The following is a 54,950-nucleotide window of genomic DNA, read 5'->3' on the forward strand; positions in this document are numbered from 1 at the left end:
GGTCACCGTCAACGACTACCTGGCCCGCCGTGACGCCAACTGGATGCGCCCGCTGTACGAGTTCCTCGGCCTGTCCGTGGGCATCGTCTCGGCCTTCCAGCCGCCGGAAGAAAAGCGCGCGGCCTACGCCTCCGACATCACCTACGGCACCAACAACGAATTCGGTTTCGACTACCTGCGCGACAACATGGCGTTCAGCCAGGAAGAGAAGTTCCAGCGTGAACTCAACTTCGCGGTGATCGACGAAGTCGACTCGATCCTCATCGACGAAGCCCGTACCCCGCTGATCATCTCTGGCCAGGCCGAGGACAGCTCCAAGCTGTACATCGAGATCAACCGCCTGATCCCGCGCCTGACCCAGCACATCGAAGAAGTCGAAGGCCAGGTCACCCAGGAAGGCCACTTCACCATCGACGAGAAGAGCCGCCAGGTCGAGCTCAACGAAGCCGGTCACCAGTTCATCGAAGAGATGCTCACCCAGGCTGGCCTGCTGGCCGAAGGCGAGAGCCTCTACTCGGCGCACAACCTGGGCCTGCTGACCCACGTCTACGCCGGCCTGCGCGCGCACAAACTGTTCCACCGCAACGTCGAGTACATCGTCCAGGATGGCCAAGTCCTGCTGATCGACGAGCACACCGGCCGTACCATGCCTGGCCGTCGCCTGTCCGAAGGCCTGCACCAGGCCATCGAGGCCAAAGAGAACCTGAACATTCAGGCCGAGAGCCAGACCCTGGCGTCGACCACCTTCCAGAACTACTTCCGTCTTTACACCAAGCTGTCCGGCATGACCGGTACCGCCGACACCGAAGCGTTCGAGTTCCAGTCGATCTACGGCCTGAACGTGATGGTGATCCCGCCGAACAAGCCGCTGGCGCGTAAGGACTTCAACGACCTGGTGTACCTGACCGCCGACGAGAAATACGCCGCGATCATTGCCGACATCAAAGAGAGCATGACCCAGGGCCGTCCGGTGCTGGTGGGTACCGCCACCATCGAGACCTCCGAGCACATGTCCAACCTTCTGCAGAAGGAAGGCATTGAGCACAAGGTCCTCAACGCCAAGTACCACGAGAAGGAAGCCGAGATCATCGCCCAGGCCGGTGCGCCAGGTGCGTTGACCATCGCCACCAACATGGCCGGCCGTGGTACCGACATTCTGCTGGGCGGTAACTGGGAGGCCGAAGTGGCCGTCCTGGACAACCCGACCCCTGAGCAGATCGCCCAGATCAAGGCCGACTGGCAGAAGCGTCACCAGCAGGTGATCGAGTCGGGTGGCCTGCACGTGATCGCTTCCGAGCGTCACGAATCGCGCCGTATCGACAACCAGCTGCGTGGTCGTTCCGGCCGTCAGGGTGACCCAGGCTCCAGCCGCTTCTACCTGTCGCTCGAAGACAGCCTGATGCGCATCTTCGCCTCTGACCGGGTGAAGAACTTCATGAAGGCGCTGGGCATGCAGTCTGGCGAGGCGATCGAGCATCGCATGGTCACCAACGCCATCGAAAAAGCCCAGCGCAAGGTCGAGGGCCGCAACTTCGACATCCGCAAGCAGTTGCTCGAATACGATGACGTGGCCAACGAGCAGCGCAAGGTGATCTACCACATGCGCAACAGCCTGCTGGCGGCCGAGAACATTGGCGACACCATTGCCGAGTTCCGCAAGGAAGTGCTGGACGCTACCATCAGCCAGCACATTCCGCCGCAATCGCTGCCCGAGCAGTGGGACGTGGCCGGCCTGGAAGCCTCGCTGTCGAGCGATTTCGCCATGAAGCTGCCGATCCAGCAATGGCTCGACGAGGACGACCACCTCTACGAAGAGACCCTGCGCGAGAAGCTGCTGAGCGAGATCACCAGCGCCTACACCGAGAAGGAAGACCAGGCCGGCATCGACGCCCTGCGTACCTTCGAGAAGCAGATTCTGCTGCGCGTGCTGGACGACCTGTGGAAAGACCACCTGTCGACCATGGACCACCTGCGCCACGGCATTCACCTGCGCGGTTATGCGCAGAAGAACCCGAAGCAGGAGTACAAGCGCGAGTCGTTCACCTTGTTCCAGGAGCTGCTCGAGTCGATCAAGCGCGACACCATCCGCGTGTTGTCGCACGTTCAGGTGCGCCGCGAAGACCCGATCGAAGAAGAAGCCCGCCTGCGCCGCGAAGCCGAAGAGCTGGCCAGCCGCATGCAGTTCCAGCATGCTGCCGCGCCAGGCCTTGAAAGCGAAGCGCTGAACGAGGAAGGCGCCGAAGTGGCCGTGGCCGCAGCACCGGTGCGCAACGACCAGAAGCTGGGCCGTAACGAGCCATGCTGGTGCGGTTCGGGCAAGAAGTTCAAGCATTGCCATGGGCAGATCGAGTGATCTGACCCAGTCGCAGTAACGTAACAAACGGGGCCGCTGTGCGGCCCATTCGCGGCACAAGGCCGCTCCCACAGGGACCGCACCGGCTCAGAAGTCTGTGCGGTCCCTGTGGGAGCGGCCTTGTGCCGCGAATGGGGCGCGAAGCGGCCCCGCTCTTCCATCATCATTTCACCGTTTTTCTAGGAGCGCTCTAATGGCTGTTGGTCTTGGTCCTTTGCCCACCCTGCACCCGGTTCCGGGTTTTGAACTCGGCATCGCTTCTGCCGGCATCAAGCGCCCTGGGCGCAAGGATGTGGTGGTCATGCGCTGTGCCGAAGGCTCCAGCGTCGCTGGCGTGTTCACCCTCAACGCCTTCTGCGCAGCACCGGTGATCCTCTCCAAGCAGCGTGTTCAGGGCACTGTGCGTTACCTGCTGACCAACACCGGCAACGCCAACGCCGGTACCGGTGCACCGGGCCTGGCCGCTGCTGAGCGCACCTGCGCCAAGCTCGCCGAGCTGACCGGCGTGCCGGCCGAGTCGGTACTGCCGTTCTCCACCGGCGTAATCGGCGAGCCGTTGCCGGTCGAGAAGATCGAAGGCGCCCTGCAGGCTGCCCTGGACAACCTGTCGGAAAACAACTGGGCTGAAGCCGCCAGCGGCATCATGACCACCGACACCCTGCCCAAGGGTGCCAGCCGCCAGTTCCAGCACGATGGCGTGACCGTAACCGTGACTGGCATCAGCAAAGGCGCCGGCATGATCCGCCCGAACATGGCCACCATGCTCGGCTACATCGCCACTGACGCCAAGGTCGCACCCAAGGTGCTCAAGGACCTGATGCTCGACGGCGCCAACAAGTCGTTCAACCGCATCACCATCGATGGCGACACCTCGACCAACGACTGCTGCATGTTGATCGCCACCGGCAAGGCCAACCTGCCAGAAGTCACTGAAGCCAGCGGTGCGCTGTTCGAAGCCCTGAAAAAGGCGGTGTTCGACGTGTGCATGGAGGTGGCCCAGGCCATCGTCCGTGATGGCGAAGGCGCCACCAAGTTCGTCACGGTGCAGGTCAACGGTGGTGGTAACCACCAGGAATGCCTGGACGTCGGTTACGCCGTCGCTCACTCGCCGCTGATCAAGACTGCGCTGTTCGCCTCTGACCCCAACTGGGGCCGCATCTTGGCCGCCGTCGGCCGGGCGGGCGTGCCGGAGCTGGATGTCAGCCTGATCGATGTGTACCTGGACAACGTCTGCATTGCCAGCCAAGGCGGGCGCAGCCCGAGCTACACCGAAGCGCAAGGCTCTGCGGTCATGGCCCAGGAAGAGATCACCATCCGCATCGAACTGGGCCGTGGTGCCTGCAGCGAAACCATCTGGACCACCGACCTGTCCCACGAGTACGTGAAGATAAACGCCGAATACCGCACGTGATTCAATTGGGGCCGCTTTGCGGCCCTTCGCGGCACAAGGCCGCTCCTACACCGGTCTTCGCTGTGCCTGTAGGAGCGGCTTTGCGTCGCGAAGGGCTGCGAAGCAGCCGCAAAACCCCGACAAATGGAGCCGAACCATGAGCTATCACCTGATCATCGGCGACAAGCTGTATTCTTCCTGGTCGCTACGCGGCGCCCTGGCCCTCGAACTGGCCGGCGTTCCCTACGAAGAAACCCTGATCAAACTCAACCAGCCCGACACCCGTCAGCGCCTTCTCGCCTACTCTGCCACCGGCAAGGTGCCGCTGCTCAAGACCGAGCATGGCGTGATCGCCGACTCCCTGGCCATCGCCGAATACCTCAACGAACGCCACCCCCAAGCGCAGCTCTGGCCTGCCGACGTGGCCGCCCGTGCCCAAGCCCGTTCGGCCTGCGCGCAGATGCACAGCGGCTTCTTCGCCTTGCGCGGGGCGATGCCGTTCGACCTGTCCCGTGACCAGGCCCTTGAGTCTGTGCCGCTGGAGGTGCAGATCGACATCGACCGTATCGTCGCGCTGTGGTCCGAATGCCGCCTGGTCGCCAAGGACACGGGCCCATTCCTGTTCGGCAAGCCGACCCTGGTCGATGCCTACTTCGCCCCGGTGGCGGTGCGCTTGCGCAGCTACCGCGTCGAAGTCCCGGCAGAGGCAGCGGCTTACATCGAGACTATTTACCAGTGGCCGGCATTCAAAGCCTGGCAGCAGGCTGGCCTGGCGGAGCGCGAAGGGTGAAACGCATTCATGTAGCGGCAGCGGTAATCCGCGGTGCCGATGGCCGCATTCTGATTGCGCGGCGGGCAGATACCCAGCACCAGGGCGGCCTTTGGGAGTTCCCGGGTGGCAAGGTGGAAGAGGGCGAAAGCGTCGAAGCGGCGCTGGCCCGTGAGCTGCGCGAGGAACTGGGTATCGACGTGACCCGGTCGCGGGCGCTGATCAAGGTCAGCCATGACTATCCGGACAAACAGGTGCTGCTGGACGTTCGCGTTGTCGAAGCGTTCACCGGTGAACCCCATGGCGCCGAGGGCCAGCCTTTGGAGTGGGTGGCACCGCGCGACCTCGCGCAGTACGACTTCCCTGCCGCCAACAGGCCGATTGTTGCCGCTGCACGGCTGCCGGATCAGTACCTGATCACGCCGGATGGCCTGGAAGTGCCGCAGATGCTCAAGGGCATCCAGAAGGCGGTGGCCGACGGCACCCGGCTGATCCAGCTGCGAGCGCCGGACATGTACGACCCCAAGTATCGCGACGTGGCGGTGGATGCGGTCGGCCTGTGCGGTGGCAAGGCCCAGTTGATGCTCAAAGGGCCGCTGGAGTGGCTGGGCGACTTCCCGTCGGCCGGTTGGCACCTGACGGCCGCGCAGTTGCGCAAGTATGCCGCCAAGGGGCGACCGTTCCCTGAGCACCGCTGGTTGGCGGCGTCGTGCCACAGTACCGAAGAGCTGGCATTGGCGGAGCAGATGGGGGTCGATTTTGTCACCTTGTCGCCGGTGCAGGCGACCCAGACGCATCCTGAAGCGTTGCCTTTGGGGTGGGAAGCGGCGCGACGGGCGATTGCAGGTTTCAGCCGGCCAGTGTTCTTGCTGGGTGGGGTAGGGCCGGGTGATCGTAAGCGGGCCTGGGAAGCGGGGGCGCAGGGCGTGGCCGGGATCCGGGCGTTCTGGCCTGAGGTCTGAGTCGCTTGTGATTGGGGCCGCGGTGTGGCCCATTCGCGGGCAAGCCCGCTCCCGCAGGGGGACCACAGATTCCGGGCCCTGCGGTATTGCTGTGGGAGATTCTATGGTTTTCAGCAAGCCGGTTTGCTCCCACGGTCTGTACTGCTGCGAACAGTCAGAATCGGGCATTTAGTCCCACCACCCCTTCAAGTCTAACCATACAAGCGGGCTTGCCCGCGAATGGGCTGCGTAGCAGCCCCCGCACGCTCAGCCCTGAGGCTTCTCAGCAGGCTGCCACAGCACCTCGGCAACCCCCTGCCGCCGCCCAATGATCCGCGCTGCCACAAACAACAGATCCGACAGCCGGTTGATATACGCCAACCCAGCACCCTCCAACGGCTCCAGCGCATTCAGTTGCTGACACCGCCGCTCCGCACTGCGCGCCAGGCACCGGCACACATGCGCCTGCGCCACCAACGCCGAACCACTGGGCAAGATGAAATTCTTCAACGGCCCCAGCTCTTCGTTCCACACGTCGATTGCCGCTTCCAGCCGCTCCACCTCGGCCTGGTTCAGCGCCTGGTAACTGGGCATTGCCAGCTCGCCGCCGAGGTCGAACAAGCGGTGCTGACAGGGTGCAAGCACATTGCCCACTTCGTCCAGCCCCTGCTCAGCCAGGCCGGCGAGCAGCACCCCCAACTGGCTGTTGAGGCTATCCACCTCGCCGATGGCTTCGATACGCGGGTGGTCCTTGGGCACCCGGCGGCCGTCGCCCAGGCCGGTTTCGCCTTTGTCGCCAGTGCGGGTGTAGATCTTCGACAGGCGGTAGCCCATGTCATGCCTCCGTGGTGTTTGGTGCCGTCGCTGCCGGCTGGCCGAGGGGCAGGCGCAAGGTGAAGCAGGTGCCCTGGCCGGGCGTGGACTGCACCTCCATCTGCCCCTTGTGGTTGTTGGTGATGATGAAATAAGAAACCGAAAGGCCAAGGCCTGTGCCCTGGCCGATCTCCTTGGTGGTGAAAAACGGCTCGAAGGTGCGCTTGCGCACCGCTTCAGGCATGCCCACGCCGTTGTCCTCGACTTGGATCTCGGCCCAGGGTGGGTTGAGCCGGGTGCGCAGTGTGATGCGCCCGGGCTCGCTGGGTTGCGGGCGCAGGTGGATGGCCTGGGCGGCATTTTTCAGCAGGTTGAGCAGTACTTGTTCCAGCTCGTTGGCGGTGCAGGGCACTGGCCCAAGGTTTGGGTCAAACTGGCGGACAATGGCCTGGCCCTTGAAGTCAAAGCCAATGGTGAGGTCGAAGTCGTTGCTGGCGATTTCCACGGCCTGGTCGATCAGCGCGGGCAGGTCGCAAGGCGCCAATTGGCGGTTGCTGCGGCGGCTGAAACTGAGCATGTGGGTGACGATTTTGGCCGCCCGGGCGCCGGCCTGTTGAATGCCGTCGAGCAGCTGCGGCACTTCGCGGCTTTCGAGGTAACGGTTGACGGTGGGCAGGTCGATGCCCAGCTCTTCGGCCTGCTCCTGGTTGCGCGGCAACTCCGGGGACAGGCGCCGACGGATATTCTGCACGTTATGCAGGATCGCCCCCAGCGGGTTGTTGATCTCGTGCGCCATGCCCGCAGCCAGGCCGCCCACTGAGAGCATCTTTTCCGATTGCACCATCATTTCTTCCAGTGACAGGCGCTGGGTAATGTCGTCGATGCGGATCACCACGCCGCGGCCGCCGCCGCCCATCAGCGGATAGAACGTCAGGGCGTAGTGGCGCAGGTCCTCGCCCTTGGGCCAGGTCACCCGCTCGATTTTCGCCACCCGGTGTTTCTCTACGGTTTCCTTGAGCTGCGGCAAAAACGGTTTGAGCGGCTCGAAAGCGATGAAAATCGGCTGGTTCAGCGCCTCGTCCAAGGGCGTTCCGGAGAGCACCGTGGCCTCGTGGTTCCACTGGGTGACGTAGAGCTGCTCGTCGAGGGCGATCAGTGCCGAGGGCATGGAGTCGATGATGCTGTTGAGGTAGTTCTGGAAGCCCGTGAGCTTTTTCTCGATCTTGCTGCGCACCTGGACTTCCAGCTCCAGCTTGCGGTTGGTGTGGCGGGTTTCTTCGGCCAGGCCCTGGGCCTGGTCATAGGCGGTCTGGAATTCGTCGCGGGTGCGCTTGAGCTGCTGCTCGCGGGCCTCGATGCGCGAGAGCATGGTGTTGAAGGCTTCGGCCAGGCTGCCGATTTCGTCATCGTTGCCGCGGCGGGCACGCAGGGCGTAGCTTTCTTCGCGGGTGACCTGGCGGCTGAGCTCTTCGAGCTGGTTGATCGGCTGGGTGATCAGGCGCTTGATCTGCCGCGCAACGACGATCCACAGCAGGATGCTGAACACCAGGATACCGAGGCTGGCACTGAGCGTGCCGGTGTAGAAGGCGGTCGGCAGTTCGCTGCTGGCCACCAGCAGTAGGTGGGCAGGTGGGTCGGCTTCGCGGGGGATGCGAATCAACTGCGTGCTGCGAAATTCCATCAGGCGCCAGCCGTCGATGTTGCGAAAGCGCTTGGGCAACGCCAGCGGTTCGCCGTGCTGCAGCTGCGCCAGCATGCGGCCGTCTCCGCCGTAGACGGCGGCGGCGCGCAGTGGCATGTAGCTGTCCAGCTCCTTGAGCAGGGCATTGGCGCTGTCTGCGCTGTCGCCGGCACGCGCCGACAGCTGCGGGTTGGCGATCAGCCGGCCGATGGTCTGCAGCGCCTGGGGCGCCATGCTCTCCTGGGTGATCCAGTAGGCGGCGCTGATGAAGGTCAGGTTGGCCACCAACAGAATGGTCACCAGCAGCACCAGCAGGGCCGCCAGCAGCTTTTGCCCGACCGGGAGGTTTTCCAGGCGTTGGCGCAGGGTCATGGGCAAGGCAGTGTCCGTATCCGGTTGAAAGGGCCAGCGTCAGGCGCTGGGCAAGCCGCGCGCCTGCAGGTTATCGACCAGTCGCTGGTGCAGGCGTTCCAGTTCCGGCAACGCCACGCCATGCCGCTCGGCGGCGCGGCACACATGGCCGAGCAGGTAGTGGACCTCGGTACGTCGGCCCGCGCGCACGTCCTGGTACATGGAAGAGTAGTTGGCGGCGGTGGCGAGGATCACCCGTTGCACTTCTTCGTCCAGGTCTTCGGCAGCCTGGGGTTGGCCACAGCGGCGCAGCAACTCAGCCAGCTCGTCGCACAGGGCGGTCACTTCGGCCAGGTGCTCCAGCAGGCCGCCATTGCGACACTCATGCAGCACGGTCAGCGGGTTGATCGCGCAATTGAGGGCCAGCTTGCGCCACAGCCGGGTGAGGATATCCACGGTCCATTCGGCCGGGATGCCGGCATCGTGCAGGTCATCGAACCACGCCGGGATCCCGGGTTTGAGTGGGTCACCCAGCCAGTTGAAGCCATGGCCAGCGAAGCGCACCTGCCAATCACCCTCGCGGAACGCCCCTTCGGTGCTGGAGGCGAAGATGCAACGGGCATGGGGCACCTGGTCGGCGACCTCGTCCTGGCTGCCCAGGCCGTTCTGCAGCAGCACCAGCTCTGCACCTTCGGCCAGCCGCGGTACCAGGCGCTTGATGGCCGGCGCCGCGTCGTACGCCTTGCAGGCCACCAGCAGGCGGTGAATAGGGCCATGGGCGTCGGCCGTTTCGGCGGGGATCGCGTAATGCCTGGAGGTGTCCTGCTCGAACAAGGTCAGGCCGCCCACACGTTGATAGGCCTGCAGCCGCTGCTCGTCGCGCAGGATCAAACGTACCGCCTTGCCGGCGCGCGCCAGGCGGCAAGCCCACAGGCTGCCCAGGCTACCCGCGCCGAGAATATGCCAGGTGCTGCTCATATGCGTTTCGCAACCCGTTATAATGAGCCCGCATTTTAACCATCTAACTCAGCGTGCTCCATCTTCAGGCCGAGCGCGCTTTTATTTTTGGAGAATACCCATGCCTTCGTTCGACGTGGTATCGGAACTGGACAAGCACGAAGTGCAGAACGCTGTAGACAACGCCGTCAAGGAACTTGATCGCCGTTTTGACCTCAAGGGCAAGGGCAGCTTCGAGTTCAAGGACAAGGAACAGACCGTGCTGCTGACCGCCGAGGCCGAATTCCAGCTCGAGGCGATGATCGAGATCCTGCGCGGTGCGCTGGTCAAGCGCAAGATCGATGTCAAATGCTTGGAAACCAAGGATGCCTATGCGTCCGGCAAAGAAATGAAACAGGAAGCCAAGTTCCGCGAAGGCATCGACAAAGAGCTGGCGAAGAAGATCGTCGCCCACATCAAGGATGCCAAGCTCAAGGTCCAGGCTTCCATCCAGGGTGAGCAGGTGCGTGTCACCGGCAAGAAGCGTGACGACCTGCAAGAGGCGATCGCTGCCCTGCGCGCCAAGGAATTCGACATGCCGCTGCAGTTCAACAACTTCCGCGATTGATCGAAGCGTCACCAGGAACCTCGATGGCGTAATGATGTCCATGGGGGCCGTGGCCGCGGAAATGCCCGCGGCCAGTTTTACCGTGCACATGCCGTTCGGCATCAGGAGATGAACATGGATTTGAACGCTGAAGTCGATCAGCTGGTCCGCCAATCCCAAGCCTGGGTCCCGTTGATCATGGAGTACGGCAGCCGCGTGTGCCTGGCGTTGCTGACCCTGGCCATCGGCTGGTGGGTCATCAACAAAGTCAGCGCGCGCCTGGGCAAGCTGGTTGGCCTGCGCAATGCCGACCTGGCATTGCAGGGGTTCATCAGCACCCTGGCCAATATCATCCTGAAGATCCTGCTGTTCGTCAGCGTGGCGTCGATGATCGGCATCGAGACCACCTCCTTCGTTGCGGCTATCGGTGCTGCCGGCCTGGCCATTGGCCTGGCGCTGCAGGGTAGCCTGGCGAACTTTGCCGGCGGTGTGCTGATCTTGATGTTCCGCCCGTTCCGCATCGGCGATTGGATCGAAGCGCAGGGTGTCAGCGGCACCGTGGACAGCATCCAGATTTTCCACACCGTGCTGCGCACCGGTGACAACAAGACGGTGATCATGCCTAACGGCAGCCTGTCCAACGGCATCATCACCAACACCAACCGCCAGCCGACCCGCAAAGTGGTGTTCGACGTGGGCGTGGATTACGAGGCCGACCTGCAAAAGGCGCGCAACGTGCTGCTGGAACTGGCGCAGGACCCGCGTGTGCTGGCCGACCCGGCACCGCAGGCGGTGATTTCGACGCTGGGCGACAGTTCGATCACCGTGTCGCTGCGTATCTGGACCAAGACGTCCGACTATTGGGATGTGATGTTCATGCTCAACGAGCATGCCCGTGACCGGTTGAAGGCCGAGGGCATCGATATTCCGTTTCCGCAGCGAGTGATTCGTGTGGTGCAGGAGACGGCTACCCAGTAACACTGCTGTTCAAATAAGCCGGGGCCGCTGTGCGCCCCATCGCCGGCAAGCCGGCTCCCACAGGTTCAGGTTGTCATCTAACTTTGTGGGAGCAACTGTCTTGTTCAAATTTCTGAGGGCATTCCATCCTCTGGGAAATCAGCCAGCCCTTTGGACCGCGTTGTCGAGCAGAGAACAATCAATACCAGACCTCCAGCGCCGACCACGATGTTGCTGACGGCATCAGGCGGAGTGATATCCGGCGCATCGAATTGCAGTGGGGTCGAGCTGTTGCCAGCGGCATCCACCAGACGGATATCCAGGGCTTCGCCATTCGCTTGAGCCGGGGAGAGGGTTACGCTGAATAAGCCATCAGCACCCACCACTCCGGTGCCGATTACGGTGCCCGTAGCATCCCGCACTTGAACAGTGGCGCCTGGTTCGCCGCGACCGGTGAGGGTTACACCTTCGGCCAGGGCAAGGTCAGTTGGCTGCGCAGGTGGCAGCAGGTCTTGCGAAATTACCGAGCCAGGCTGCGAAACGTTGCCAGCAGCATCGGTCAGCGTCACTTGCAGGGTGCTGCCGTCGACTACAGCCGGGTCCAGCGTCAGCAGGAAGGTGCCATCTGCACCCACGGTGCCAGTCGCCAGCACATTGCCGTCGGCATCCCGCACCTGAACCGTAGTCCCCGCTTCGCCACGGCCAGTCAGTTGGTGGCCAGCGAGGCCGATTACCAAATCAACAGGCGCGTCAGGCGGTGTGGTATCGCCGCCGTCGATATCCGGTGCGGTAACGGAGCTGGCAACCGAGGTATTGCCGGCTGCGTCAGTCGCGGTGGCCTGCAGTAGCTCACCATCGACCTGAGGCGGATCGAGGTTGATGCTGAACACGCCGGTCGGGCCGACCAGTGCGCTGCCCAGTTCGGTGCCATCCGCGGCGAGAATACGAACGGTGCTGCCTGGTTCGGCGCGGCCGGTAACGACGGTGCCGTTGGCGCTGACGGCCAACTCGGTAGGTGCGGCTGGTGCAGTGATGTCCGGCGCGGTGATCTGTGCGGGCAGAGAAGACAGGCCGGTGTCATCGATGGCGACGACATCGAGCAGTTCGCCGTTGGCTTGTGGTGGCGTGAGTTCAAGGGTGAAGGTGCCATCGGCGCCGGCAATGGCGCTGCCGATCAGCGTGCCATTGGCATCATGCACTTCTACGCGGCTACCGGCCGGCGCGGAACCGGTCAGGGTGGTGCCATCGGCATCGATGGCCAGGTCGCTTGGGCTGGCCGGGGCGGTGGTCAGTGGTACGTCGTATTCGAGGACGGCAGAAGCGTTGCCGCTTGCGTCGGTCTGCACCAGGCTCAGGTGTTCGCCAGATTGCACAGCCGGATCAAGGTCGATCAGGAACGTGCCATTGGCCAAGACAGTGCCGGTACCAATTACATTGCCGTTGGCATCGCGCACTTCCACAGTGGCCCCGGCTTCGCCGCGACCGCTGAGGACCAGGCCACCGGCGCCGACCACGATGTTGCTGACGGCATCAGGCGGAGTAATGTCCGGCGCATCGAACTGCAGTGGTGCGGAGCTGTTGCCAGCAGCGTCCACCAAACGGATGTCCAGCGCTTCGCCATTCGCTTGAGCCGGGGAGAGGGATACGCTGAATAAGCCATCAGCACCCACCACTCCGGTGCCTATCACAGTGCCCGCAGCGTCCCGCACTTGCACGGTGGCGCCTGGTTCACCGCGACCAGTAAGGGTCACGCCTTCAGCCAAGGCCAGGTCAGTCGGTTGTGCTGGTGGCAGCAGGTCTTGGGAGGTGACCGAACCTGGCTGCGAAACGTTGCCCGCCGCATCGGTCAGGGTCACCTGCAGGGTGCTGCCATCGATCACGGCAGGGTCCAGTGTCAGCAGGAACGTGCCATCTGCACCCACAGTGCCAGTCGCCAGCACATTGCCGGCGGCATCCCGCACCTGCACGGTGGTACCCGCTTCGCCACGGCCAGTCAGCTGGTGGCCAGCAAGGCCGACTACCAGGTCCACAGGTGCATCCGGCGCTGTTGTATCAGGAGGCGTTTCAACATCCGGGGCCGTAATGCCAGCAGCCGGCGATGTATTGCCGGCTGCGTCCTGTGCGGTCACTTCCAATGCCTGGCCATCGGTCTGCGGTGGCTGCAAATTGATGCTGAACTGCCCGTCAGCACCCGCCACCGCGCTGCCCAGCAATACGCCACCCGCACCTTGCACCGCCACCGTCGAGCCGGGTTCGGCGCGGCCGGTGAGGGTGGTGCCCTGTTCGTTGATGGCAAGATCGGTCGGTGCCAGCGGTGCCGTTGCATCCGGGGCGGTGACGCTGCCGGGGGCCGAGACATTGCCCGCACCATCGGTCAGGGTGACTTCAAGGTTTTCGCTGTTGATCTGCGGGGGATTCAACGCAACGTTGAAGCTGCCATCGGCACCGACCGTGCCGCTGCCGATCAGGTTGCCCGCGCCGTCGCGAATATTTACCGTGCTGCCGGCTTCGCCGCGGCCCGTCAGGCGCAGGCCATCAGGGGACACCAGCAGGTCGATCGGCGTGGCCGGCGCCGTGGTGTCGCCTGGGTCCGAGCCACCACTGCTGCCACCGCTGCTGTTGTCGGCCGCCGCCGCCGCGCCGCCAATACCCAGCAGGCTGAGCCCGGCAATGGCCCAGGTCGGCATCGCGTTGCCCGCCACACCGATACCCGCGACCAGTTCATCCAGCGAGGCCACTTCGTCGAACGTAAAGCCCGTAAAAGCCACCGCATCGTAGTTCGCATGCCACAGGGTGCCGTCCTCACCGACGAAGACGATGTCGCTGCCGACGCCGGCCTGATCCACGGCGAAGAAGTTGCCGATAGTGACCTTCTCGCCCGACTTCAGGGTGACGATCAGGTCTTGTCCGCGCTGGGTGACGGTTGCCACTTTATCGGGGGAAACCGGCATCTGCACGACGCCTGGCCCGTTGAGACTGACATTGCCCCAGGCACTCTGGGTGGCGACTGCGGATTGCTTATCGGCGACGACGATGTTGTCCATGGATGCTCCCTGCTGGTGTGCGGCTACACTGGCTCGACTTCAGCGAACCAGGGCCGGCGCAACGTCAATGCAACGTGTTGCGCTCAGCCTCGACCATGACGGCCGTGATACCGGTGGTTAGGGAGATATAGCAGCCCAGCGAGAAGCAACCAGATGGCTTTCTGGGTTAATCCTTTTGTAGGTATGCCTCAGCGAAGCCCCAGCCGACGCGCCAGCCGACTGAGGTTGGCGCGGTCCAGGCCGAGTTCGCGCGCGGCGGCGGCCCAGTTATCCGCATGCCTTTGCAGGCAGTTTTCGATCACTTGGCGTTGATAAAGGTCGACGGCTTCACGCAATCCGCCATCGGGCAGAGGCGCCTCCAGCAGGGGTGAGGGGGAGGGCAACTGGCCCGATGGGGCAGCGGCGCGCAGGTCAAGGTCGATGGCCTCAAGGGTGAGGATGCGCGGCCGTTCCGGGTGCTGGCCGAGCGCCTTGAGCGCCGAGCGGCCGATCAGGTGTTCGAGCTCGCGCACGTTGCCCGGCCAGTCATAGGCGAGCAGTGCAGCTTGGGCGTCGCTGCTCAGGCGCAGGCTGTTCAGGCCCAGGCGCGAACGGTTCTGTTCGAGGAAGTACCCTGCCAATAGCAGCACATCGCGCCCACGTTCACGCAGCGGAGGAACGTGCAACGGGTACACGCTCAGGCGATGGTAGAAGTCGGCGCGGAAGTTGCCATTGCGCACTTCTGCAGCCAGGTCGCGGTTGGTGGCTGCGATCAGGCGGACGTCGACCCGGTGTTCGCGGTCCGACCCCAGGCGTTGCAACTGGCCACTTTGCAGCACACGCAGCAGCTTGGCCTGCACGGTTAATGGCAACTCGCCGACCTCATCAAGAAACAGCGTGCCACCATTGGCCAGCTCGAACTTGCCGAGGCGTTCGCCGTGGGCGCCGGTAAAGGCGCCGCGCACGTGGCCGAACAGCTCGCTTTCCACCAGGGTATCGGGCAAGGCCGCGCAGTTGAGGCTGACCAGCGGTTTGTCGGCACGGTTGCTGGCCTGGTGCAGGGCTTGGGCCACCAGCTCTTTGCCAACGCCGGTCTCACCGGTGATCAGCACGGTCAACTCGCTGCCGCCGACCAGGCGTATCTCTTCCACCAGGCGCTTGTGTGCCGCGCTCTGGCCAATCAGTTCCTTGTCCTGGGCACTGGCCTGGCGGTAGAGCTCGGCGCGATGGTGTTCGTCCTCTGCGCGCAGGGCCAGGTGCTCGATACGCTCGGCCACGGTTACCGTGGCGGCAGCCAGGCTGGCGAAAGCCTGCAGCGCATCCAGCTCAAGGCTCTGGAACTGCCCGGGGGTCAGCGCGTCCAGGGTCAGCAGGCCCCAAGGGCGCTCATCGACCATCAACGGGCAGCCCATGCAGTCATGCACTTCAAGCGTGGCATCCGGGGCGTTGACCAGGCCGTCGTAGGGGTCGGGCAGGTCCGAGTCGCTGGCAAAGCGGGTGGGGTGTGGGCGGCTGAGGAGGATCTGGAAGCGCGGGTGCTCGCTGACCCGAAAGCGTCGTCCCAAGGTATCGGCACTCAGGCCGTCCACTGCCAGCGGCACCAGCCACTCACCGTCCAGGCGCAGCAGTGCGGCGGCGTCGCACGGCAACAGCCCGCGCATGGCCTGAAGCAAGCGGCGGTAGCGTTCCTGGTCGCTGAGGTCGCGGGACAAGTCGCTGACCAGGGGGAGGAGGGCGGTGAGCAGTGGCTTTGCAGTCATAGGGACTCCTTTTGGTCATTATGACTATACGCCCGAGCGAGTCGTTTTGACATGACGCGCGTCAACGCCCTGATTTTGCTGGGTATAAAAGTTGGCACGAATGGTGAAATACCCTAGGCAATCATTCGAAGCCATAGGCTCAGGAGTCGTTGCAATGCTCACTGCCGAACAACGTGCAATCGTCAAAGCCACTGTCCCCCTGCTGGAAAGCGGCGGCGAAGCGCTGACCACTCACTTCTACAAGATGATGCTCAACGAGTACCCGCAGGTGCGTCCGCTGTTCAACCAGGCCCACCAGGCCAGCGGCGACCAGCCACGTGCGTTGGCCAACGGCGTGCTGATGTATGCCCGCCATATCGACCAGCTCGAACAGCTCGGCGGCCTGGTCGGCCAGATCATCAACAAGCACGTTGCCTTGCAGATTCTGCCGGAGCACTACCCGATTGTGGGCAGCTGCCTGCTGCGCGCCATTGAAGAAGTGCTCGGCAAGGACATCGCCACACCAGAGGTGATCGCGGCCTGGGGCGCGGCGTATGGCCAGCTGGCCGACATCCTCATCGGCGCTGAAGAAAGCCTCTATAAAGAGAAGGAGCAAGCCGCCGGCGGATGGCGTGGTACCCGCGAGTTCCGCCTGGTACGCCGCGAGCAGGAAAGCAGCGAGATCGTCTCGTTCTACTTCGCCCCCGTGGACGGCAAGCCAGTGCTCAAGGCCGAGCCTGGGCAGTACATCGGCCTGCAGTTGTTCATCGACGGCGCCGAGCAGCGTCGCAACTACTCGCTGTCGGCCCTGTGCGACGGCACTGAATACCGCATCAGCGTCAAGCGCGAAGCCGGTGGCAAAGTGTCCAACTACCTGCACGATGAACTGGTGGTGGGCAAGACCCTGCAGCTGTTCCCACCTGCAGGCGACTTTACCCTGGCCGCCAGCGACAAGCCGCTGGTGCTGATCAGTGGCGGTGTGGGGATCACCCCGACCCTGGCGATGTTGCAGGCGGCACTGCAGACCCCGCGTGAAGTGCATTTCATCCACTGTGCGCGTAACGGCGCCGTGCATGCCTTCCGTGAGTGGGTCGACGGCCTGGCCGAGCGCCATCCACAGCTCAAGCGCTTCTACTGCTATGCCGAGCCGCAAGGCGGCGCTGCGGCCGATGCCGTGGGCCTGCTGAGCGAAGACCTGCTGGCCGAGTGGCTGCCACGTGAACGTGACGTCGATGCCTACTTCCTGGGGCCTAAAGCCTTCATGGCGGCGGTCAAGCGCCAGCTGAAGGGCCTGGGTGTGCCGGAGCAGCAGAGCCGCTACGAGTTCTTCGGGCCAGCAGCAGCGCTGGAGTAAACACCCAGCAGTCCTAGCTGTTGTAGGAGCAGCCTTGTGCTGCGCCTACCTGCTTATATAAAGGAGAGATGAAACAGCCCGCCAAGCTTTCATCTTTAATCCTCCTTTAATCACGGTATCCTTCACTCCCAGGTGTCGAGGGGCTTGCCCCTGCGCGGCACCCGGGTAGCCGCTTTTTTGCCGTGTGACGTTGAACCGACGTCACAATGGCCGGTCTCAGCCATCTCGGATAGCCCTGCGCAGTGCTATCACGTTGCCCCCTCGGCACGCTAAAGGCCCTGCCCAGCGTGTAGAATCGCGCGCAGGCAGGCGGACCACGCGGCCACTCTCCATCCAAGGAACCGGCAATGAACGAACAAACTTCGCGCCTGAATCGGGAACGGCGCTTTCTGGTGCTGCTGGGGCTGATCTGCCTGTCGCTGATCGGCGGCGCCCTTTATATGCAAGTGGTATTGGGCGAGGCGCCTTGCCCGCTGTGCATCCTGCAGCGCTATGCCTTGCTGTTTATCGCCGTGTTTGCCTTCATCGCCGCCGCGATGCCCGGGCGGCGCAGCCTGACGGTCTTCGAAGGCTTGGTGGTACTCAGCGCCATCGGGGGAATCGTTGCGGCCGGCAACCATGTGTATATACTCGCCAACCCCATGGTCAGTTGCGGCATCGATACCCTGCAGCCGATCGTCGACGACCTGCCCCTGGCCAAGCTGTGGCCGCTGGCATTCCAGGTCGATGGCTTCTGCAGCACGCCGTACCCACCGATCCTCGGTCTGTCGCTGGCGCAGTGGGCGCTGGTCGCATTTGTCCTGACGGCCATTCTGGTTCCGCTGGGCATCTACCGCAACCGACGTCAGGCTTAGACAAAAGTCCCGAATTGCATGAGGTCTTTTGCACGTCGTGAGATGCGCAGAAAGTTGCTCCCCGCTTGATCCAGATCAATCACAAAGCCTTGTAGAATGCGGCTTTGAGGGCTACCCGGCGGGGTGCGACAAACTGTCGCGAAGTTGATTCTTCGGGTCGCATTGTTACGTATTCTGTAAAAGACTGTTGCTCAATAAGTCATAGTCAAGGGTTGGCGACCTATCTACAATCGCCCCCAATTTCCGTTCGGCACTGCTTGCGAGTCGCAGGATTGAAGGAAGCCCCAGCGCTCCCTTTTGCTGACTTCGTCAAGTTTCGCCCAGCGGCGATACCGAGCGGACACCCCTCCGCGTTTTCCCGCACCAAATGGACTTGGTCTGAAGTACAGGCCTGTTGCCTACGAAACCATAAGCACCGCTAACACGCTTGAGCCAAGGTCCTGCAGTCGGACCCCAGGCAGGAGCGAGTACGGGCGCGAAATGCCGCACTTGGCAGGACGAAGTGTTGGCTACCAAAACACAAATTGCATTGAAGCAAGCTGATCTAGAGGTCGTGAGATGAGTAAAAAGCGTTACCCCAGACTGTTTGGCATATTGCCCTTTTTAGGCATGCTTTTACTCAGTGGGTGCAACTGGACCCTGCTCGACCCGAAAGGTCAGGTCGGCATTGAGCAAAAGAACCTCATCCTCATCGCTACCGGCCTGATGCTGCTGGTGGTGATCCCGGTCATCATCATGACCGTGGCGTTCGCCTGGAAGTACCGTGCTTCCAACAAGGCGGCCACCTACACCCCCGACTGGTCGCACTCGACCAAGATCGAGGCCGCGGTGTGGATCATCCCGATCATCATCATCATCGCCCTGGGTTATGTCACCTACAAGTCCACCCACAAGCTGGACCCGTATCGTCCGCTGGATTCCGACGTCAAGCCGATCCAGATCGACGTGGTTGCACTGGACTGGAAGTGGCTGTTCATCTACCCGGAGCAGGGCATCGCGACGGTCAACAAGATCAACTTCCCGGCTAACACCCCGGTCAACTTCCGCGTCACCTCCGACGCCGTGATGAACTCGTTCTTCATCCCGGGCCTGGGCGGCCAGATCTACGCCATGGCCGGCATGACCACCAAGCTGCACCTGATCGCCAACGAAAACGGCGAATTCGACGGTATCAGCGCCAACTACAGCGGCGCTGGCTTCACCGGCATGAAATTCAAGGCTACTGCAACTTCCCAGGAAGACTTCGACAAGTGGGTCGCCGAAGTGAAGCAGTCGCCGCTGAAACTGGGCAAAGCCGAGTACGAAGCTCTGGCCAAACCTAGCGAATACAACCCAGTCGCGCTGTACAGCGAGGCCCCGGCAGAGCTGTTCCAGTCCATCGTCGACAAGTACGAAGGCATGAACCGCGGCAAGCCGGTCCACGAAGAAGCAGGCAGCAAAGATCTGGCCACTACCAAGGGTGTGGAATCGAGTATGCAACCAGCTGCCGGTGCAGAGGAGTAAGAGATGTTCGGTAAATTAAGCCTGGAGGCGATACCCTATCACGAGCCGATAGTCATGGTGACGCTTGCCATGATCGCGCTCGGCGGTATCGCTGTCGTCGGTCTTATCACCTATTTCCGCAAGTGGACCTACTTGTGGAGCGAGTGGTTGACGACTGTCGACCACAAGAAAATCGGGGTGATGTACATCATCGTCGCGATGATCATGCTGCTGCGCGGCTTTGCCGACGCCATCATGATGCGTACCCAGCTGGCTGCGGCCACTGGCGGATCCGAAGGCTACCTGCCGCCTGAACACTATGACCAGATCTTCACCGCTCACGGTGTGATCATGATCATCTTCATGGCGATGCCGTTCTTCACCGGCCTGATGAACCTGGCCCTGCCTCTGCAGATCGGTGCACGTGACGTTGCCTTCCCGTTCCTGAACTCCCTGAGCTTCTACCTGCTGCTGGCAGGCGTGCTGCTGGTCAACATCTCCCTGGGCGTCGGCGAATTCGCCAAGACCGGTTGGGTTGCCTATCCGCCGCTCGCGGGTATTCAGTACAGCCCTGGCGTGGGTGTCGACTACTACATCTGGGCGCTACAGCTATCGGGCCTAGGTACGACGCTTACCGGTGTGAACTTCCTCGTCACCGTGATGAAGATGCGCGCACCTGGCATGAAACTGATGGACATGCCGATCTTCACCTGGACCTGCACCTGGGCCAACGTGCTGATCGTCGCTTCGTTCCCGATCCTGACCGCTGCACTCGCACTGCTGACTGTTGACCGTTATCTGGACTTCCACATTTTCACCAACGAGCTTGGTGGGAACCCGATGATGTACGTCAACCTGTTCTGGGCGTGGGGTCACCCTGAGGTTTACATCCTGATCCTGCCGGCCTTCGGCGTGTTCTCGGAAGTGACTTCGACGTTCTCTGGCAAGCGTCTGTTTGGCCACCACTCGATGATCTACGCATCGGGCGCAATCGCCATTCTGGGCTTTGCCGTATGGCTGCACCACTTCTTCACCATGGGTGCCGGCGCGAGCGTCAACACCTTCTTCGGCCTGGCGACGATGCTGATCTCCATTCCGACCGGTGTGAAACTGTTCAACTGGCTGTTCACCATGTACCAGGGCCGTGTGCGTTTCACTGCACCGATGCTGTGGACCCTGGGCTTCATGATCACCTTCTCCATCGGTGGCATGACTGGCGTACTGCTGGCCGTTCCAGGTGCTGACTTCGTTCTGCACAACAGCCTGTTCGTAATTGCTCACTTCCACAACGTGATCATCGGTGGCGCGGTATTCGGCTACATCGCCGGTTTCGCCTTCTGGTTCCCGAAAGCCTTTGGTTTCACCCTGAACGAGAAGTGGGGCAAAGCTGCCTTCTGGTTCTGGATCTCGGGCTTCTACGTTGCGTTCATGCCGCTGTACGCCCTGGGCTTCATGGGCATGACCCGTCGTCTGAACCACTCCGACAACCCACTGTGGGAACCCTACCTGTACGTTGCCGTGGTCGGCGCCGTGCTGATCCTGTTCGGTATCGCTTGCCAGCTGATCCAGCTCTACGTTTCGGTCCGCGACCGCAACCAGAACCTGGACGTGACCGGCGACCCATGGGGCGGTCGTACTCTGGAATGGTCGACTTCGTCGCCACCTCCGTTCTACAACTTCGCCCACATGCCTGAGCAGGTTGGCCTGGACGCATGGCACGAAACCAAGGAAATCGGCGCTGCTTACAAGCCGGCAACCAAGTTCGACGCCATCCACATGCCGAGCAACACCGCTACCGGTTTGTTCATGGGCCTGTTCCTGACCGTCTTCGGCTTTGCCTTCATCTGGCACATCTGGTGGCTGGTAGGCGCGAGCCTGGTTGCAACCATCGCTGTCTTCGTTCGCCACGCTGCGCGTGACGACCAGGGCTACATGGTTCCGGCCGAAGAAGTGGCGCGCATCGAAGGCGAGCGTATGAAAGCGCTGGCCAAAGCAGGTGCTCTGCCTGCCGGCGCACGTGTCGAATCGTTTGAGCGGGTGTAATCAATGTCCAGTCAAGTAATCCACGGCGCTGCTCATGGTCACGACCATGGGCACGACGATCACCACCACGACTCGGGCCAGATGACCGTACTCGGTTTCTGGCTGTACCTGATGACCGACTGCATCCTGTTTGCGTCGCTCTTCGCTACCTACGCGGTGCTGTCCGGCAGTTTTGCCGGCGGCCCGTCGGGTCATGACATTTTCCAGCTCGACTTCGTAGCTGTTGAAACTGCCTTCCTGCTGCTGTCCTCGATCACCTTCGGCTTCGCCATGCTGAAGCTGTTCGATGGCAAGAAAGCAGGTGTACTGGGCTGGTTGGCCGTGACCTTCCTGTTCGGTGCCGGCTTCATCGCGATGGAAATCTACGAGTTCCATCACCTGATCGCTGAGGGCTTCGGCCCGCAGCGCAGTGGCTTCCTGTCGGCGTTCTTCGCGCTGGTCGGTACCCACGGTCTGCACGTGACTGCAGGTCTGATCTGGATGGCAATCCTGATGTATCAGATCAGCACCAAGGGCATTACCCCGACTGCCAAGACCCGCATGAGCTGCCTGAGCCTGTTCTGGCACTTCCTGGACGTGGTCTGGATCTGCGTATTCACCGTCGTCTACCTGCTGGGGGTTCTGTAATGGCTAACGCACACGACACTCATCACGAAGGTAATCACGGCAGCGTGAAGTCCTACATGATCGGCTTTGTACTGTCGATCATCCTGACCGCTATCCCGTTCGGCCTGGTGATGTACCCAAGCCTGCCGAAGAACCTGACCGTTCTGATCGTGGTCGCCATGGCTGTCATTCAGGTTGTAGTGCACCTCGTGTACTTCCTGCACATGGACCGCTCGAAAGAGCAGCGTTCCAACGTGTCGACGTTCCTGTTTACCACCATGGTAATTGCACTGCTGGTCGGCCTGTCGCTGTGGATCATGTTCAACATCCACATCGAAATGATGGCCAAGTGAGGTAAGACTGCATGTCCGTTAAGCACTTTATCCAAATCACCAAACCGGGGATCATTTTCGGTAACGTGCTTTCCGTGGCAGGCGGATTCTTCCTTGCCGCGAAGGGCCATGTAGACTTCGCCCTGTTCCTGGCGGTGGTGGTAGGTACTTCCCTGGTGGTGGCGTCCGGTTGCGTGTTCAACAACTGCATCGACCGCGACATCGACATCAAGATGGAACGTACCAAGAACCGCGTCATGGTCCAGGGCGGCATGTCGCTGCCCCTCGCGCTGATTTACGCCACCCTGCTTGGGGTGGCGGGTTTCAGCCTGCTGTATGTCCAGGCCAACCCACTGTCGGCGTTCTGTGCGCTGATCGGCTTCGTCGTCTACGTCGGTTTCTACAGCCTCTGGCTGAAGCGTAAATCGGTGCACGGCACCTTGGTCGGCAGCCTTTCGGGTGCCATGCCTCCGGTGATCGGCTACTGCGCCGTCAGCAACAGCTTCGACCTGGCTGCAGTGACCCTGCTGGTGATGTTCAGCCTGTGGCAGATGCCGCACAGCTTCGCGATCGCCATCTTCCGCTTCAAGGACTACAGCGCTGCCAACATTCCGGTTCTGCCGGTGGCACGCGGTATTCTTGCTGCCAAGAAGCAGATCGTGCTGTACGTGCTGGCCTTCGTGCTCGCCACCCTGATGCTCACCCTCGGCGGTTACGCCGGCCTCAGCTACCTGGCCGTGGCAGCTGCCATGGGCCTGTACTGGCTGTACATGGCCTGGGGTGGCTACAAGGCCGAGGACGACAGCAAGTGGGCCCGCAAGGTGTTTGGCTTCTCTATCCTCACTGTCACTGCCCTGAGCGTGATGATGTCGGTGGACAGCCAGACTGCTGCGGACGTGCTGATGACCTACGCACGCTGATACCGCTGCCTGTTACACGAAAACCCCGGCCATGTGCCGGGGTTTTTTTATGGGTGTTCTGGGCAAGTCCCAATGCCTGTGTATATTCCTGTGGGAGCGGGCTCTCCCCGCGAAGAGGCCGGCCCTGAAAACACAAAATTCTAATTTTCAAAAAATACATCTGAAAAATTCTAATAAAACAGGAAATTGCCCTTTACAGATATCCTGTTTCGGCACTATCTTCTGATCCAGGCCGCCACATCGGCCAACGTCGCTCGGACGGTTCCGGGCGCTTACGTACTCAGAGGAAGCCATGGCCAACCCAGGTTCGCCGCGCCGCTTTGCGCGCATCGATCGTCTCCCCCCTTACGTCTTCAACATCACCGCCGAGCTCAAGATGGCCGCCCGCCGTCGTGGCGAAGACATTATCGACCTGAGCATGGGCAACCCCGATGGCGCGACCCCGCCGCACATCGTCGAGAAGCTGGTGCAGGTCGCCCAGCGTGAAGATACGCACGGCTACTCCACCTCCCGCGGCATCCCACGCCTGCGCCGGGCCATTTCCAACTGGTACAAGGAGCGCTACGAGGTCGACATCGACCCGGAAAGCGAAGCCATTGTCACCATCGGTTCCAAGGAAGGCCTGGCTCACCTGATGCTCGCCACCCTCGACCAGGGCGACACGGTGCTGGTGCCCAACCCCAGCTACCCGATCCACATCTACGGTGCGGTGATTGCCGGCGCCCAGGTGCGTTCGGTGCCGCTGGTGCCGGGTGTGGACTTCTTCAATGAGCTCGAGCGGGCGATACGCGAATCGATACCCAAGCCGAAGATGATGATTCTCGGCTTCCCGTCCAACCCGACCGCGCAGTGCGTGGAGCTGGACTTCTTCGAGCGCGTGGTGGCCTTGGCCAAGCAGTATGACGTGCTGGTGGTGCATGACCTGGCGTACGCCGACATCGTCTACGACGGCTGGAAAGCCCCGTCGATCATGCAGGTGCCGGGGGCCAAGGACATCGCGGTGGAGTTCTTCACGCTGTCCAAGAGCTACAACATGGCCGGCTGGCGTATCGGCTTCATGGTCGGCAACCCCGAGCTGGTCAACGCTCTGGCGCGCATCAAGAGCTACCACGACTACGGCACCTTCACGCCTTTGCAGGTGGCAGCCATTGCCGCGCTGGAAGGCGACCAACAGTGCGTGCGCGATATCGCCGAGCAGTACCGCCAGCGCCGCAACCTGTTGGTGAAGGGGTTGCACGAGTTGGGCTGGATGGTCGAGAACCCCAAGGCTTCGATGTACGTGTGGGCTAAGATTCCGCCGGAGTATGCGCACCTCGGGTCCCTGGAGTTTTCCAAGAAGCTGTTGGCTGAGGCCAAGGTGTGTGTGTCGCCGGGCATCGGCTTTGGTGACTACGGTGATGATCACGTGCGCTTTGCCCTGATCGAGAACCAGGACCGTATTCGCCAGGCGATTCGCGGCATCCGCCAGATGTTCAGGGCGGATGGTTTGACCCGCAAGTAAACAGCGAGGGGCCGCGTGGCGGCCCCTCGTTATATCAGCTGGGCTGGCCTTCCGACTGCCTGGCGATTATTCGCGCCACTACCTTCAGCACTCATTTTCCTGTTCAGGTATCCAAATGAGTGTATTCACAGCGTATTTCTGCGGCACCGGTTCCCACCGCTTCGATGCTGCCAACCCCAATTTCTGGAACGGCGAGCTGGTCTCGACATTGGCCAGCAACGATCAGGGGCGTGAGTTCGCCCACTGGATTGCGGTTGACGGGCCAGGTAGCGGCAACCTTCAGGATGACGAATTGTTCGTTGAACCAGGTGGCTACTTTAACTGGAGTGGTCAGTTGTTTGGCCGTGGTTGGGAAGAAAACGTGAGCCATGTGCTGAACGTGATCAAGGGTGAGAGCAATTGGCAGCGCACCAAACTCACTGAGGATGCGTACACAAGGCTGAAAGACGCAGGCGTGCCGATCCCGGATGCGTCCGCCACGGCTTCCTGGTTCTGGCGGACCTATGACTACGGCGATCGCCACCCGACCCCGCAGGCGCTGCAGGAACAGATCATCACTATATTCCGCGAACCGCGCTTGCCCACCCAGGTCAACCTAGTGGGTTGGAGCCGTGGCGGCATCAGTTGCCATATGCTGGCCAATGCGATGGCTGAGGATCCGGACTTGAAGGATATTCCGGTCAACATCTTCGCCATCGACCCCGTGCCCGGTGTCGGCAACGTGCAAACCGAGCGGGTGAGCCTGGCGGGCAATGTCCGCGAATATGTCGGATTCTATTCGCGTGACGAACGCTCCAAGGGCTTCGCCTGCGTGATCCCTGCCGTCGACCCCGGCACGCGCATGTGCATCTACCCAATGCCAGGCCGGCATGCCACCTTGGTGGGTAATGCCTCGGCTGACGGGGCGAGCGACGGCAAGGTGCTGGTCGAACCCGGGTTAATCGTGCGGCATTTCGCCGAAGTCTGCCTGACCCGTTGGGGTGCCGAACTGGACAAGTGCCTGGCGCTGGATGACAACCAACTGATGCAGCATCACTTGGCTATGGCGGCCGCCGATGAGCACTACCAGGCCATGCGCAGCCAGTCATATACCGTCATCACCGAAGGCCAAAAAGACGACCGGCTGGTGCACTGTGGCGAAACCCGCACGCGCTTCAGCCAGGTGCGCAGTGACCGTTATGACCCTCGCGAAGGCTTGGGCCTGCAGCACTGGGATGCCAACACTTACAAGGCCCTGCGCTAGGCCGGGCAGGCGGGCAGCCGCTGTGCTGTTCGCCCATTTTTCTGGCTGTGGAGTTTGCCGGATCAGTGGCAATTTTTTTTGCATTCCCCCTCTATCCAGCCGGCCCCGGTTGGAATGAAAATGGCGCCGCGGGCCCAGCCCCGATAACAACAACCTTCCCTCCGTGGCCTCATGTCCGAATATAACCCTTGCCTTGACTGCGGCGCCTGCTGCGGGTACTTCCGTGTGTCCTTCTTCTGGGGCGAATGCCAGTCTGCCGGGGGCGTTGTGCCTGACGACCTGGTGGTGCAGATCAACCCTACACGGGTCGCGATGATCGGCACCGATGCCAAGCCTTGCCGCTGCGTCAGCCTTGCCGGCGAGATCGGCAAAGAGGTGGCGTGCACCATCTACGCCAACCGCTCGAGCCCTTGCCGAGAGTTCGAAGCGTCGTGGGAGGGTGGGGTGCACAACCCGAGCTGCGACGATGCACGCGCGGCCTATGGCTTGCCGCCGTTGACCCCGCCTGGGGCCAACGAGCCGCATTGGCCGGATGATGATGGGGCTGAGGTGGCCTGACCTTTTTGGGTCGCCTGTGCCGGCCCTTTCGCGGGGCAAGCCCGCTCCCACAGGACCGTTGCAAGACCTGTGGGCGAAGCAAGTCACCGATCCTGTGGGAGCGGGCTTGCCCCGCGAAAGGGCCATCAGCTGTAAGAAGATTCTGAACTTGAAACCAAATGCTTCAGGTTGGCAAGCGCGTGGAATTATCCTACGGCTTGTGTCGGACGCCGTCTGATAGTCAGGCAAGTACCTCAGGGTTAACGTCTCGCCGTCGCTGCTATTGGCGATCGGGTGTGAGAAGCCCGCTGTTTTGAGGTGGCTTGCCAGTTATGGCAGCCGTGCGCGTGCAGACTTCGGTCTGGCCGTGGTGCCTCGGGACACGGTCTTCTCACCTCGCGTACGGCTGCCACCCAATCTGTGAGAAGGATGAGTGGTTGCTTCTGAAAATTTTTCGAGGTGACTATGAAGAAGCTCGTCCCAGACCCACCCACTTTCCCAATCCCTTATATCTCGATAATCGCCGACCTCTCCCATGCAGAGGCAAGGTCCCAGGCAGCCAAACTCATGGGCAGCCTTTCCCAAACCATCGAGCTTTACCTCAAAGCCGAAGACAGCCTGCAACGCAGCGCCCTCCTCGAAAACATGTCCGCCCTGACCGAATTGCTTCATGCGCTGTTCGCCCACATAAAGGCGCAGGAGGCAGTGGAATGAGCAATCACCTGAAAAGCCATACCACCGCTGGCGTGGAGACGTTTCTCGAATTGTTCCGCATCGAACCGGGCATCCCCCTTGATCACGCGTTCGACGAATTGTCTGTGTTGCTGGGGTGCATACGCCACCTCAGCGAAGAGGCCGAGATGGAGGGCAACAAGGTTGCAGGCAGCGCTGCACGGATACTCAGTGCCATGGCCAAGGCGCTGATCAACGACATGGAAATGGGGTTGAACCGGGGCGTCTGAGTGGTAGAGCAGACGAGCGCCGCGCGCGCGGCGCTCGATTTCCGCCCCAACGCAAAACCCCGGCACACACTGGCCCACGCTCAAACACACGATAAAACCCAACGCATCCCCCAGCCGCCTCGCTTGACGTTAAACTGTCATCTCCCCAGCAATGGACAGGAGATCCGGCGTGACCCCACCCCGCAGTTTCCCCAGTGACCTCTGCCTCGACAGCCCCCGCCTGCAATTGCGCCCGATGCGCCATGGCGATGCCGCGCAATGGCTGGCGATCATGGCCGACCCCGAGGTCATGCGTTATTGGCACCACGCACCCTGGCAAGACCTCGCCGAGGCCGAAAGCGCCCTGGCTGCCGACCGTGAAGCCTATGCCAATGGCGACCAGCTCAAGCTCGGCATGTACCGCCGTGACAACGGCGAACTCATCGGCATGGTCCAACTGTTCAACATCGATGACGTATCCCGCCGTGGCGAGATCGGCTATTGCCTGGCCAGCGCCGTACAGGGCAGGGGGTACATGGACGAGGCATTGACCTGCTTCATCGACTACCTCGCTCACACCCTGCACATGCGCCGCCTGGAGGGCGAGATCGACCCGCGCAACCAAGGCTCGGCACGCACGCTCGAACGCCAGGGCTTCGTGCTCGAAGGTACCCTGCGGGCACGCTGGTGCGTGGCCGGCGAGCTGTCCGACTCGGGCATCTATGGCCTGCTGCTGGAACCACCAGTTGTTTAGTGTTATGGCTAACCTCGACTTTCATCGTCTGCTGTACATCACGCTACCGGTGGTGACCCTGCGCGGCACGTACTAAACGCCTGGAAGCGGGGCAGGGCCTGGGTTATGGTCGCAGCCTGTCCCGTTTTCCCCAGGTGTGCCCCTTTGCCCGTTTTCTACCTGAGCATCAGCCTGTTCCTGTACCTGCTCGCGCTGTTTTTCGATGGCGTGCTGATGAGTGGCGACCGCCACATGCCCGCCCTGCAGATGTTGCTGTACGGGCCATGGGGCATGCCCTTCGGGTTGTATCAATGGTTTGCCAATCCGCTGCTGGCCGTGGCGATTCTTGCCCATCGACGTTTCCGTCGGTTGGCCTTGGCATGCGGTGTGGCGGCGTTGTATCTGGCTGCCAGCAGTTTCGGAATTGACCGATTGCCAGACAGCCAAAGCTACGCGTTTCATGACCGCACCGGTTTTGGTGCGGGCTTTTATCTGTGGCTCACCGCGATGGGGGTGTTCTGCGCAGGCCAGGCCTGGCATTGCTGGAAGGCCCGCAGCGCCGACGACATGCCCGGCTGGCGTTGGCTCGATGTGGCGTTGATAGCGGCGCTGGGTGTCGCGTTGTATGCCGCAACGCAGATGCCGTCGTTGCGTTTCGAGCCCAACAAGGTGCTGATGCCGCCGGAACAGCCACAGACATTTTGATATCCACAGGGGGAAATAGTCATGAATAAGTATCACCTGACGGGCCTGGCGCTGGCGTGTGTGCTGCCGCTGGCCATGGCCGAAGAAAATTCGCCGAGCTATGGCCAATGCATGGACAAGGCGTCCAGCACAGTGGCCATGAGCAGTTGCATCCAGGCCGAGACCCAGTTGCAGGACCAGCGCTTGAACCGGGTGTACAAACAGTTGATGGGCAAGCTGGAGGCAGCGCAGCAAAAACGCCTGCGCGAAGTACAGCGCAAGTGGATCGCCTACCGTGATGACAACTGCACGTTCCACGTACACGCCAGTGGCGGGACGATGGCGCAGCTGGAAGGCGGCGTGTGCGTGATGGACATGACCCGGGACCGGGCGGCCGAGCTTGAGCGAGTACTCAGCCCGGGGCAGTGAGATGGGCGCACGTTTGTGTAGGAGCGGCCTTGCGTCGCGAAAGGGCCGCACAGCGGCCCCAGATTTCGGCGTCATAGGGCCGCTGTGCGGCCCTTTCGCGACGCAAGGCCGCTCCTACAGACGACGGTGGTGCAAGGTGTTTGGCAACTGGCTAAGCGGCCTCAGTGTTGCTGCCTTTGCGCGCGGGCCTTGAGGTATTCGCGCACCTCCACGGCATCCCCCGCAAACTCGATACGCTCAGCCTTGGCATCGCGCTGATAGGCATACATCGGGTCGTAATACTCCTTCAGCAACCCTTCGATCCAGCCCCGGTGCAGCTCCACCGCGCCGCTGCGCTGTTGCTCATCCAAGGCTTGTTGCAAGATGGCGGACAAGCGTTGGCAGCGTTCACCACCCAGGCGCTTGTGGATATTGGCCATGCTCGACAGCATGCGTTCGGCAAACAGTCGGCGGCCCTCTTCGTCGCCGTGCACATCGACGAACTCTGCGCTCAGGTTGACCACGTAATCGCGCAGGATACGTTCAACACGCTGCTCGAAACTGTCCTCCAGCCATACCAACGGGTACTGCTGCATGCCTTGGTACAAAGCCAGCGGCACGGTGCAGCTGCCGACGATACGGCCTTCATCTTCGAGCACGAACTGCTCGATGCCACGCGCGCGCTTTTTCAGCACATCGATGGCCAGCTTGTTTTCGAAGCCGATTTGCGCGGGCTGCGCGGTGGCACGCTTGCCGAAGCTGGAGCCACGGTGGTTGGCATGACCTTCAAGGTCCAGCCCATTGCTCAACTGGTGCAGTACCTCCGTCTTGCCGGTGCCGGTGAGGCCGCCGATCAAAACGAAATCGCACTGCGCCACTGCCTGCTCAGTGGTGTCCAGCAGGAAGGTGCGCATCGCTTTGTAGCCGCCCTTGACCCGCGGGTAGTCGATGCCCGCTTCCTCGCGCAGCCACTGTTGAACGATCAACGAACGCAGGCCACCGCGGAAACAGTACAGGTAGCCCTCGGGATGCGCCTTGGCGAAGCTGGCCCAGGCGTGCAGGCGGTCGCGCTTGGTCGCGCCACTGACCAGTTGGTGGCCAAGCGTGATGGCGGCGGCCTGGCCTTGCTGTTTGTAGCAGGTGCCGACCTTCTGCCGCTCCTGGTCGTTCATCAGTGGCAGGTTGACGACGCCCGGGAAGGCACCTTTGGCGAATTCGATGGGCGCGCGCATGTCCATCATCGGCACGTCGTTCAAAAATAGCGGGCGGAAATCCGTGCAGTCGGGACGCATCAGATCACCTCGACCGCGTTGCTCTGTCGCTCACCCAGCGTGCCGATGGGCGACAGTTGCAGGCCCAGTTCGGCCGCCACGGCCAGAAACTGCGCGTCACCCTCAGGGCTGACCGCCACCAGCAGGCCGCCGCTGGTCTGCGGGTCGCACAGCAGGTGCTTTTGCTCATCGCTCAGGGCGCCGATCTTGTGGCCGTAGCTTTCGTAATTGCGCAACGTGCCGCCCGGGATGCAGCCCTCGGCCAGGTAGTGATCGACACTTGGCAGGCGCGGTACTGCGGCGTAGTCCAGGTGCGCGGTAAGGCCGCTGCCGTCGGCCAGCTCCACCAAGTGGCCCAACAGGCCGAAGCCGGTGACGTCGGTCATCGCCCTCACACCCTCGAGCTTGCCGAAGCGGCTGCCGGGGGTGTTGAGGGTGCACATCCAGTCGCGTGCCAGGCCTTGGTCCTGCTCGCGCAGCTTGGCCTTTTTCTCGGCGGTGGTGAGGATGCCGATGCCCAGCGGTTTGGTCAGGTACAGGCGGCAACCGGCGGTGGCGGTGTCGTTGCGCTTGAGATGGCGCTTGCTGACCACGCCGGTGACGGCGAGGCCGAAGATCGGCTCCGGGGCGTCGATGGAGTGGCCGCCGGCCAGCGGGATGCCAGCTTCGGCGCAGACCGCGCGCCCGCCGCGGATCACTTCGCGGGCGACTTCCGGCGGCAGCACGTTGACCGGCCAGCCGAGGATGGCGATGGCCATCAAGGGGTCGCCGCCCATGGCGTAGATGTCGCTGATAGCGTTGGTGGCGGCGATACGGCCGAAGTCATACGGGTCATCGACGATCGGCATGAAGAAATCGGTGGTCGAGACCACGCCGCGCTCTTCGTCCAGGGCGTACACGGCAGCGTCGTCGCGCGAAGCATTGCCGACCCAGAGGTTCGGGTCCAGGGCCTGGACGCCGCTTTCGGCAAGGATCACGTCCAGTACCTTGGGGGAGATCTTGCAGCCACAACCGGCACCATGGCTGTACTGGGTCAGGCGGATTGGCTCGCTCATACGTACCTCAGCAGATCAAATTGTTGCGCGATTGTAGCAAAGCTGGCCATTGCGCCATGGGCACTTATACTTTTCACGGTCGGCACGGCTGCCGACCCTTTAGCTGCCAATGACCCGGAGATTGCCCATGCTCAAACGCCCTCTGGCGCTCGCCGCCGGCCTCGTGCTGTCTTGTTGTGCCGTTGTCGCCCAGGCTGCTGAGACCCTTCGGGTCAGTGCCATCCCCGACGAAGCGCCCACGGAGCTGCAGCGTAAATTCAAGCCGTTGGGGGAGTACCTGGCCAAGCAGCTGGGCATGGAGGTGAAGTTCGTGCCGGTCGCCGACTACCCGGCGGTGGTCGAGTCGCTGGCCTCCGACCGCCTCGACCTGGCGTGGCTGGGAGGGTTCACCTTTGTTCAGGTGCACTTGAAAGACCCGAACGCCACGCCGCTGGTGCAGCGTGAGCAGGACGCGCAATTCACGTCCAAGTTCATCACCGCCAACCCCAATGTGAAGAGTCTGGCCGACCTCAAGGGCAAGTCGTTCGCCTTTGGCTCCATCTCGTCCACCTCGGGCAGCCTGATGCCGCGTTACTTCATGCTCAAAGAGAACAACATCAAGCCTGAGGACTACTTCAGCCGTGTGGCCTACTCCGGTGCCCACGACGCCACCGCGACCTGGGTGCAGGCCGGCAAGGTCGATGGCGGGGTGCTCAATGCCAGCGTCTGGCAAAAGCTGGTGGACGCCGGCAAGGTCGATACCAGCAAGGTGAGGGTGTTCGCCACTACCCCGACCTACTACGACTACAACTGGACCGTGCGCGGCAACATGGCGCCGGCACTCAAGGCGAAGATCAAACAGGCGTTCCTCGACCTGGACCCGGCCAACCCCGAGCACAAAGCGATCCTCGACCTGCAGGCTGCCAGCCGCTTTATCGAGACCAAGCCTGAGAACTACCAGGGCACCGAACAAGCCGCGCGTGAGGCCGGCCTGCTCAAGTGACGTCCGCTCCGATGGCAATTGATCTGCACGATGCCAGCCTGCACCATGGCCAGGTCCGCGCGCTCGACGCGATAAACCTGCGCGTGGAGCAGGGCGAGCGGGTCGCGATTATCGGCCCCTCTGGCGCTGGCAAGTCCAGCCTGCTGCACCTGATGGCCACTGCTATCCAGCCCAGTGCCGGGCGCCTGGCGCTGTTCGGTGAACAGCCCTGGCAGTTGTCTGGCAGGGCGCGTCAGCGCTTGCGGGCACGGGTTGGCTTGGTGCATCAGGCCCCGCCCTTGCCGCCGCGCCAGCGGGTTGTGACCGCAGTGCTGGCGGGGCGATTGGGGCAGTGGGGTATCGTGCGTGGCTTGTTCAACCTGCTGTACCCGACCGATGTGCCCGGGGTGCGCCAGGCATTGGCCGAGCTGGGGCTGGCTGACAAACTGTTCGTTCAGTGCGGGCAACTGTCTGGCGGCCAACTGCAACGGGTGGGTATTGCACGGGTGCTGTATCAACGCCCGGACTTGCTGCTGACCGATGAGCCCGTTTCGGCGATGGACCCGGTGCTGGCCGACCACAGCCTGGCATTGCTCAACCGCCACGCCCAGGCCAGCGGTGTAACGCTGGTGGCCAGCCTGCATGCGGTCGAGCTGGCGCTGGCGCACTTTCCACGGGTGATCGGCATTCGTGAAGGGCAGGTGGTGTTCGACAGCCCGGCCGAGGCGGTCAGCCCGCAAATGCTCGATGCACTCTATGCCAACGAACACTTGGCTTCGCCTCCCTTGCAGGAGCCTGCAGCAGTGCTGACGGTACAGATCCCGCGATGCTGAAGGCCCATGCCCGCGACCCGGCTGCCCTGCCACGGCTGCTGCTGAGCTTGCTTGCTGTGGCGGTGTTATGGCCGGGCCTGCAGTTGAGCGAGCTGAACCCCGGCGTGCTGTGGCAGGCCGAGAACCGTCAGCAGATCGCCAGCTTCACCCAAGCCTTCTGGCCGCCGGCGCACGATGCCGCCTTTTTGCAGTTGCTGTACGAAGCCACCTTGCAGACCCTCGCCGTGGCCACGGCCGGCATGACCCTGGCGCTGGTGCTGGCGGTACCTGCCAGCCTGCTGGCCAGCCGTGCCTTGTCGTTGCGCGCGGCCTCCCGTGGCGGGCGGGCCGGGTGGTGGTCGCGGGTGCTGCGGCTGCCGGTACGCGGGCTGTTGATCTTTCTGCGTAGCGTGCCAGAAATCGTCTGGGCCTTGCTGTTCGTGCGTGCCGTGGGGCTTGGGCCAACGGCGGGAGTGCTGGCCATCGCCATTACCTACAGCGGAATGCTCGGCAAGGTCTACGCCGAAATCTTCGAGTCGGTCGACCAACGCCCGGCCCATGCCCTATTGCAGGCCGGCAGTGGTCGGCTGATGGCCTTTTTCTACGGCATCTTGCCCAATGCGGTGTCGGAAGTGGTGTCGTACACGGTGTACCGCTGGGAATGCGCGGTGCGTGCTTCGGTGGTGATGGGGTTTGTCGGCGCTGGCGGGTTGGGGCAGCAGATCGACCTGTCGATGCGCATGTTTGCCGGCGCGGAGGTGGCGAGCATGCTGCTGACGTTTCTGTTGCTGGTATCGCTGGCTGACCTGCTCAGCCGCTTTCTGCGAGGAAGGCTGGCATGAACCGGGCGATCAACCTGCTGGTGCTCTGCGTGATCATCGCAGCGGTGGTGGCCTCGTTCACCTATCTCGAACTGGACCTGCAGGCGCTGGTCGGTGATGGCGGGCTAGGGCAGATGGGCGAGTACGCGGGGCGCTTCCTGCACCCGGACGTGACCGTCGAGCATTTGCGCGCGGTCTGGCATGGCGCCTTGGAGACCTTGGCGATGTCCGGCCTGGGGACTTTGCTGGCGGTGGTGCTGGGGATGCTGCTGGCGTTACCGGCGGCGGGCCGCTTCGGCTGGCTGCTGCAGGCAGCGGCGCGGGTGCTGCTCAATGCCTTGCGGGCCATCCCGGAATTAGTCTGGGCGGCGCTCACCGTGCTGGCCGCAGGGCTTGGCCCGAATGCTGGGACCCTGGCCTTGGCGTTACACACCGCTGGGGTGCTGGGCCGCTTGTTTGCCGAGGCGCTGGAAAACGCCCCGGCAGAGCCTGCAGCAGCCATTCGCTTGCAGGGTGGCAGCCAGGTGGCGGCATTCTGCTTTGGTACCTTGCCTAACCTGTGGCCGCAGTTGCTGGCTTACAGCCTGTACCGCTGGGAGAACAACATCCGCATGGCCAGCGTGTTGGGATTTGTTGGGGCAGGTGGGTTGGGGCAGATGCTCTACACCACCTTGAGCCTGTTCCAGGAGGCGCAAGCCAGCACGGTGATCATCGCCATGCTGGTGCTGGTGTTGCTGGTGGATGCCTTGAGTGATGTGCTGCGCCAGCGCTATGTGCGCGCCTGACTGGGGCTGCAGGGCAGCCCGCGCAAGCATCAAGTGGTCAGTTCGCCATGCTGCGCTTCCCGTTGCATCGACTCCAGGTTGCGCTCGATCGTCTCGCAGATGGTGTCCATCTGGATCTGGTGCTCGCTGAAGCGGAAGGGGCTTTGCAGGTCGGTGCCGATCCGCTCGATGGCCAGCAACATGAACCCCACCACCGTCGACGCCAGCGGTGTGAACCACTCCAGCGACTCGACCAGCCCCACCGGCACGATCAGGCAGAACAGCGTGATGAACAGCCGCGGAAAATACACATAAGGGTAGGGCAGCGGCGTATTGGCGATCCGCTCCATGCCCCCCTGGGCATTGGACAGGTCCACCAAGGTCGACTCCAGCCGCGCCAGGCGAATGCTGTCCAGGCGCCCGGCTTGGTATTCCCGCGCCAGCAGGGCTGCCGAGCCACTGAGGATGTCGTTGGCGAAGTTGTTGGAGCGGTTGCGCCGCTCGAACTCCGCCTGCGGGATGAACGCTATCAGTTCATCCGGGCAGCGGTCGCCCTTGAGGTGCGCAGCCAGGCAGTTCACATAGGCGATATGCCGGCGCAGCAAAGTGGCCTTGATCGGGTTCAGCCCGTCATCCGGGTCATCGATCAGCGTCAGCGTCTGCCGGGCAAAACTGCGCGAACTGTTGACCAGCGCACCCCACAACGTGCGCGCCTCCCACCAGCGGTTGTAGGCGCTGCTGTTGCGAAAGCTCACCAGCACCACCAGCGCCGAACCCAGCAAGGTCAACGGAATCAACGGCAGGGTGAACTTGCTGTTGAAGAACAGCATGAAATCGATGGTGACCAGCACATCCCAGATCAGCAGCCAGAACAGCGACCAACCGATGTAACCAATGGTCTTCACCACCAAGCGGTACTTGCGGGCGATGATCTCTTTCACACGGGGTACCTCGAAACGCGGGGGATGCAGGATCGGACGTCGAGGGATGGGTATGGTTCGGCAGCTGATGTTGCAAGACATTTTTTTGGACGTGTTTGAAAGAAAAAACTGACTGAGGTATCAGACGCTCCTGAGTTCTCTTCGCAAAGGTGAAACGGCAAGGTAGACCGCTTCCCTATCTCGCATGAATGTATCCAAAAGGATACTATTGGTGGCGCCTTGATGTATGCTGTTGAACAAACGGAGAGCTTTGCCCTTTGGCTAGCCACCTTGAAAGACTTGAGAGCCAAGCTTGCAGTCGGTCGTAGATTGGAGCGCGCAGAAAGTGGAAACCTTGGCGACTACAAAAGCGTTGGGGGCGGTGTAAGTGAGCTTCGCATCGACGTTTCTGCAAGTTATCGAGTCTATTTCACGCGTAAGGGAGCCAAAGTGATTTTTCTGCTGGTGGGCGGAGACAAATCTTCCCAGACCGCCGATATCCTCAAAGCGAGAAAGCTGGTGGAGGAAATGAAATGAGCGAAAAATTGATCCCTTTTGATATCGCCGACTTGCTTGACAGTGATGCAGCAATCAGCGAATACCTCAGCCAGGTGCTATCCGATGGCGATACAGATGAGATTATCCGGGCTATCGGTCATATCGCTCGGGCACGGGGAATGACACAAATTGCTGCACAGAGTGGGTTAGGTCGAGAAAGTCTCTATAAAGCACTTAGCCCAGGCGCTAAGCCCCGCTTTGATACAGTGCTTAAAGTCATACGTGCCCTAGGCGTGGAGCTTTTTGTTCAGCCCCATACGTCGTCGCATTAGATTTCGCAGGCTAGGCCAGTACCTGCCTCATCTGTACCAACGCCACTCGCTTCCCATCCGGCGCTTGGCGTTCTTCGATGCCGAACGGCACGAAACCGAGCTGTGGATAAAGCAGCAACCCCGCCGTGTTGTGATTGAAGCACGACACCCAAATCTCTCGCGCCGCAAACTGTTCGCGGGCCAGCTCGATCATGGCGGTTACCAGGTAGCTCGCCACCCCATGGCCGCGGGCAGCTGGCGCCACCACCACGTTGCCCAGGGCGCACACGCCGCCGTGCTCGGCTTTGTAGAAGTTGGCAAAGCCCAGCACCATGCCGCCGCCTTCCACCACCGTAGAGCCGTTGCGCTGGGCGATGGCGTCGGTCAATTGCGCGGGTGTCAGGGGGTAGGCGGCTTTGGGGAACATGTAGAACAGTTCGTCCGGGCCCTGGGGGAAGCAGCAGATGGCGGGGATGTCGCTGGGCTGAACAGGGCGGTGGCTGAGGTGCATGGCAGGTCCTTTTGCAGTGCGTTGGCTGGCCGTTTGCGGCCAAGCCCCGCTCACAGGCTAGCACTGCCTCAGTGGCAGATCACCGCCGACTGCTCACGGCTTGGCCACCACCGCCACAATCCCCTTGATCGCCGCAGGCGCATGAGGCTTGGCCTTGCGTGCCAGCAAGTACTGGAAGCGCCGCCATTCCTTGTCGATCTCGCTGTACGACATGAACACGCTGACACGCTCTTTATCGGCGAGGTCCGGGCGAGTGCGCGCATCGATCTCGTTCTTAGGGATGAACGCAATGTTGATACCCACCACCTGCCCATCATCGGCGAACACTGGCCCGCCCGACATGCCCTTGACCATCGGGCCGTCGTGCAGCGAGTAGAAGACACTGCCCGGCGTACCTTCAAGGCGCACCAGCGACGGCAACGCATGGCCCTTGCCCTGCACGGGAATCATCAGGCTGTTGAAGCCGACCGCCGTCACCGACTCACCCGGTACGTATTGCCGCCAATGCGGCACCTCGCTGGCCTTGTGCTTGAAGAACACCACATCGCCGAGGCCCTCATGGACCACGTTACGCAGGAAGGGGGTGTGTTTGGCGGTCACTGCGTAGTCTTCGTTCCACTGGATGGCGCTGGCCATCAGCAACAGCGGCAGCGGCGCACCTGAGGTGACCACGAAAGCCTGGTTGTAGACGGGATCGGAGACGTAGGACGTTGGCACTCCATTGCACCCACTTAGCAGCATCATTGCTGCCAGACAGGGCACGGTTGTTTTCATGTGTCACACAGTCGTGGAGAAATGGGGGCGCAAATATGGCTAAGAGCCATCATGCTGGCAATACTTTGTGCATATATCCGACGAGTGACATCTTAAGTAGGGGGGGAGGGTAATGGCCAATAGATTCCCGACATGGCGGCAGGGCTGACAGTCAGGCGTGCGGCGTCAATTTGGTGGGTGGGTTGGAGGCCGTTGTTTTGGTGCTTTTTTCAGTTGAGGTGAGCTGCGATGAGCTCAATTGAGCTCAATTGAGCTGCATTGAGCTGCATTGAGCTGCATTGAGCTACTTTGAGCTGCATCCGCAGTGCCATGATCTCGTTGGCTGAACTGGATAGTCTGGCGTTGCATAACTGCGCCCGGTACCGGCTGGGCATGAGGCAGGTGCAAGCTTGGATCGAGGCGGGGCGGCCACGTTGAGCGGGCATTGCCACCCATTGCTCGAGTCTGTTTTCAGATCAAATTTGAAAGGAGTCAATAATGCTGAAACTAAATTCCCTTGTACCCGAGCTTATCGTTTCCGACCTTACCCGAAGCCTTGCCTTCTACTGCGACATCCTTGGCTTCAAGATCGAGTATGAGCGTCCAGAAGACCATTTCGCCTTCCTGTCCTTCGGCGGCAGTCAGCTGATGCTGGAGCAGGACTGGCACAGTGAATCGCCATGGCGGGTAGGCCCACTTGAGCCGCCCTATGGGCGAGGTATTAACCTGTCTATCGAATGCCCAGACGCTTCAGCGCTGGTTACGGCACTGGAGGCGGGCGGGTATCCGCTTAGAAACCCAGTTGAAGAGTGTTGGTACCGCAGCGGTGAGTTTCTGTTCGGGCAGCGCAATTTTCTGGTGCTTGATCCTGATGGCTACTTGCTGCGGTTTGCAGAAGCTATTGGCAGCAAACCCTGCTGATTATTCAAGGCACTGTACAGTTGGCCCGATACACCTGTGAGCGAGACGTGGAGATCGGCGCGTGCTTGCCGCGACCTTGAGTAGTGGATTTGAGATCGAGCGCCGCGCGGGCGGCGCTCGTCCTTGAGAGCGCTGCAGATCTGAAGGCATGCTCCTGTTAGCCACAGTGCAATGCCATGGCGCGTACCTGATGCCGCCCTCAGCCAAAATCCAGGCGAAAAAAAACCGACCATAAGGTCGGTTTTTTCCGGATTTTGGTGCCCCGAGGGAGACTCGAACTCCCACTCCTTTCGAAAACGGATTTTGAATCCGCCGCGTCTACCAATTCCGCCATCAGGGCAGTGGCGCGCAGTATAGAGAGGTGCTTCTGGTCGGTCAATCGGGTTTCATGGTCAATTTTCACACATTGGGCTAAACTTCCCGGCCCTGCCGAACCGAACATCATCATGCGCGTCGCCGATTTTTCCTTCGAACTCCCCGATTCCCTGATCGCCCGCCACCCTTTGGCCGAGCGCCATGGCAGCCGTCTGCTGGTCCTCGATGGGCCGAGCGGCGCCTTGGTACATCAGCAATTCACCGACCTGCTCGACTATCTGCGCCCCGGCGACCTGATGGTGTTCAACAACACCCGGGTGATCCCGGCGCGGTTGTTCGGGCAGAAAGCCTCCGGCGGCAAGCTGGAAGTGCTGGTCGAACGTGTGCTCGACAGCCACCGGGTGCTGGCGCACGTACGCTCCAGCAAGGCACCCAAGGTCGGTGCGCAGATTCTCATCGATGGCGGTGGCGAGGCCGAAATGGTCGCGCGCCACGACACGCTGTTCGAGTTGCGCTTCACCGAAGAGGTGCTGCCACTGCTTGAACGCGTCGGGCACATGCCGCTGCCACCCTACATCGACCGCCCCGACGAAGGCGCCGACCGTGAGCGTTACCAGACCGTCTACGCCGAGCGTGCCGGTGCTGTAGCCGCACCCACGGCCGGCCTGCACTTCGACGAAGCGCTGCTGGAAAAGATCGCCGCCAAGGGCGTGGAGCGGGCCTTCGTGACCCTGCACGTCGGCGCGGGCACCTTCCAGCCGGTGCGGGTCGACAAGATCGAAGACCACCACATGCATAAAGAGTGGCTCGAAGTGAGCCAGGATGTGGTGGATGCTGTCCAAGCCTGCCGTGCCCGTGGCGGGCGCGTGGTTGCCGTGGGCACCACCAGCGTGCGTTCGCTGGAAAGCGCTGCGCGCGATGGCGTGCTCAAGGCCTTCAGCGGCGATACCGATATTTTCATCTACCCAGGCCGCCCGTTCCATGTGGTCGACGCCCTGGTCACCAACTTCCACCTGCCGGAGTCCACGCTGCTGATGCTGGTCTCGGCCTTCGCCGGCTACCCCGAAACCATGGCCGCCTATGCGGCGGCGGTTCAAGAAGGGTACCGCTTCTTCAGTTACGGTGATGCCATGTTCATCACCCGCAATCCGGCGCCACGCGGGCCCGAGGATCAAGCATGAGTCGCACCTGTCGAATGTCCTTCGAACTGCTGGCCACCGACGGCAAGGCCCGTCGTGGTCGCATCACCTTCCCTCGTGGCACCGTGGAAACCCCGGCGTTCATGCCGGTCGGCACCTATGGCACGGTCAAAGGCATGCTGCCGCGTGACATCGAGGCCATCGGCGCCGAGATGATCCTTGGCAACACCTTCCACCTGTGGCTGCGCCCGGGTACCGAGGTGATCAAGAAGCACAACGGCCTGCACGACTTCATGCAATGGAAAGGCCCGATCCTCACTGACTCCGGTGGCTTCCAGGTATTCAGCCTGGGCGCGATGCGCAAGATCAAAGAGGAAGGCGTGACCTTCGCCTCGCCTGTGGACGGCTCCAAGGTGTTCATGGGCCCTGAAGAGTCCATGCAGGTTCAGCGTGACCTGGGCTCGGACGTGGTGATGATCTTCGACGAGTGCACGCCATACCCGGCCGAGCACGATGTGGCGCGCACCTCCATGGAGCTGTCGCTGCGTTGGGCCCAGCGTTCGAAAAACGCCCACGCCGACAACACCGCGGCGCTGTTCGGCATCGTCCAGGGCGGCATGTACCAGGACCTGCGCATGCGCTCGCTGGAAGGCCTGGAAAACATCGGTTTCGACGGCCTGGCCATCGGCGGCCTGTCGGTGGGTGAGCCCAAGCACGAAATGATCAAGGTGCTGGATTACCTGCCAGATCAGATGCCCGCTGACAAACCTCGTTACCTTATGGGGGTAGGCAAACCGGAAGATCTCGTTGAGGGTGTGCGCCGCGGCGTCGACATGTTCGACTGCGTGATGCCGACGCGTAACGCGCGCAACGGCCATCTGTTCGTCGATACAGGGGTGATCAAGATCCGCAACGCGTTCCATCGCCACGATGAATCGCCGCTGGACCCGACCTGTGATTGCTACACCTGCACCAACTTCTCCCGCGCGTATCTCCACCACTTGGACAAATGCGGCGAAATGTTGAGCAGCATGCTGAATACCATCCACAACTTGCGCCATTACCAGCGCTTGATGGCCGGTTTACGCGAGGCTATTCAACAGGGTAAATTGGCCGCCTTTGTCGACGCCTTCTACGCCAAACGCGGGCTGCCTGTGCCGCCTTTGGGCTGACTGTCAGCACTAAAATATTAAAATTCAGTAATGGAGTGCCTCATGAGCTTTCTGATTCCCGCCGCTTACGCGGACGCAGCTGCACCAGCCGCCGGCCCAGCCGGTACCGGTTTTGAATGGATCTTCCTGGTCGGCTTCCTGGTCATCTTCTACCTGATGATCTGGCGTCCACAGGCCAAGCGCGCCAAAGAGCAGAAGAACCTGCTGGGCAACTTGCAGAAAGGTGACGAAGTTGTCACCAACGGCGGCATCGCCGGCAAAATCGTCAAAGTTACCGATGACTTCGTGGTGCTGGAAGTGTCCGACACCGTCGAACTGAAGTTCCAGAAGGGCGCCATCGCCGCGACCCTGCCAAAAGGTACGCTCAAGGCTATCTGAGTTACCGGTTTTATTTTTCCAGTCGGGGCGCGCAACGCGCCCCGCGTCTTGAACGGGCGGCGTGATGCTGAACAAATACCCTCTGTGGAAATACGCACTGATCTTGCTAGTACTGGCGATCGGTTTTATTTATTCCGCTCCCAACCTCTACCCGGATGACCCGGCGGTGCAAGTCAGCGGTGCCAGTTCGGCGCTGCAGGTAAGCCAGGCCGACCTCGATCGCGTCACCAAGGCGCTGACCGATGCCGGTATCACCGTCAAGGGCGGCAGCCTGGGTGAGAAGGGCAGTGCGCTGATTCGCCTGACCAACCAGGAAGACCAGCTTCCAGCCAAGGATGTAGTGCGCAAGGCACTGGGCGATGATTACGTCGTGGCCCTGAACCTGGCACAAACCACTCCGCAATGGCTGCGCAACCTGGGTGCAAGCCCGATGAAACTGGGCCTGGACCTGTCCGGTGGTGTGCACTTCCTGTTGGAAGTGGACATGGACAAGGCCATGAGCGCCCGCATGAAGGTCTATGAAGGCGAGGTCAAAACCCTCCTGCGCAAAGAGCGCATCCGCTACCGCAGCCTGCCTCAGCAGGATGGCGGCATCATGCTGGGCTTCTCTGACGATGCAACCCGCGAGCAGGCACGTGCCCTGATCCGCAAGAATTTCAGTGATTTCGACCTGACCGCCACCGAGCGTAATGACCTCGCTGTGCTGCGTCTGGCGCTGACTCAGGCGAAAGTCGCCGAGATCCGTGAATACTCGATCAAGCAGAACCTGACCACCGTCCGCAACCGTGTCAACGAGCTGGGCGTGGCCGAGCCGCTGGTTCAGCGCCAAGGCGCCAACCGTATCGTGGTCGAGCTGCCAGGCGTGCAGGACACTGCCGAAGCCAAGCGTATCCTCGGCAAGACGGCCAACCTGGAGTTCCGCTTCGGTGCCGAGCCGGGTGCGTCCAAGGCGACCACCGAGGTCTTCGAATTCCGTGAGGGCGGCCGTTCAGCCCCGGTCGAGCGTGGCCTGATCATCACCGGTGACCAGGTCACCGACGCCCAGGCCAGCTTCGACGAGCATGGCCGTCCGCAAGTGAACATCCGCCTGGATGGCCACGGCGGCGAGCTGATGAGCCGCGCCACGCGCAGCAACGTCGGCCGCAGCATGGCGGTGATCTTCATCGAGCAGAAGCCCGTCACTCGCTACGTCAAGCAGACGGTCGACGGCGTCGAGAAGGAAGTGCCGGTACAGAGCTTCCAGGAAGAGAAAAAGATCATCAGCCTGGCGACCATCCAGTCGCCACTGGGCAGCCAGTTCCGTATCACCGGCCTGAATGGCCAGGGCGAATCGTCCGAGCTGGCGCTGCTGCTGCGTGCCGGTGGTCTGGCCGCGCCGATGTACTTCGCTGAAGAACGTACCATTGGCCCAAGCCTGGGTGCGGACAACATCACCAAGGGTATCGATGCTTCGCTGTGGGGCATGCTGTTCGTCTCGCTGTTCATCATCGCCATCTACCGCGGCTTCGGCGTGATCGCCACCGTCGCCCTGGCGGGCAACATGGTGCTGCTGCTGGCGCTGATGTCGCTGCTGGGTGCAACCCTGACCCTGCCGGGTATTGCCGGTATCGTGTTGACCATGGGTATGGCGGTAGACGCCAACGTGCTGATCTTCTCGCGTATCCGTGAGGAGCTCAAAGCCGGCATGTCGGTGCAGCGCGCCATTCACGAAGGTTTCAACCGCGCCTATACCGCGATCATCGACGCCAACCTGACCAGCCTGCTGGTCGGCGGCATCCTGTTCGCCATGGGTACCGGCCCGGTCAAGGGCTTTGCGGTCACCATGTCCCTCGGGATTTTCACCTCGATGTTCACCGCCGTCATGGTGACCCGCGCTATGGTCAACCTGACCTGTGGCGGGCGTGACATCAAGAAGCTGTGGGTTTGAGGGAGCTGCGATGAAAACCATCAACTTCATGGGCGTGCGCAATGTCGCGTTCGCCATCACTGTGCTCCTTACCGTCCTGGCGTTGTTCAGCTGGTGGCAGAAGGGCCTGAACTTCGGCTTGGATTTCACCGGCGGTACGCTGATCGAGCTGACCTACGAACGCCCGGCCGACCTCAAGGCGGTACGTGCCGAGCTGGTCGAGTCCGGTTTCCATGAGGCTGTGGTGCAGAGCTTCGGCGCTACCACCGACCTGCTGGTGCGTATGCCAGGCGATGACCCGCAGCTGGGCAGCAAGGTTGCCGAGGCGCTGCAGAAGGCCGGCGGCGACAACCCGGCCACGCTCAAGCGCGTCGAGTTCGTTGGCCCGCAGGTGGGTGAAGAGCTGCGTGACCAGGGGGGCATGGGCATGCTCCTGGCCCTGGGCGGCATCCTTATCTACCTGGCCTTCCGCTTCCAGTGGAAGTTCGCCGTGGGCGCGATCATCTCGCTGATCCACGACGTGGTGGTGACGCTGGGTATCCTGTCGTTCTTCCAGATCACCTTCGACCTGACGGTATTGGCGGCGGTGCTGGCGATCATCGGTTACTCGCTCAACGACACCATCGTCGTATTCGACCGGGTGCGTGAGAACTTCCGCGTGATGCGCAAGGCGTCGCTGATCGAGAACATCAACGTCTCGACCACCCAGACCCTGCTGCGTACCATCGCCACCTCGGTGTCGACCTTGCTGGCCATCGCTGCGCTGCTGTTCTTTGGTGGTGACAACCTGTTCGGCTTCTCGCTGGCGCTGTTCATTGGCGTCATGGCCGGTACCTACTCGTCGATCTACATCGCCAACGTGGTACTGATCTGGCTGAACTTGAACAGCGAAGACCTGATTCCGCCAGCCAAGGCTGAGGGTGTGGACGAGCGTCCGTAAGGGCTTTTCCTACGCCGTTTGGCGAATCAAGAGGCGCGAGTATTGAACTCGCGCCTTTTTTTTTGCTCCAAGGCAGGGAGAAGGCGGGCCAAGTCCCGCGGGTATGATCAGGAGGTTCACGTGAATAAATCAATGCTGGTGGGTGCGGTGCTGGGTGCTGTCGGTGTAACTGCCGGAGGTGCTGTGGCGACCTACAGCTTGGTGAACAAAGGGCCTGAGTACGCCCAGGTCACCGACGTGCAGCCAATCAAGCAGCAAGTAAAGACGCCGCGTGAAGTCTGCAAGGACGTCACCGTGACGCGTCAGGCGCCGGTCAAGGACCAGCACCAGATCGCAGGTACGGTGGTGGGTGCCCTGGCCGGCGGCCTGCTGGGTAACCAGATCGGCGGCGGTACCGGCAAGAAGATCGCCACCGTGGCCGGTGCGGTCGGTGGTGGTTATGCCGGTAACAAGGTGCAGGAAGGTATGCAAGAGCGTGATACCTACACCACGACGCAAACCCGCTGCAACACAGTCCACGACATCAGCGACAAGGTCGTTGGGTATAACGTGAAGTACACCATTGGTGATCAGGTAGGGCAGGTGAAGATGGACCACGAGCCTGGCTCGACCATTCCCGTGGACAAGAATGGCAAGCTGATCCTCAGCGAGAATCAGGCCGGGCAGTGATCGCCATCTGCTGAAACCCGTTGTATCTGAAATCCCTTGTAGGAGCAGCCTTGTGCTGCGAAGAGTCCAGTGAAAACACCCTAGATCTACTGTGTTTTCACCGGCCTCTTCGCAGCACAAGGCTGCTCCTACATCACTGGGTGAGCGGTTAGCAGCTTGCGAAGCCGTACGCGGTCCGGCTTGCCGGTGGGGGTCAGCGGTATTCGCTCGAGTACTGTGACGCTGGCATTGATCCCCAGTCGGTCCAGCCCCCCGCTCAGCTCATTCAACCGCTCCTGGGCGTCAGCGATGTTGGCTTGAACCACCACCTGGGCACGTCGACGATCCTGCTCGTCAATCAGCATCACCACCCGTTCGAATTTCATGGCCTGTGCAATCTGCGCTTCGAGGGCCGGTGCGAACTGGGTGCCTTGTTTCGTCAGCAGGGCATCGGTCGAACGCCCCATGGGCATCAGGCTTCCGTCGGCCAGGCGCCGGGCGATATCGCCGGTGGCGTAGGCTTGGTCCTCGCAGGGCATGGGGGGAGGTGGGAAGTACCCCGAGCCGCGGTGTGCGGAGCGCGCGATGATTTCTCCGACCTCCGGTTGCGCAGGGTCCAACGCTTTCAATGTGACCTCGACATCACCCACCGGGCGCATGCCGCAACCCACTTGCAGCCCAGGCGCGAAGTTGGCCAGGACCATGCCAAATTCCGTCGAACCGTAGATCCGCTTCAGGTGCACACCTAAGTGGCGTTCGCACTCCAGCACCACATGGTCATCCAGGTAGGCACCACCACAGAACGGTTTGCTCAGTGCCGGCAGGCGAATGCCGCGGCTTTGCGCGGCCTGGGCCAGCGCCAGGTACTGTGACGGCAACGCGCTCATCACGCTGATGCGTTGTTCGTGCAGGGTTTGCAGGGTGTTCTCGACCTGGGTGGCATCGCCCAGGTACAGCGTGGCGCCGGTCAGCAAGGCCGGGAACACATGCAGGTCCACCGCATGCCCGCCATCGAGGGTGTGAATGCTGAGGTAGCGGGCGCTGGCATCGAGGCCGGCGCTGTCGACCCAGTGCATGATTTCCCGGTACAGCCTGTCCTGACGCCACAGTGCCAGTTTGGGTGCCCCGGTGCTGCCGGACGTTTCCTGCATACGCATTAAGCCGGCGCAGTCACGCCAGGCGGGTGTCTTGAGGTTGACGGGGGTCGGTGAGTGCAGGGTAAAGCCAGGGATGCCCAGGCCCGCCGGCACGATGCCGGCTTCGGTCACCAGCAGGGCGGCACCGACCTGGCCTAGACGCATGGCGCGTTGGTGGATGCTGCTGGCCACGCTTACAGGGCAATGAATCAGCCCAAGGCTGGCCATGGCGAACAACAGAGCGACATAACCGCTACTGTTGCCCAGTTGGGTGGCAACCACGTCGCCTTCGCGCAGGCCTGCGGCGTGCAGCCTGGCGCGCAATTGATCGATGTCATGCAGCAGTTCGCCGTAGCTGCGGGTCTTGCCATGGCTATCGACGATCGCCGGGTGGTCGCGATGGCGTGCAACCATGCTAAAGAACTGTTGCTGGAACATGCAGGGGTCTCCTTGGGGGGCAGCCGAACTACAGCTTCAGGTGTCTTCCCTTGCCGTCCATGTGCAAAGCGGTGCAGCCTGCCGGATGCAGGCTGGTGCCACGCTAGTTAATAGGCTGCGCGCGCCGCCTGGTACCTCCCAGAACAGGGAGGTTGTGGTGCGCCTGGCAGTTTTATTACTGTCTTCGACCGCCTGTGTCGGGTGGGTAACTCGTCGGCGGGCACTATTCGCACGTTGATTTCAAAGTGCCACGTAATTATCTTATCGACCCACCTGAATGAGGGAGTCGATATTCCCTCGCGTGTCGTCTCGCCATGAGACCACCGTCAAACGGTGCCTACGAGGAAGGGAATGGCCCTACTGGTAATGGATGAGCTGCTGAAACTCGGCGAAATGGAGCGCTTTGAGGACTGGCTGGCTCACCTGAAACTCCTGACCCGCAAGCTGGGTTACTCGAACTTTCTGATCGGCCTCAAACCTGCCCCCACGGACGCTTGTCAGCAGGTGCTGATCTACAGTGATTACCCCGATGCCTGGCGTACGCGTTACGACGCCGAATCTTACGCGGCAGTCGACCCCGTCGTTCAGCACTGCCTGAACGCCAACCGGCCACTGCTGTGGAACCGCGAGAACTATCGGGGGCCCTCAGAATCGGAATTCTTCGAAGAAGCCGCAGCGCACGGGTTGCAGCAAGGGCTGGCGCTGCCGCTGCATGGCCCGCGGGGCGAGGCGGGCATGCTGTGCCTCAAGCCGGATGAGAGCGGCGAGCAGGCGACTGCTGCGATGATCCAGTCCTTGCCCATGGCAACCCTGCTGCGCGATTACGCGATGGAAGGGATGCTCCGGGCGCGCATTGAATACTCGGAACCTGTGCACCTGACCACCCGGGAGAAAGAGGTGCTGCAGTGGAGCGCGGCGGGCAAGACTACCTGGGAAATCTCGATGATCTTGTCGTGCACGACCTCGGCCATCGACTTCCACTTCAAGAACATCCGCCGCAAGTTCCAGGTCAGCTCACGCCAGATGGCGGTGCTCAAGGCCATCCAGCAGAAGTCGATCACGCCCTGAGTATCACTGTGGGCGTTGGGCCAGGTCGCTCTCCTCGAGACGGCCGCTGAGGTACAGGCGCAGCAGAATGTACACCGGCGCAGGCACTTGGCTGGTGCATTCGATGCGGCTGGCACAGGCCTGGCTGATGCCAAAGCGCGACCAGAACTCGGTCTGGCTCTGCTTGAGGCCCAGGCGCAGGCTGATGGCTTGATGGGCGACCTCGCGTACGGCGGAGGTATTGAGTAGCTTCATCCGGAATCCATCCTGCAAAAGCCGAAAAATTAACAAGCCCGAGTAACTTCGGCCACCTCCCAAATTAGGTAGGATTTTATTTATTCAGCGTGAATATACCGTGGGCGGCAACTCCAACCCCTGCCGGTATTTGCCCCTATGCTTATCTCCATTGATCGCCGCACTAACATCGACCCACAAGCGCTGAATGCGATGCACAAACTTCGGGCGCGTATTTTCAAGGTTAAAAAGATGTGGGACATCCCACTGATCAACGACATGGAAATCGACGGGTATGATGCGCTCGACCCCTATTACATGATCATCAATCGCGAGGACGAGGCGGGTTATGTGTGTGGCTGCTGGCGCATACTGCCGACGACCGGCCCTAACATGCTGGCGCACACCTTCCCAGAGCTGCTGCATGGGCACCCAGCGCCGTGCTCCGACGCGATCTGGGAGCTGAGCCGATTCGCCATCGAGCTGCCGGACGGCAACCGGTTCGGCTTCTCCCAAGGCACCACGCAAGCGATTCACGCTATCGTCAACTACGCCATCAGTTGTGAGGTGAAGCAGTTCGTCACGGTGACCACGGTGGGCGTGGAGAAGATGTTGATTCGCCTGGGCTTGGATATCAGTCGTTTCGGTCCGGCATTGCAAATTGGCGTTGAACGCGCGGTGGCACTGCGCATTGAATTGAATGATAAAACCACGGCGGCCTTGGAAGCGGCAATCAATAGCAACTGCCATTGAATAGACGCCAGGTGTATTCACGCTGACTTGCCATCAAGTTGTATGTCCCTCGCCATGCACAGCACACTTATAGCGCCCATAAAAAAAGCACCCCGAGGGGTGCTTTTCTAATACAGCCAGCGCTTAGCGCTTCATGCTCTCTGGCAGGTGCGGCTGAATAGCCGTCAGTACTGCTTTGAAGCACTTGATGTTGCCGGCGACGATGTGGCCTTTGTCGAGGAAGTCGTGGCCACCGTTGAAGTCGCTTACCAGGCCGCCTGCTTCTTGAATCAGCAGTACGCCTGCAGCCATGTCCCACTCGGCCAGGCCCGACTCCCAGAAGGCATCGAAGCGGCCGGCGGCGACGTAGGCCAAGTCCAGGCTGGCGGAACCTGCGCGGCGGATGCCGGCGGTCTGGCCAGTCAGGGCGCGGAACATGCCCAGGTAGTTGTCCAGGTCGGCCATTTGGTTGTCACGGAACGGGAAGCCGGTACCCAGCAGGGCGCCTTCCAGGCTGGTGCGCGAGCTGACGCGCAGGCGACGGCCATTGAGCTGGGCGCCACGGCCACGGCTGGCGGTGAATTCTTCCTGGCGAACCGGGTCGAGTACCACGGCGTGCTCGAGGCGACCACGGTATTTGCAGGCGATGCTGACGGCGAAGTGAGGGATGCCGCGCAGGAAGTTGGTGGTGCCGTCCAGCGGATCGATGATCCACAGGTAGTCCTTGCCTTCTTCGCCGGTGCCCGCGTGCATGCCGGTCTCTTCACCCTGAATGGAGTGGTTCGGGTAGGCTTTGCGCAGGGCGTCGACGATTTTCTGCTCGGCGGCGCGATCGACTTCGGAAACGTAGTCCTTGGCCTCTTTCTCATCGACCTTGATGCTATCCAGGCGTTCGATGGAGCGGAAAATCAGTTCACTGGCGCTGCGAGCGGCGCGCAGGGCGATATTCAGCATAGGCTGCATGGGCGGGTCACCTGGAGATGTTAAAGAAGAAAGCCGATCATTCTAGCAGAAATCTTTGACGGCAGAAGTGTCACATTTGCTTTCATGGCGTTACGTCCGTCGGTTCTGTAAGATCGAAGGCCCTGATATCAGCCTCTGAGAGCACAACACCGTGCTGCAAAATATTCGTGTTGTTCTGGTCAATACCAGCCACCCCGGCAACATCGGCGGCGCTGCACGTGCCATGAAAAACATGGGCTTGTCGCGCCTGGTGCTGGTGCAGCCGAAAGAGTTCCCTGCGGCCGAAGCCAGTGCACGTGCCTCCGGTGCCGACGATGTGCTGAGCAATGCCCAGGTCGTCGACAGCCTTGAGCAGGCGTTGGTCGGCTGTAACCTGGTCATGGGCACCAGTGCCCGCGAGCGCAGTATCCCCTGGCCGCTGATCGGCCCTCGCGAATGCGGGGCCAAGGCCGTGGAGCATGCGCTGGGCGGCGAGGAGATCGCCTTGGTGTTCGGGCGTGAACACGCCGGCCTGACCAACGAAGAACTGCAGCGATGTCACTTCCACGTGCACATTCCCTCGAACCCCGACTTCAGCTCGCTGAATCTGGCCGCCGCTGTTCAGGTGCTCTCTTATGAGGTGCGCATGGCTTGGCTGGCGGCCGAGGATGCACCGGCCAAAGTCGAGAAGGTCGACGCCAGCGAGCTGGCGACCATGGACGAAATGGAGCTGTTCTATGACCACCTGGAAAAGACCCTGGTGGACATCGGCTTCCTTGACCCCGAGAAGCCCAAGCACCTGATGGCGCGCCTGCGCCGGCTGTATGGGCGAAGCTCGGTCGAGCGTCCGGAAATGAGCATTTTGCGCGGCATCCTCACCGAGACCCAGAAAGTGGCTCGGGGCGAACCGCATAAAAGGAAGGGATGACAGATGTTCGAACGTCTGCGTGAAGATATTCAAAGCGTATTCCACCGTGACCCCGCCGCGCGCAATGCCTTCGAGGTACTGACCTGCTACCCGGGCATGCACGCCATCTGGCTGCACCGGCTGGGTAATGCGCTGTGGAAACGTGATTTCAAATGGCTGGCCCGGCTGGTGTCGAACTTCGGTCGCTGGATGACCGGGATCGAGATCCACCCCGGCGCCACCATCGGCCGCCGCTTCTTCATTGACCACGGCATGGGCATTGTCATCGGCGAGACTGCTGAGATTGGCGACGATGTCACCCTCTACCAGGGCGTGACCCTGGGTGGCACCAGCTGGAACAAAGGCAAGCGCCACCCAACCCTGGAAAACGGCGTGGTGGTAGGGGCCGGGGCCAAGGTACTGGGCCCGTTCACTGTCGGCGCCGGGGCCAAGATCGGCTCCAATGCGGTGGTGACCAAGGCTGTGCCGGCAGGGGCGACTGCCGTCGGTATCCCGGGGCGTATTATCGTCAAGAGCGAAGAGACCGAAGTCGAAGCCCGGCGCAAAGCCATGGCCGAGAAGATCGGCTTCGATGCCTACGGCGTCAGTGGCGACATGCCTGACCCGGTCGCGCGTGCCATCGGCCAGATGCTCGACCACCTGCAAGCGGTCGATGAACGCCTGGAGGGCATGTGCGGTGCCCTGACCAAAATGGGTAGCGACTACTGCGCCAAGGAGTTGCCGGCGCTGCCGGAAGATGACTTCACCGAAGTTGCCCAGGTCGCCCAGCGCGACACTCAGTCGCATTGATCGCGCCGCGCTGAAATCATAGTGACATACGGGGCGTGTGCGCACGCCCCTCGTCTGCTACAATCGCGGCCGCCTCCCGATGCAAAACCCGACTAAAGCAGTAGGTCTTATAGTTGACTTAAATGCTCGGGAATCGCATACTCGCTCACATCCTGTAACTCCCGTGGTACCCAATAGCCATGCGACTGACTACCAAAGGCCGATACGCCGTGACAGCCATGCTTGACCTGGCGTTGCACGCGCAGCATGGGCCGGTGTCTTTGGCCGACATTTCCGAGCGCCAGGGCATTTCCCTCTCTTATCTGGAGCAGCTGTTCGCCAAGCTGCGCCGCAGCAGCCTGGTATCCAGTGTGCGCGGTCCAGGCGGTGGCTATCAGCTGTCGCGGGGCATGGAAACCATCCAGGTGGCCCAGGTCATCGACGCGGTCAACGAATCGGTCGATGCCACCCGTTGCCAAGGCCTTGGGGATTGCCATGCCGGTGACACCTGCCTGACCCACCACTTGTGGTGCGATCTCAGCCAGCAGATCCATGAATTCCTCAGCGGCATCAGCCTGGCCGACCTCGTCAAGCGCCGTGAGGTGCAGGAAGTCGCCCAGCGCCAGGACCTGCGTCGTGTCGCAGGCCGATCCGCCCAGTTGGACAAGATTGAGACGTCCGCCGTCGACTGACCGTTATGACAGCGACGAGCGACGCCACCGCCTGATAGGAGATATCCATGAAGTTGCCGATCTACCTCGATTACTCCGCGACCACCCCGGTCGATCCCCGCGTCGCCCAGAAGATGGCTGACTGCCTGCTGGTCGACGGGAACTTCGGTAACCCGGCTTCGCGCTCCCACGTATTCGGCTGGAAAGCCGAAGAAGCGGTCGAGAACGGTCGTCGCCAGGTCGCCGAGCTGATCAACGCCGATCCGCGCGAAATCGTCTGGACCAGCGGTGCCACCGAGTCCGACAACCTCGCACTCAAAGGTGTCGCGCACTTCTATCAGACCAAGGGCAAGCACATCATCACCTCCAAGATCGAGCACAAGGCGGTCCTGGATACCGCTCGCCAGCTCGAGCGTGAAGGTTTCGAAGTCACCTACCTTGAGCCAGGCGAAGACGGCATCGTTACCCCGGCCATGGTCGAAGCCGTGCTGCGCGATGACACCATTCTGGTCTCGCTGATGCACGTCAACAACGAAGTCGGCTCGATCAACGACATCGCCGCCATCGGTGAGCTGACCCGCGCCCGCGGCGTGCTGTTCCACGTCGATGCCGCCCAGTCGGCCGGCAAGGTCGAAATCGACTTGCAAAAGCTGAAAGTCGACCTGATGTCGTTCTCGGCGCACAAGGTCTATGGCCCTAAAGGTATCGGCGCGCTGTACGTCAGCCGCAAGCCGCGTGTGCGTCTGGAAGCGATCATTCACGGTGGTGGCCATGAGCGCGGCATGCGTTCGGGCACCTTGCCGACTCACCAGATCGTCGGCATGGGCGAAGCCTTCGCCATTGCCAAGCAGGAAATGGCCAGCGAGAACGCTCGCATCAAGGCCCTGAGCGACCGCTTCTTCAAGCAGGTCTCGGACCTTGAAGAGCTGTACGTCAACGGCAGCCAGACTGCCCGCGTACCGCACAACCTGAACCTGAGCTTCAACTATGTCGAAGGCGAGTCGCTGCTGATGTCCCTGAAAGACATCGCCGTATCGTCCGGTTCGGCCTGTACCTCCGCTTCGCTCGAGCCGTCGTATGTACTGCGCGCTCTGGGCCGTAACGACGAGCTGGCGCACAGCTCGATCCGCTTCTCCTTCGGCCGCTTCACCACCGAAGAAGAAGTCGACTACGCCGCGCAGAAAGTCTGCGAGGCCGTTAACAAACTGCGTGAGCTGTCGCCGCTGTGGGACATGTACAAAGACGGCGTTGACATCTCCAAGATCGAGTGGGCCGCCCACTAAGCAGTCGCCGGCAAGAGCGGCTCCCTGATGAGGAAGGAATTGCACCATGGCATACAGTGAAAAGGTCATCGACCATTACGAAAACCCGCGCAACGTCGGCAAGATGAATGCCGAAGACCCGGACGTCGGTACCGGCATGGTCGGCGCGCCGGCCTGCGGTGACGTGATGCGCCTGCAGATCAAGGTCAACGAGCAGGGCGTCATCGAAGACGCCAAGTTCAAGACCTACGGCTGCGGTTCGGCTATCGCTTCCAGCTCCCTCGCCACCGAGTGGATGAAGGGCAAGACCCTGGACGAAGCCGAAACCATCAAGAACACCCAGCTGGCTGAAGAACTGGCGTTGCCGCCGGTCAAGATCCACTGCTCGGTACTCGCCGAGGATGCCATCAAGGCAGCCGTTCGCGATTACAAGCAGAAGAAAGGCTTGATCTAAGTCGCCTGTTGCGAGGTAAGGAGTTCTGATGGCTATCAGCATGACAGAAGCCGCCGCCAACCACGTGCGGCGTTCCCTGGAAGGGCGCGGCAAGGGTGAAGGCATTCGCCTGGCCGTACGCACCACCGGCTGCTCGGGCCTGGCCTATGTGCTGGAGTTCGTCGACGAAGTGGCGGGCGAAGACCAGGTATTCGAGAACCACGGCGTGAAGGTCATCATCGACCCGAAAAGCCTGGTGTACCTCGATGGCACCGAGCTCGACTTCGTCAAAGAAGGGTTGAACGAAGGCTTCAAGTTCAACAACCCCAACGTGCGCGGTGAGTGTGGCTGCGGCGAAAGCTTCAACGTCTGAGGCTGGCTGTGGGTACTCCTTGTCATTACGCTCTGTTTGATCTCCAGCCGTGCTTCCGGCTGGACCTCGACAAGCTGGCCACTCGCTACCGCGAGCTGGCCCGCGAGGTCCATCCTGACCGTTTTGCCGACGCTTCCGAGCGCGAGCAGCGGGTAGCCCTGGAGAAGTCCGCGGCCCTCAACGACGCCTACCAGACGCTGCGCAGTGCGCCGCGCCGAGCCCGCTACTTGCTGGCAATCGGTGGCCACGAAGTGCCCCAGGAAGTCACGGTCCATGACCCCGACTTCCTGCTGCAGCAGATGCAGTGGCGCGAAGAGCTCGAAGAGCTGCAGGACGAAGCCGACCTCGATGGTGTTGCTGTGTTCAAGAAGCGCCTGAAGGGTGCGCAGGACACGCTGAACGAGGATTTCGCCGCCTGCTGGGATGTGCCTGCCGAGCGCGAGAAGGCCGAACGCCTGATGCGCCGCATGCAGTTCCTCGACAAGCTCGCCCAAGAAGTGCGCCAACTGGAAGAGCGCCTCGACGATTAACCCGGCGTTGCCCGTGATGACGCCTAAGGTATTCAGATAAGCATGGCCCTACTGCAGATCGCCGAACCCGGTCAAAGCCCTCAGCCGCACCAGCGCCGCCTGGCGGTGGGTATCGACCTGGGTACCACCAATTCTCTGGTCGCTGCCGTTCGCAGCGGTCGC

At 61.7% G+C, this 54,950-nt stretch carries 57 protein-coding genes and 1 tRNA gene (2 of these 58 running past the window's edge); 44 read left to right on the forward strand and 14 right to left on the reverse strand.

Annotated elements, in window-relative coordinates:
- The 4 genes from secA to ACMCNM_RS06470 all read left to right on the forward strand — a co-directional run.
- Window positions 1-2,353: the 3' portion of a preprotein translocase subunit SecA gene (gene secA / locus ACMCNM_RS06455; RefSeq protein ID WP_085273642.1), read on the forward strand. The gene continues 383 nt to the left of window position 1, outside the view; the window shows 2,353 of its 2,736 coding nt (coding positions 384-2,736); its start codon lies off the left edge, out of view; it ends in the stop codon at window positions 2,351-2,353.
- 193 nt (window positions 2,354-2,546) lie between these two features.
- Window positions 2,547-3,764 (forward strand): bifunctional glutamate N-acetyltransferase/amino-acid acetyltransferase ArgJ, encoded by a 1,218-nt coding sequence (argJ, locus tag ACMCNM_RS06460; protein WP_412764101.1) that lies wholly within the window; start codon window positions 2,547-2,549, stop codon window positions 3,762-3,764.
- Window positions 3,765-3,900: 136 nt separating this feature from the next.
- Window positions 3,901-4,533, forward strand: a complete 633-nt coding sequence (locus tag ACMCNM_RS06465; protein WP_099455235.1) for a glutathione S-transferase family protein — start codon at window positions 3,901-3,903, stop codon at window positions 4,531-4,533.
- Window positions 4,530-5,474: a Nudix family hydrolase gene (locus ACMCNM_RS06470; protein WP_412764102.1), complete on the forward strand. Its 945-nt coding sequence runs from the start codon at window positions 4,530-4,532 to the stop codon at window positions 5,472-5,474. Before ACMCNM_RS06465 ends, ACMCNM_RS06470 begins: the two co-directional genes overlap by 4 nt.
- 246 nt (window positions 5,475-5,720) lie before the next feature.
- Here ACMCNM_RS06470 and ACMCNM_RS06475 read toward each other — a convergent pair whose 3' ends face one another.
- Genes ACMCNM_RS06475 through ACMCNM_RS06485 form a run of 3 tightly spaced genes read right to left on the reverse strand, consistent with a single transcriptional unit; the run spans window position 5,721 to window position 9,276 of the window.
- Window positions 5,721-6,287: a cob(I)yrinic acid a,c-diamide adenosyltransferase gene (locus tag ACMCNM_RS06475; protein ID WP_186677728.1), complete on the reverse strand. Its 567-nt coding sequence runs from the start codon at window positions 6,285-6,287 to the stop codon at window positions 5,721-5,723.
- Window position 6,288: 1 nt separating this feature from the next.
- A complete protein-coding gene (locus ACMCNM_RS06480) occupies window positions 6,289-8,319 on the reverse strand; it encodes an ATP-binding protein (RefSeq protein WP_085273638.1) in 2,031 nt (676 codons plus the stop codon).
- Between the two features lie 39 nt (window positions 8,320-8,358).
- Window positions 8,359-9,276, reverse strand: coding sequence for a putative 2-dehydropantoate 2-reductase (locus ACMCNM_RS06485; protein WP_412764103.1), 918 nt, complete (start codon window positions 9,274-9,276; stop codon window positions 8,359-8,361).
- Window positions 9,277-9,376: 100 nt separating this feature from the next.
- Here ACMCNM_RS06485 and ACMCNM_RS06490 point away from each other — a divergent pair, with 100 nt between their 5' ends.
- Both ACMCNM_RS06490 and ACMCNM_RS06495 read left to right on the forward strand, forming a co-directional pair.
- On the forward strand, window positions 9,377-9,862 hold the full coding sequence (locus ACMCNM_RS06490) for a YajQ family cyclic di-GMP-binding protein (RefSeq protein ID WP_027594030.1): 486 nt from the start codon (window positions 9,377-9,379) through the stop codon (window positions 9,860-9,862).
- A 114-nt stretch (window positions 9,863-9,976) separates the two neighbouring features.
- The gene (locus ACMCNM_RS06495) at window positions 9,977-10,819 is read left to right on the forward strand and encodes a mechanosensitive ion channel family protein (RefSeq protein ID WP_027594031.1); all 843 of its coding nucleotides are present in this window, start codon (window positions 9,977-9,979) and stop codon (window positions 10,817-10,819) included.
- A gap of 104 nt (window positions 10,820-10,923) precedes the next feature.
- Here ACMCNM_RS06495 and ACMCNM_RS06500 read toward each other — a convergent pair whose 3' ends face one another.
- Complete coding sequence (locus ACMCNM_RS06500) at window positions 10,924-13,842, reverse strand: Ig-like domain-containing protein (RefSeq protein ID WP_412764104.1); 2,919 nt, start codon at window positions 13,840-13,842, stop codon at window positions 10,924-10,926.
- 188 nt (window positions 13,843-14,030) lie between these two features.
- Window positions 14,031-15,581 (reverse strand): nitric oxide reductase transcriptional regulator NorR, encoded by a 1,551-nt coding sequence (norR, locus tag ACMCNM_RS06505; protein ID WP_412764105.1) that lies wholly within the window; start codon window positions 15,579-15,581, stop codon window positions 14,031-14,033.
- A gap of 154 nt (window positions 15,582-15,735) precedes the next feature.
- Here norR and hmpA point away from each other — a divergent pair, with 154 nt between their 5' ends.
- The 15 genes from hmpA (at window position 15,736) to ACMCNM_RS06580 (ending at window position 29,219) form a co-directional block, all read left to right on the forward strand.
- The gene (hmpA, locus tag ACMCNM_RS06510; protein ID WP_252826719.1) at window positions 15,736-16,914 is read left to right on the forward strand and encodes an NO-inducible flavohemoprotein; all 1,179 of its coding nucleotides are present in this window, start codon (window positions 15,736-15,738) and stop codon (window positions 16,912-16,914) included.
- Window positions 16,915-17,261: 347 nt separating this feature from the next.
- Window positions 17,262-17,768, forward strand: a complete 507-nt coding sequence (locus tag ACMCNM_RS06515) for a disulfide bond formation protein B (RefSeq protein ID WP_027595503.1) — start codon at window positions 17,262-17,264, stop codon at window positions 17,766-17,768.
- A 558-nt stretch (window positions 17,769-18,326) separates the two neighbouring features.
- Window positions 18,327-19,271: a ubiquinol oxidase subunit II gene (cyoA, locus tag ACMCNM_RS06520; RefSeq protein ID WP_027595504.1), complete on the forward strand. Its 945-nt coding sequence runs from the start codon at window positions 18,327-18,329 to the stop codon at window positions 19,269-19,271.
- Between the two features lie 3 nt (window positions 19,272-19,274).
- On the forward strand, window positions 19,275-21,293 hold the full coding sequence (cyoB, locus tag ACMCNM_RS06525) for a cytochrome o ubiquinol oxidase subunit I (protein WP_027595505.1): 2,019 nt from the start codon (window positions 19,275-19,277) through the stop codon (window positions 21,291-21,293).
- A gap of 3 nt (window positions 21,294-21,296) precedes the next feature.
- Window positions 21,297-21,920, forward strand: a complete 624-nt coding sequence (gene cyoC / locus ACMCNM_RS06530; protein WP_027595506.1) for a cytochrome o ubiquinol oxidase subunit III — start codon at window positions 21,297-21,299, stop codon at window positions 21,918-21,920.
- Complete coding sequence (gene cyoD, locus ACMCNM_RS06535; RefSeq protein ID WP_027595507.1) at window positions 21,920-22,252, forward strand: cytochrome o ubiquinol oxidase subunit IV; 333 nt, start codon at window positions 21,920-21,922, stop codon at window positions 22,250-22,252. Before cyoC ends, cyoD begins: the two co-directional genes overlap by 1 nt.
- An 11-nt stretch (window positions 22,253-22,263) precedes the next feature.
- Window positions 22,264-23,151, forward strand: a complete 888-nt coding sequence (gene cyoE / locus ACMCNM_RS06540) for a heme o synthase (RefSeq protein WP_027595508.1) — start codon at window positions 22,264-22,266, stop codon at window positions 23,149-23,151.
- Between the two features lie 292 nt (window positions 23,152-23,443).
- A complete protein-coding gene (gene alaC, locus ACMCNM_RS06545) occupies window positions 23,444-24,652 on the forward strand; it encodes an alanine transaminase (RefSeq protein ID WP_027595509.1) in 1,209 nt (402 codons plus the stop codon).
- A 115-nt stretch (window positions 24,653-24,767) separates the two neighbouring features.
- The gene (locus ACMCNM_RS06550; protein ID WP_412764106.1) at window positions 24,768-25,895 is read left to right on the forward strand and encodes a hypothetical protein; all 1,128 of its coding nucleotides are present in this window, start codon (window positions 24,768-24,770) and stop codon (window positions 25,893-25,895) included.
- 171 nt (window positions 25,896-26,066) lie between these two features.
- Window positions 26,067-26,453, forward strand: a complete 387-nt coding sequence (locus tag ACMCNM_RS06555) for a YkgJ family cysteine cluster protein (protein ID WP_085272629.1) — start codon at window positions 26,067-26,069, stop codon at window positions 26,451-26,453.
- A 444-nt stretch (window positions 26,454-26,897) separates the two neighbouring features.
- Window positions 26,898-27,146 (forward strand): hypothetical protein, encoded by a 249-nt coding sequence (locus tag ACMCNM_RS06560; protein ID WP_172960340.1) that lies wholly within the window; start codon window positions 26,898-26,900, stop codon window positions 27,144-27,146.
- The gene (locus ACMCNM_RS06565) at window positions 27,143-27,394 is read left to right on the forward strand and encodes a DUF3077 domain-containing protein (protein ID WP_412764107.1); all 252 of its coding nucleotides are present in this window, start codon (window positions 27,143-27,145) and stop codon (window positions 27,392-27,394) included. Before ACMCNM_RS06560 ends, ACMCNM_RS06565 begins: the two co-directional genes overlap by 4 nt.
- 169 nt (window positions 27,395-27,563) lie before the next feature.
- Window positions 27,564-28,127, forward strand: coding sequence for a GNAT family N-acetyltransferase (locus ACMCNM_RS06570; RefSeq protein ID WP_186675503.1), 564 nt, complete (start codon window positions 27,564-27,566; stop codon window positions 28,125-28,127).
- 144 nt (window positions 28,128-28,271) lie between these two features.
- Window positions 28,272-28,811 (forward strand): hypothetical protein, encoded by a 540-nt coding sequence (locus ACMCNM_RS06575; protein WP_186675506.1) that lies wholly within the window; start codon window positions 28,272-28,274, stop codon window positions 28,809-28,811.
- A 21-nt stretch (window positions 28,812-28,832) separates the two neighbouring features.
- Window positions 28,833-29,219, forward strand: a complete 387-nt coding sequence (locus ACMCNM_RS06580; RefSeq protein ID WP_412764108.1) for a lysozyme inhibitor LprI family protein — start codon at window positions 28,833-28,835, stop codon at window positions 29,217-29,219.
- A 161-nt stretch (window positions 29,220-29,380) separates the two neighbouring features.
- Here ACMCNM_RS06580 and mnmH read toward each other — a convergent pair whose 3' ends face one another.
- Window positions 29,381-30,490, reverse strand: coding sequence for a tRNA 2-selenouridine(34) synthase MnmH (mnmH, locus tag ACMCNM_RS06585; protein WP_412764109.1), 1,110 nt, complete (start codon window positions 30,488-30,490; stop codon window positions 29,381-29,383).
- Window positions 30,490-31,524, reverse strand: coding sequence for a selenide, water dikinase SelD (selD, locus tag ACMCNM_RS06590; protein WP_412764110.1), 1,035 nt, complete (start codon window positions 31,522-31,524; stop codon window positions 30,490-30,492). Before selD ends, mnmH begins: the two co-directional genes overlap by 1 nt.
- Before the next feature lie 127 nt (window positions 31,525-31,651).
- Between selD and ACMCNM_RS06595 the strand changes: the two genes are divergently transcribed.
- From ACMCNM_RS06595 to phnE, 4 genes are read left to right on the forward strand one after another with little or no spacing between them, the layout of a single operon-like run.
- Complete coding sequence (locus tag ACMCNM_RS06595) at window positions 31,652-32,506, forward strand: putative selenate ABC transporter substrate-binding protein (protein WP_412764111.1); 855 nt, start codon at window positions 31,652-31,654, stop codon at window positions 32,504-32,506.
- Between the two features lie 11 nt (window positions 32,507-32,517).
- Window positions 32,518-33,318 carry a phosphonate ABC transporter ATP-binding protein gene (locus ACMCNM_RS06600; RefSeq protein WP_339550835.1) on the forward strand — a complete coding sequence of 267 codons (801 nt, stop codon included), beginning with the start codon at window positions 32,518-32,520 and terminating at the stop codon, window positions 33,316-33,318.
- Entirely contained in the window at window positions 33,312-34,139 is an 828-nt protein-coding gene (locus ACMCNM_RS06605; protein ID WP_275749165.1) for a PhnE/PtxC family ABC transporter permease, read from the forward strand. The genes ACMCNM_RS06600 and ACMCNM_RS06605 overlap by 7 nt, the downstream gene beginning before the upstream one ends.
- Window positions 34,136-34,903 carry a phosphonate ABC transporter, permease protein PhnE gene (gene phnE / locus ACMCNM_RS06610; protein ID WP_412764112.1) on the forward strand — a complete coding sequence of 256 codons (768 nt, stop codon included), beginning with the start codon at window positions 34,136-34,138 and terminating at the stop codon, window positions 34,901-34,903. Before ACMCNM_RS06605 ends, phnE begins: the two co-directional genes overlap by 4 nt.
- A gap of 29 nt (window positions 34,904-34,932) precedes the next feature.
- Here the strand turns inward: phnE and ACMCNM_RS06615 are convergent, their stop codons facing one another.
- The gene (locus ACMCNM_RS06615; RefSeq protein WP_027595523.1) at window positions 34,933-35,823 is read right to left on the reverse strand and encodes a bestrophin family protein; all 891 of its coding nucleotides are present in this window, start codon (window positions 35,821-35,823) and stop codon (window positions 34,933-34,935) included.
- A 222-nt stretch (window positions 35,824-36,045) separates the two neighbouring features.
- Here ACMCNM_RS06615 and ACMCNM_RS06620 point away from each other — a divergent pair, with 222 nt between their 5' ends.
- Entirely contained in the window at window positions 36,046-36,339 is a 294-nt protein-coding gene (locus tag ACMCNM_RS06620; RefSeq protein WP_412764113.1) for a type II toxin-antitoxin system RelE/ParE family toxin, read from the forward strand.
- Window positions 36,336-36,632, forward strand: a complete 297-nt coding sequence (locus ACMCNM_RS06625; RefSeq protein ID WP_027595525.1) for an addiction module antidote protein — start codon at window positions 36,336-36,338, stop codon at window positions 36,630-36,632. Before ACMCNM_RS06620 ends, ACMCNM_RS06625 begins: the two co-directional genes overlap by 4 nt.
- A 10-nt stretch (window positions 36,633-36,642) precedes the next feature.
- Here ACMCNM_RS06625 and ACMCNM_RS06630 read toward each other — a convergent pair whose 3' ends face one another.
- The gene (locus ACMCNM_RS06630; protein WP_412764114.1) at window positions 36,643-37,122 is read right to left on the reverse strand and encodes an N-acetyltransferase family protein; all 480 of its coding nucleotides are present in this window, start codon (window positions 37,120-37,122) and stop codon (window positions 36,643-36,645) included.
- A gap of 93 nt (window positions 37,123-37,215) precedes the next feature.
- Window positions 37,216-37,863 (reverse strand): serine protease, encoded by a 648-nt coding sequence (locus ACMCNM_RS06635; protein WP_099455787.1) that lies wholly within the window; start codon window positions 37,861-37,863, stop codon window positions 37,216-37,218.
- Window positions 37,864-38,373: 510 nt separating this feature from the next.
- On the opposite strand from ACMCNM_RS06635, the gene ACMCNM_RS06640 reads away from it, so the two are divergent.
- Entirely contained in the window at window positions 38,374-38,796 is a 423-nt protein-coding gene (locus tag ACMCNM_RS06640; protein ID WP_412764115.1) for a bleomycin resistance protein, read from the forward strand.
- 255 nt (window positions 38,797-39,051) lie between these two features.
- On the opposite strand, the gene ACMCNM_RS06645 is transcribed toward ACMCNM_RS06640, so the two are convergent.
- Window positions 39,052-39,136: transfer RNA gene (locus ACMCNM_RS06645), tRNA-Leu, on the reverse strand.
- Window positions 39,137-39,242: 106 nt separating this feature from the next.
- On the opposite strand from ACMCNM_RS06645, the gene queA reads away from it, so the two are divergent.
- The 6 genes from queA (at window position 39,243) to ACMCNM_RS06675 (ending at window position 45,315) form a co-directional block, all read left to right on the forward strand.
- The gene (gene queA / locus ACMCNM_RS06650) at window positions 39,243-40,292 is read left to right on the forward strand and encodes a tRNA preQ1(34) S-adenosylmethionine ribosyltransferase-isomerase QueA (RefSeq protein WP_027595528.1); all 1,050 of its coding nucleotides are present in this window, start codon (window positions 39,243-39,245) and stop codon (window positions 40,290-40,292) included.
- Window positions 40,293-40,306: 14 nt separating this feature from the next.
- Entirely contained in the window at window positions 40,307-41,422 is a 1,116-nt protein-coding gene (gene tgt, locus ACMCNM_RS06655; RefSeq protein ID WP_077068621.1) for a tRNA guanosine(34) transglycosylase Tgt, read from the forward strand.
- 42 nt (window positions 41,423-41,464) lie between these two features.
- On the forward strand, window positions 41,465-41,800 hold the full coding sequence (gene yajC, locus ACMCNM_RS06660) for a preprotein translocase subunit YajC (RefSeq protein ID WP_027595530.1): 336 nt from the start codon (window positions 41,465-41,467) through the stop codon (window positions 41,798-41,800).
- Window positions 41,801-41,864: 64 nt separating this feature from the next.
- Window positions 41,865-43,727, forward strand: coding sequence for a protein translocase subunit SecD (gene secD, locus ACMCNM_RS06665; protein WP_027595531.1), 1,863 nt, complete (start codon window positions 41,865-41,867; stop codon window positions 43,725-43,727).
- A gap of 10 nt (window positions 43,728-43,737) precedes the next feature.
- The gene (gene secF / locus ACMCNM_RS06670) at window positions 43,738-44,646 is read left to right on the forward strand and encodes a protein translocase subunit SecF (protein WP_027595532.1); all 909 of its coding nucleotides are present in this window, start codon (window positions 43,738-43,740) and stop codon (window positions 44,644-44,646) included.
- Window positions 44,647-44,766: 120 nt separating this feature from the next.
- Complete coding sequence (locus ACMCNM_RS06675) at window positions 44,767-45,315, forward strand: glycine zipper 2TM domain-containing protein (protein ID WP_027595533.1); 549 nt, start codon at window positions 44,767-44,769, stop codon at window positions 45,313-45,315.
- A 128-nt stretch (window positions 45,316-45,443) separates the two neighbouring features.
- Here the strand turns inward: ACMCNM_RS06675 and ACMCNM_RS06680 are convergent, their stop codons facing one another.
- A complete protein-coding gene (locus tag ACMCNM_RS06680; RefSeq protein WP_099452958.1) occupies window positions 45,444-46,868 on the reverse strand; it encodes a class I adenylate-forming enzyme family protein in 1,425 nt (474 codons plus the stop codon).
- Window positions 46,869-47,219: 351 nt separating this feature from the next.
- On the opposite strand from ACMCNM_RS06680, the gene ACMCNM_RS06685 reads away from it, so the two are divergent.
- Window positions 47,220-47,936, forward strand: a complete 717-nt coding sequence (locus tag ACMCNM_RS06685) for a LuxR family transcriptional regulator (protein ID WP_412764116.1) — start codon at window positions 47,220-47,222, stop codon at window positions 47,934-47,936.
- Window positions 47,937-47,939: 3 nt separating this feature from the next.
- Here the strand turns inward: ACMCNM_RS06685 and ACMCNM_RS06690 are convergent, their stop codons facing one another.
- Window positions 47,940-48,170 (reverse strand): hypothetical protein, encoded by a 231-nt coding sequence (locus ACMCNM_RS06690; RefSeq protein ID WP_027595536.1) that lies wholly within the window; start codon window positions 48,168-48,170, stop codon window positions 47,940-47,942.
- Between the two features lie 138 nt (window positions 48,171-48,308).
- Here ACMCNM_RS06690 and ACMCNM_RS06695 point away from each other — a divergent pair, with 138 nt between their 5' ends.
- Window positions 48,309-48,902, forward strand: a complete 594-nt coding sequence (locus tag ACMCNM_RS06695) for an acyl-homoserine-lactone synthase (RefSeq protein ID WP_027595537.1) — start codon at window positions 48,309-48,311, stop codon at window positions 48,900-48,902.
- A 123-nt stretch (window positions 48,903-49,025) separates the two neighbouring features.
- On the opposite strand, the gene suhB is transcribed toward ACMCNM_RS06695, so the two are convergent.
- Window positions 49,026-49,844: an inositol-phosphate phosphatase gene (suhB, locus tag ACMCNM_RS06700; RefSeq protein ID WP_027595538.1), complete on the reverse strand. Its 819-nt coding sequence runs from the start codon at window positions 49,842-49,844 to the stop codon at window positions 49,026-49,028.
- Window positions 49,845-49,995: 151 nt separating this feature from the next.
- Between suhB and trmJ the strand changes: the two genes are divergently transcribed.
- The 8 genes from trmJ to hscA form a co-directional block, all read left to right on the forward strand.
- Entirely contained in the window at window positions 49,996-50,751 is a 756-nt protein-coding gene (trmJ, locus tag ACMCNM_RS06705) for a tRNA (cytosine(32)/uridine(32)-2'-O)-methyltransferase TrmJ (protein ID WP_027595539.1), read from the forward strand.
- A gap of 3 nt (window positions 50,752-50,754) precedes the next feature.
- Window positions 50,755-51,540, forward strand: coding sequence for a serine O-acetyltransferase (gene cysE / locus ACMCNM_RS06710; protein ID WP_027595540.1), 786 nt, complete (start codon window positions 50,755-50,757; stop codon window positions 51,538-51,540).
- 179 nt (window positions 51,541-51,719) lie between these two features.
- Window positions 51,720-52,211, forward strand: a complete 492-nt coding sequence (gene iscR / locus ACMCNM_RS06715) for a Fe-S cluster assembly transcriptional regulator IscR (protein ID WP_027595541.1) — start codon at window positions 51,720-51,722, stop codon at window positions 52,209-52,211.
- Window positions 52,212-52,258: 47 nt separating this feature from the next.
- The gene (locus tag ACMCNM_RS06720; protein WP_027595542.1) at window positions 52,259-53,473 is read left to right on the forward strand and encodes an IscS subfamily cysteine desulfurase; all 1,215 of its coding nucleotides are present in this window, start codon (window positions 52,259-52,261) and stop codon (window positions 53,471-53,473) included.
- Window positions 53,474-53,519: 46 nt separating this feature from the next.
- Window positions 53,520-53,906 (forward strand): Fe-S cluster assembly scaffold IscU, encoded by a 387-nt coding sequence (gene iscU, locus ACMCNM_RS06725; RefSeq protein WP_003248539.1) that lies wholly within the window; start codon window positions 53,520-53,522, stop codon window positions 53,904-53,906.
- Window positions 53,907-53,934: 28 nt separating this feature from the next.
- Window positions 53,935-54,258 (forward strand): iron-sulfur cluster assembly protein IscA, encoded by a 324-nt coding sequence (gene iscA, locus ACMCNM_RS06730; RefSeq protein WP_027595543.1) that lies wholly within the window; start codon window positions 53,935-53,937, stop codon window positions 54,256-54,258.
- A gap of 8 nt (window positions 54,259-54,266) precedes the next feature.
- Window positions 54,267-54,788, forward strand: a complete 522-nt coding sequence (gene hscB, locus ACMCNM_RS06735; protein ID WP_027595544.1) for a co-chaperone HscB — start codon at window positions 54,267-54,269, stop codon at window positions 54,786-54,788.
- 42 nt (window positions 54,789-54,830) lie between these two features.
- Window positions 54,831-54,950, forward strand: the start of a protein-coding gene (gene hscA, locus ACMCNM_RS06740; RefSeq protein ID WP_412764117.1) for a Fe-S protein assembly chaperone HscA. Its footprint extends 1,743 nt past the window's final position; the window shows 120 of its 1,863 coding nt (coding positions 1-120); its start codon is at window positions 54,831-54,833; the stop codon falls past the right edge of the window.

This window comes from Pseudomonas sp. NGC7 (assembly GCF_047159675.1).
Lineage (GTDB): Bacteria > Pseudomonadota > Gammaproteobacteria > Pseudomonadales > Pseudomonadaceae > Aquipseudomonas > Aquipseudomonas kermanshahensis.

What these genes read in the sequence shown, in the direction of transcription:
- alaC (WP_027595509.1), top strand. Translation starts at nt 23,444, where the DNA reads ATGGCCAACCCAGGTTCGCCGCGCCGCTTTGCGCGCATCGATCGTCTC.
- ACMCNM_RS06605 (WP_275749165.1), top strand. Translation starts at nt 33,312, where the DNA reads ATGCTGAAGGCCCATGCCCGCGACCCGGCTGCCCTGCCACGGCTGCTG.
- ACMCNM_RS06550 (WP_412764106.1), top strand. Translation starts at nt 24,768, where the DNA reads ATGAGTGTATTCACAGCGTATTTCTGCGGCACCGGTTCCCACCGCTTC.
- ACMCNM_RS06630 (WP_412764114.1), bottom strand. Translation starts at nt 37,122, where the DNA reads ATGCACCTCAGCCACCGCCCTGTTCAGCCCAGCGACATCCCCGCCATC.
- ACMCNM_RS06475 (WP_186677728.1), bottom strand. Translation starts at nt 6,287, where the DNA reads ATGGGCTACCGCCTGTCGAAGATCTACACCCGCACTGGCGACAAAGGC.
- iscA (WP_027595543.1), top strand. Translation starts at nt 53,935, where the DNA reads ATGGCTATCAGCATGACAGAAGCCGCCGCCAACCACGTGCGGCGTTCC.
- suhB (WP_027595538.1), bottom strand. Translation starts at nt 49,844, where the DNA reads ATGCAGCCTATGCTGAATATCGCCCTGCGCGCCGCTCGCAGCGCCAGT.
- norR (WP_412764105.1), bottom strand. Translation starts at nt 15,581, where the DNA reads ATGACTGCAAAGCCACTGCTCACCGCCCTCCTCCCCCTGGTCAGCGAC.
- ACMCNM_RS06680 (WP_099452958.1), bottom strand. Translation starts at nt 46,868, where the DNA reads ATGTTCCAGCAACAGTTCTTTAGCATGGTTGCACGCCATCGCGACCAC.
- ACMCNM_RS06560 (WP_172960340.1), top strand. Translation starts at nt 26,898, where the DNA reads ATGAAGAAGCTCGTCCCAGACCCACCCACTTTCCCAATCCCTTATATC.
- secF (WP_027595532.1), top strand. Translation starts at nt 43,738, where the DNA reads ATGAAAACCATCAACTTCATGGGCGTGCGCAATGTCGCGTTCGCCATC.
- tgt (WP_077068621.1), top strand. Translation starts at nt 40,307, where the DNA reads ATGTCCTTCGAACTGCTGGCCACCGACGGCAAGGCCCGTCGTGGTCGC.
- ACMCNM_RS06480 (WP_085273638.1), bottom strand. Translation starts at nt 8,319, where the DNA reads ATGACCCTGCGCCAACGCCTGGAAAACCTCCCGGTCGGGCAAAAGCTG.
- yajC (WP_027595530.1), top strand. Translation starts at nt 41,465, where the DNA reads ATGAGCTTTCTGATTCCCGCCGCTTACGCGGACGCAGCTGCACCAGCC.
- ACMCNM_RS06485 (WP_412764103.1), bottom strand. Translation starts at nt 9,276, where the DNA reads ATGAGCAGCACCTGGCATATTCTCGGCGCGGGTAGCCTGGGCAGCCTG.
- ACMCNM_RS06635 (WP_099455787.1), bottom strand. Translation starts at nt 37,863, where the DNA reads ATGCTGCTAAGTGGGTGCAATGGAGTGCCAACGTCCTACGTCTCCGAT.
- mnmH (WP_412764109.1), bottom strand. Translation starts at nt 30,490, where the DNA reads ATGCGTCCCGACTGCACGGATTTCCGCCCGCTATTTTTGAACGACGTG.
- ACMCNM_RS06495 (WP_027594031.1), top strand. Translation starts at nt 9,977, where the DNA reads ATGGATTTGAACGCTGAAGTCGATCAGCTGGTCCGCCAATCCCAAGCC.
- ACMCNM_RS06600 (WP_339550835.1), top strand. Translation starts at nt 32,518, where the DNA reads ATGGCAATTGATCTGCACGATGCCAGCCTGCACCATGGCCAGGTCCGC.
- cyoB (WP_027595505.1), top strand. Translation starts at nt 19,275, where the DNA reads ATGTTCGGTAAATTAAGCCTGGAGGCGATACCCTATCACGAGCCGATA.
- iscU (WP_003248539.1), top strand. Translation starts at nt 53,520, where the DNA reads ATGGCATACAGTGAAAAGGTCATCGACCATTACGAAAACCCGCGCAAC.
- ACMCNM_RS06490 (WP_027594030.1), top strand. Translation starts at nt 9,377, where the DNA reads ATGCCTTCGTTCGACGTGGTATCGGAACTGGACAAGCACGAAGTGCAG.
- phnE (WP_412764112.1), top strand. Translation starts at nt 34,136, where the DNA reads ATGAACCGGGCGATCAACCTGCTGGTGCTCTGCGTGATCATCGCAGCG.
- cyoD (WP_027595507.1), top strand. Translation starts at nt 21,920, where the DNA reads ATGGCTAACGCACACGACACTCATCACGAAGGTAATCACGGCAGCGTG.
- ACMCNM_RS06625 (WP_027595525.1), top strand. Translation starts at nt 36,336, where the DNA reads ATGAGCGAAAAATTGATCCCTTTTGATATCGCCGACTTGCTTGACAGT.
- selD (WP_412764110.1), bottom strand. Translation starts at nt 31,524, where the DNA reads ATGAGCGAGCCAATCCGCCTGACCCAGTACAGCCATGGTGCCGGTTGT.
- cyoE (WP_027595508.1), top strand. Translation starts at nt 22,264, where the DNA reads ATGTCCGTTAAGCACTTTATCCAAATCACCAAACCGGGGATCATTTTC.
- argJ (WP_412764101.1), top strand. Translation starts at nt 2,547, where the DNA reads ATGGCTGTTGGTCTTGGTCCTTTGCCCACCCTGCACCCGGTTCCGGGT.
- ACMCNM_RS06595 (WP_412764111.1), top strand. Translation starts at nt 31,652, where the DNA reads ATGCTCAAACGCCCTCTGGCGCTCGCCGCCGGCCTCGTGCTGTCTTGT.
- ACMCNM_RS06515 (WP_027595503.1), top strand. Translation starts at nt 17,262, where the DNA reads ATGAACGAACAAACTTCGCGCCTGAATCGGGAACGGCGCTTTCTGGTG.
- ACMCNM_RS06620 (WP_412764113.1), top strand. Translation starts at nt 36,046, where the DNA reads ATGTATGCTGTTGAACAAACGGAGAGCTTTGCCCTTTGGCTAGCCACC.
- cyoC (WP_027595506.1), top strand. Translation starts at nt 21,297, where the DNA reads ATGTCCAGTCAAGTAATCCACGGCGCTGCTCATGGTCACGACCATGGG.
- cysE (WP_027595540.1), top strand. Translation starts at nt 50,755, where the DNA reads ATGTTCGAACGTCTGCGTGAAGATATTCAAAGCGTATTCCACCGTGAC.
- ACMCNM_RS06500 (WP_412764104.1), bottom strand. Translation starts at nt 13,842, where the DNA reads ATGGACAACATCGTCGTCGCCGATAAGCAATCCGCAGTCGCCACCCAG.
- queA (WP_027595528.1), top strand. Translation starts at nt 39,243, where the DNA reads ATGCGCGTCGCCGATTTTTCCTTCGAACTCCCCGATTCCCTGATCGCC.
- ACMCNM_RS06695 (WP_027595537.1), top strand. Translation starts at nt 48,309, where the DNA reads ATGCTTATCTCCATTGATCGCCGCACTAACATCGACCCACAAGCGCTG.
- ACMCNM_RS06465 (WP_099455235.1), top strand. Translation starts at nt 3,901, where the DNA reads ATGAGCTATCACCTGATCATCGGCGACAAGCTGTATTCTTCCTGGTCG.
- iscR (WP_027595541.1), top strand. Translation starts at nt 51,720, where the DNA reads ATGCGACTGACTACCAAAGGCCGATACGCCGTGACAGCCATGCTTGAC.
- ACMCNM_RS06640 (WP_412764115.1), top strand. Translation starts at nt 38,374, where the DNA reads ATGCTGAAACTAAATTCCCTTGTACCCGAGCTTATCGTTTCCGACCTT.
- ACMCNM_RS06555 (WP_085272629.1), top strand. Translation starts at nt 26,067, where the DNA reads ATGTCCGAATATAACCCTTGCCTTGACTGCGGCGCCTGCTGCGGGTAC.
- ACMCNM_RS06685 (WP_412764116.1), top strand. Translation starts at nt 47,220, where the DNA reads ATGGCCCTACTGGTAATGGATGAGCTGCTGAAACTCGGCGAAATGGAG.
- ACMCNM_RS06565 (WP_412764107.1), top strand. Translation starts at nt 27,143, where the DNA reads ATGAGCAATCACCTGAAAAGCCATACCACCGCTGGCGTGGAGACGTTT.
- secD (WP_027595531.1), top strand. Translation starts at nt 41,865, where the DNA reads ATGCTGAACAAATACCCTCTGTGGAAATACGCACTGATCTTGCTAGTA.
- ACMCNM_RS06690 (WP_027595536.1), bottom strand. Translation starts at nt 48,170, where the DNA reads ATGAAGCTACTCAATACCTCCGCCGTACGCGAGGTCGCCCATCAAGCC.
- cyoA (WP_027595504.1), top strand. Translation starts at nt 18,327, where the DNA reads ATGAGTAAAAAGCGTTACCCCAGACTGTTTGGCATATTGCCCTTTTTA.
- ACMCNM_RS06580 (WP_412764108.1), top strand. Translation starts at nt 28,833, where the DNA reads ATGAATAAGTATCACCTGACGGGCCTGGCGCTGGCGTGTGTGCTGCCG.
- ACMCNM_RS06720 (WP_027595542.1), top strand. Translation starts at nt 52,259, where the DNA reads ATGAAGTTGCCGATCTACCTCGATTACTCCGCGACCACCCCGGTCGAT.
- hmpA (WP_252826719.1), top strand. Translation starts at nt 15,736, where the DNA reads ATGCTCACTGCCGAACAACGTGCAATCGTCAAAGCCACTGTCCCCCTG.